The following is a 48688-nucleotide window of genomic DNA, read 5'->3' on the forward strand; positions in this document are numbered from 1 at the left end:
GAAGGTTCGAATCCTTCCTCCCCAGCCAAATAAAAGCGTGTAAGTTTTCTTACACGCTTTTTTACGCTAAGGGAAAAATAACGCTGAAAAACTTTTTTTTACCCGTCTTTACGCGTATAATCGCGAAATTAGTGTCTTGGACATAGGGCAAAGGGAAGCGTAATGTTTTCTGAGCGTAAATCAAATCTAGAATCAGGTGAAGATATGGCTGCTTATGACAGTTTAATGGTGTTTACCGGTAATGCAAATCCGGAATTGGCGCAACGTGTTGTCAAACATTTGGATATTTCACTCGGCGAAGCCACCGTTTCCAAATTCTCAGATGGCGAAGTGGCCATTGAATTGCTGGAAAATGTACGTGGTCGCGATGTGTTTATTTTGCAACCTACTTGTGCGCCTACCAATGACAACCTGATGGAAATTTTGACTATGGCCGATGCACTCAAACGTGCTTCTGCCGGTCGTATTACCGCTGCGATTCCTTACTTTGGCTATGCGCGCCAAGATCGCCGTCCACGCTCTGCCCGTGTACCGATTTCCGCTAAATTAGTAGCGAACATGTTGTACTCAGCCGGTATTGACCGTGTGTTGACTGTTGACTTGCATGCCGACCAAATTCAAGGTTTCTTTGATATTCCGGTAGATAATATTTACGCTACCCCGATTTTGTTGAACGACATTAAACAGCAACGCATTGATAATTTGACTGTCGTCAGCCCTGATATCGGTGGTGTTGTACGTGCGCGCGCTGTTGCTAAATCTTTAAATGCTGATTTGGCCATTATCGATAAACGTCGTCCTAAAGCCAACGTGGCTGAAGTGATGAACATCATTGGCGACATTCAAGGCCGTACTTGCTTGATCGTAGATGATATGATCGATACGGCAAATACTTTGTGTAAAGCAGCTGTTGCCCTGAAAGAGCGTGGTGCAGATCGTGTATTGGCATACGCTAGCCATGCAGTATTCTCCGGTGAAGCAGTGAATCGAATTGCTTCTTCTGAAATTGACCAAGTAGTTGTAACAGATACGATTCCGTTGTCTGAAGCAGCTAAAAAATGTGAACGCATCCGTCAAGTAACTATTGCCGGTTTGCTAGCTGAAACGGTACGCCGTATCAGCAATGAAGAATCCGTCTCATATCTTTTTAATGAAGAAGTGATGACAGGCAGCATGTTGCTGCCATAACCCCATGTCGTCTTAAGCTGGTCGCGGCCGATGACGACAATTTTATCTAAATTGGAGTATTAAACATGACTTACGAAATTCAAGCCTCTGTACGCGAAGCCCAAGGCACTGGTGCGAGCCGCCGCCTGCGTCGCGAAGGCCAAATCCCTGGCATTCTGTACGGTGACGGTCAAGAGCCTGTTGCAATCGCTGTAGACCACAAAACTGTATTCTACGCATTGGAAAAAGAATCTTTCCATACCGCTTTGATTAAACTGTCTCTGAACGGTGAAACCAAAGACGTTATCGTGCGTGACTTCCAAATGCACCCATTCCGTCGCGAAGTTCAACACATCGACTTCCAAGCTGTGAAAGCCGATCAACCTGTACGCATCCGCGTTCCTCTGCACATTGTTAACGCTGAAAACTCTCAAGCTGTTAAATTGCAAGGTGGCCGCGTATCTCTGTTGAACACTTCTGTTGAAGTAGTTGCTTTGCCTGCAAACATTCCTGCTTTCTTGGAGTTGGATTGTGCATCTGTAGTTGCTGGCGACATTCTGCACTTGTCAGACATCAAATTGCCAGAAGGTGTTGAAAGTGTTTCTCTGAAACGTAATGAAAACCTGGCTGTTGCTACTGTTACTGGTAAAAAACGCTAATAGGTAGTTAATATAAGAAAACCGTATCAGATAAATCTGATACGGTTTTTGTTTTACATATAAAATCATTTGCCATAATAAAACTTAGGCAAATGCAGCAGCATATGTACTTTATAAGATTGAAGCAATTTCATTGCGAAGTTTATTAAGAAAGCGGCCATGCCGTACCCATTGTGCGGCCGATTCATAATCCTGTTGTTCAAATGCTTGTTGTAAATCTTGATATAGGTTGCTTTGTACTTCTTGGATTTCTTGATCCAGCGCTCGGATGGCATCATGGTTTTGTTCCATTTGTGCATCCATCAATGTTTCCCGCCATTCCATCTGCTGCATGAGGAATTCTGGTGAAAACGAAGTGTGTTCAGGTGCATCAGCATCGATATTTTGGCTTTTCAAGAGATAAGCGGCTCGATCAATAGGGCTTTTTAATGTGCGGTAGGCGTCATTAATTGTAGAAGACATCATAACGGCTTGTTTCTGCTCAAAAGCTGAAGCAGAAGCAAATTTATCGGGATGAAAACGGGCAGCTAAAGCTCGATAGATCTGTTCGAGTGCTTCGGTATCAATATTGAAAGATGGCTCAAGCTGAAAGAGGTTGAAGTATTGAGACATGATATCAAAGGAAAAAATCTAAAGAAGAGGATTATTTTACGATATAATCCAGAAACTGTTTATACGAAAGGAAAACAATATGACCGGTAAGGTGCAACACAATAAAGGCAAAATACGAGACAATGCCTTAAAAGCCTTAGTCAAATCTGATTTGTTCCGACACAAAGTAGAACGAAAAAGAAAAGGCAAGGGTAGCTATAATAGGCAAGAAGCCAAAAAATGGCGGGATGGTTTTGATACTTTCTCGCCATTTTTGATATTTTAAACGTGGAAGCTCTCGCCACAGCCGCAGGAATCTTTAACGTTTGGGTTTTCAAATTTGAAACCTTCCTGTAATCCTTCTTTGGTGTAATCGACTTGCGTGCCGTCTAGATAAACCAAGCTTTTCGGATCGATATAAACGCGTGCGCCGTGTTCTTCAAAAATCAGGTCATCCTCGTTCACTTCATCGACAAATTCAAGGTTGTATGCCATGCCTGAGCAGCCGCTGGTTTTCACACCCAAGCGCACGCCCAAACCTTTACCGCGTTTGGTCAGGTAGCTGTTGATGTGTTTGGCTGCGTTTTCTGTGATGGTAATCATGCTTTTTTCCTCATTTCGCAATCATTTTCTGTTTTGTCTGCTTTTTTATTTCAGATGGCCTCTTGAACTATCAGGCCGTCTGAAAACGCTGTTTTGCCCACTCTATTGCGGCAGTAATGGCAGCTTTGGCCTGCGGACTATTTTTCCAACAGGTTGAGCCGGTTAATTGTGCGCCCTGTTCCAAAATATCGTCTAAATCCGCAACCTCCAGAGTGGCAATATCATCAATCCCATTTGCTGCAAACGCTGCAATATGGTTTTACCTATTCCTTTGACAGCAAGTAGGGATTGGATTTCTTCATCGGTAAAAGGCATATCGTCTTCTTTGATTTTGCAGGTACTGGCGCACTTATATGGCAAGTTGGGCCTATCAAGCCGATTTAGACATTAATGTCTGCAAACTAAGTATCTGGCAAACAAGGTTATTTGTTTTCCTGACGTTTGCGATAGTCGGCAACGGCTGCTTTTACCGCATCTTCAGCCAAGATGGAGCAGTGGATTTTTACCGGCGGCAGCTCCAATTCTTCGGCGATTTCGCTGTTTTTGATTGCCAGCGCGTCATCCAAGCTTTTGCCTTTTACCCACTCGGTAATCAGGCTGGAAGAAGCGATAGCAGAGCCGCAGCCGTAAGTTTTAAATTTTGCATCTTCGATAATACCCTCATTGTTTACTTTGATTTGCAGACGCATTACGTCACCGCAGGCCGGTGCACCGACCATGCCGGTACCGACAGATTCGTCGTTTTTGTCGAAAGTACCGACGTTGCGGGGGTTTTCGTAGTGGTCGATTACTTTATCGCTGTATGCCATGATGTGGTTTCCTTTGTGTTTTTAGTGGTGTAAATGGTTTGTTTACGAATATTCAGACGGCCTGAAGTTTAGATTTTGCACGCGCCGCCTTCGCAGCCGTCATCATTCTCTGAATCAACGCCGCCTTCTACGGTAACGCCGTCAAAATCTTCGAGCAGGTTGTCGAGATTGTCGAGGTCGAGCTCTTGTTCGTCCATGGGCTTGTATCCTTAATTTGAAGATTGTAGTTTTTAGGTCGTCTGAAAAGGTTTTTTAAGGTTTCAGACGTCCTTTTTAAGGTCTAAGTTGATTGCCTATTACAGTTGTTTTATCAGCCATTTATAAAGGCACATTCTAAAATTGTTTGGGGTTTTCCGTTAACATTAATCGGTTTTAGTTTTGCTTGCAGGGTTTCGTATTCTTCTAAAATCAAACTGTATTTTCGAACAGGACGATATTTTCCTTTTAACACCTTGCGTGCCTGTTCCAAAGGTACATCCAACAACAAACGGGTATAGCTGTAACCTGCGGTTTCTAATTGGAATGTCTGGCTGATATGAACCACAGGTAAGTCATAGTAAGTACCGCTGAGTTTCAAACGGGTTTGATCAAGAATGAACTGTTCTCCATCTTCACTAAACTCCGCGCGGTGCAAAGTCATCGGCGGGTGCACAAGATCACGGTAAGCCTTTGGCAGCTGGACTCTATTGGGATGATTCAAACGTAGGTTTTGATATTTAGAGTCTTTATCGTTCCAGTTATCGCTTACATCACTAAATGGTTCCAACAGGTTTTCCAAACGCTTATCGAATTGGCAGCCGTTTTCAAATGATTTGAATATAGGTGACCAATCAGGTTGTGTCTGTGCTGAAACCAGCGGAGCAGAGCATAGAATCAGACAAGAAAGTAAGTGGCGTATTTTATTTTTTATTATCGTCATTTTTAGTATTTTTCTTGATGAGGTCGTCTGAAAAGGTAAAGGCCTTGGGGATTTTTCAGACGACCTTTTCTCTTGATTAATGCGCCGCCCATTCAATCGAGTTCAAATCAATACCTTCTTTAAACATTTCCCACAGCGGAGACAGTTCGCGCAGTTTGCCGATTTTGGATTTGATCAGTTCTGCAGCGAATTGCACTTCTTCTTCGGTGGTCATACGGCCGAAGGTGATGCGTAGGGAAGAGTGCGCTAATTCGTCATTACGGCCGAGCGCGCGCAGGACGTAGCTTGGTTCGAGGCTGGCAGAAGTACAGGCGGAGCCGCTGGATACGGCGAGTTCTTTGACCGCCATAATCAGGCTTTCGCCTTCGACGAAGTTGAAGCTGACGTTCAGGTTGTTTGGAGCGCGGTGTTCGAGGTCGCCGTTGATGTAGACTTCTTCGATGCCTTCGATACCTTTGAGGAAGATATCGCGCAGTTTCAAGTAGTGCGCAGTGTCTTGTGCCAATTCTTCTTTGGCAATGCGGAAGGCTTCGCCCATGCCGACGATTTGGTGGGTAGGCAATGTGCCGGAACGGAAACCGCGTTCGTGGCCGCCGCCGTGCATTTGGGCTTCGAGACGTACGCGTGGTTTACGGCGTATATACAGGGCACCGATGCCTTTAGGGCCGTATACTTTGTGGCCGGACATAGACAACAAATCAACTTTGGCGGCTTCAACATCAACAGGCACTTTGCCGCATGCTTGTGCTGCGTCAACGTGGAAAATAATTTTGCGTTCGCGGCAGATTTCGCCGATGGCAGGAATATCTTGAACCACGCCGATTTCGTTGTTTACCCACATGACGGAAACGAGGATGGTGTCTTCGCGGATGGCGGCTTTCAGTACGTCTAAATCAACCAAACCGTTTTCTTGTACGTCCAGGTAAGTTACTTCATAACCTTGGCGTTCGAGTTCGCGCATGGTATCGAGCACGGCTTTGTGCTCGGTTTTTACGGTGATGAGGTGGTTGCCTTTAGATTTGTAGAAGTGCGCCGCGCCTTTAATGGCGAGGTTGTTGGACTCGGTTGCGCCGCTGGTAAAAACGATTTCTTTGGAGTCGGCGTTAATCAGGGCTGCAATGTCTGCGCGTGCTTTTTCTACAGCTTCTTCGGCTTCCCAACCGAAGCTGTGGCTGTTGGAAGCTGGGTTGCCGAAAATATCGGACAGGTAGGGAATCATTTTTTCGGCAACGCGTTTGTCAACGGGGGTTGTGGCGGCGTAGTCGAGGTATACGGGGGTTTTGACGGTCATGGTTTGCTCTTTCGTTTGGTCATCTGCCTGCGGTCTTTGCCGTAGGTCGGTTTAATGAATGTGTGTAAAGGTAACGACATGACTGCTGTCGCTGCAGTTTTTTTGTTCAATGATGCTTTGCAGCGTAACGCTGCTGAGGTAATCATTGATGGTTTTGTTTAAGTTTTCCCAAAGGTCATGGGTCAGACAGGGGGCACCGTGGTGGCAGTTTGCTTTGCTGCCGCATTGTGTGGCATCCAGTCGGTCTTCGGCTGCGGAGATGATTTGTGCAATATTGATTTGCTCGGCGGGTGCGGCAAGGATATAGCCTCCGCCTGGGCCGCGTAGGCTTTCAACCAATCCGGCACGGCGCAGCTTGCTGAATAATTGTTCGAGGTAGGACAGCGATATGCTTTGTCGTTCGCTGATGGCACTGAGTTTGACAGCGCCGGTTTGCGCGTTCATCGCCAAATCTATCATGGCGGTTACTGCAAATCGCCCTTTGGTAGTCAGTCTCATGGTGTGGTTGCCTGTGTGGGGCGTTTTTATTAGTGGGGGAATTGTCTAATATCTGAGTGTTTCAGTCAAGTATGTGGCGGTTCGGTTTGATTGTTTGTTTAAATGGTGGCATGGGCTGATTTTTAAATCGGAAAATATTTTCTTTATTTTTCTGTAATTTGGACTTAAGGCCGTCTGAAAAAAGGCTATCAACCCTACAAATATTAGGGTTAAAATGTTTTGATTTAATATTGATACTGATATAGATTATCAAAATTATTCTTAAAATTTAGTTGTTTTGATGGAGTAAAATAATGAGGTGTTTGAAATGTTCAGACGGCCTTGACCATCCATCTTTACCTTAACAGAGGCAATCGACAATGAAATGTGATTTAAGCAAAATAACCTGTATCGAAGACTTGCGCCTTATTGCCAAACGTAAAATGCCGCGTATGTTTTATGACTATATTGACTCAGGCTCTTGGACGGAAACTACTTATCGTGAAAATACTTCGGATTTTAAAGACATCCGTTTCCGCCAAAAAGTATTGGTTGATATGGAAGGACGCAGCCTTGAGACTAAAATGATCGGTCAGGATGTGAAAATGCCGGTGGCGATTGCGCCGACCGGTTTCACGGGCATGGCGCACGCCGACGGTGAAATCTTGGCGGCGCGGGCGGCGGAAAAATTTGGTATTCCGTTTACGCTGTCGACCATGTCCATTTGTTCGATTGAAGATGTAGCTGAAAACACCAGCTCGCCGTTTTGGTTTCAGCTTTATGTGATGCGCGACCGTGAGTTTATGGAGAACCTGATTAAGCGTGCAAAAGATGCTAATTGTTCGGCTTTGGTATTGACAGCCGATTTGCAGGTTTTGGGTCAGCGCCACAAAGACATCAAAAACGGCCTGTCTGCGCCACCGAAACCGACCATCGCCAATTTAATCAATCTGGCGACCAAACCGGAATGGTGTATGAAAATGCTGAACACGGAACGCCGCACCTTCCGCAATATTGTCGGTCATGCGAAAAACGTGGGTGATTTGTCTTCGCTGTCTTCATGGACTTCCGAACAATTCGACCCGCGCCTGAGCTGGGACGATGTAGCACGCATTAAAGATTTGTGGGGCGGCAAGCTGATTATCAAAGGCATTATGGAACCCGAAGACGCGGAAAAGCAGCGAAAAGCGGCGCGGACGCATTGGTCGTTTCCAATCATGGCGGCCGTCAGCTTGACGATACTGTGTCTGCTATTAAGGCTTTGCCTGATGTGGTCAGCGCGGTGGGCAGCGACATCGAGGTTTGGATGGACAGCGGTATCCGCAGCGGTCAGGATATTTTGAAGGCTTGGGCTTTGGGTGCGAAAGGTACGATGATAGGTCGGGCGTTCCTGTATGGTTTGGGTGCGTATGGTGAAGAAGGCGTAACCCGTGCGCTGGAAATCCTGTATAAAGAAATGGATATTTCCATGGCATTTACCGGTCATCGCAATATTCAAGATGTGGATTTCAGCATTTTACGTTCTACGCGTTGGGCTCAAGATGAATTTTAATTTTTAAACATAAGAAAAGGCCGTCTGAAAATCTGTTTTCAGACGGCCTTTTTATAGACGGCTATTTCTCGTTTTTGCGATACCATTCAATGAAGGCATCGGGTTTGACAAAGCCTAATAAGGGTTCGCTATGACTGCCGTCGGCGCGGACAACAAACACGCCCGGAGGGCCGAAGAGACCGTATTCTTTCAGTAAGGCTTGATGGTCGGGAGTGTTGGCGGTTACGTCAATTTGGAAGAAGCGCTGCATATCGACCGCTTCGTGTACCTGCGGTTGGTTGAGCGTGTAGGCGGCCATTTCTTTGCAGGATACGCACCAGTCGGCGTAGAAATCAATCAGCACAGGTTTGCTTGGATCGGCTTTCAAGGCGGCATCCATAGCGGCTTTGAGTTCGCCGACATCGGTAAACATCTTGCCGTGGTCGGTTTCTTGTCCGGCTTCGGATGGCGGAACCAGCGTTAAGAAGTGGTGCAGGGCGGTGGTTTGTTTATTGAAGCTTTGCCAGCCAAACCACGAGCCGCCAATCAACAGTAAAAAGCCCAATACGGCGGCAACTGTTTTCAGACGGCCTTTTTGTTTGCCGGATTTCGCCAAAAGCATAAGGGCGGGAACAATCATCAGCAAGGTGTAGAGGCTGACTACTGCTAAATAAGGTAGATGCGGTGTGGCAAGGTATACGGCAACGGCCAGCAAGATGAAGCCGAATGCGTATTTGATGCCGTTCATCCAGTCGCCTGCTTTAGGCAGGATATGGCCGCCGAATGTGCCGATGATGATGAGCGGCACGCCGGTGCCGAGTGCCAAGACATAAAGCGCAAGACCGCCCAAGACGGCATCGCCGGTCTGGCCGATATAGCCCAAAGCAAATGCCAGCGGAGGTGCAACGCAAGGGCCGACAATCAGCGCGGACAAAATACCCATGATGAAGACGGAAATGATTTTGCCGCCGGAGAGTTTGTTGCTTTGGTTTTGGAAATAGGATTGGACGGAGTTGGGCAGTTGGATGTTGAAGAGGCCGAACATGGACATTGCCAGTACCACCATCAACGCGGCGGAGGCAAGTACGACCCACGGCTGCTGCAGCCATACGGTCAACAGCGCGCCGGTCAAACCGGCAATCACGCCGACCAAGGTATAGGTCAATGCTAAACCTTGTACATACACCATAGACAAGGTGAACGCGCGGCCTTTGCCGGCTTTTTTATCGCCCACGACAATGCTGGAAACAATCGGCAGGAGCGGATACATACAGGCGGTAAAGCTTAAGCCCAAACCTGCGACAAAAAACGCCAACAGGTTGGCGTTTAAAGTATCCCAAGAGAGCTTGAAGCGGCTGCTGTCGGGATTGTTTGTACTGGGTTGCGTTGGCATTTGGCCGTCTGAAGAGGCGGACGGTTGTAAAAAGCGGTCTTTGGCAGAAACCGGCTCATCGCTTTGCGGCTGATAAACCCCGTTGCCTTTTACGTCAAACTCGGTGTCCACAGGCGGATAACATACACCGGCTTCGGCACAGCCTTGATAAGTCAGCGTCAGTTTGTATTGCGGTGCGGCTTGTTTGTAAGGCAGGTCAACCTGTGCGGTATGGTGGTAAACCGTTTGTTTGCCGAAGAATTCGTCTTCTTTTTCTTCGCCTTTGCTGAATTTGGGTTCGCCTAGGATTTTGTCAGGATTGGTCGCTGCAACGATTTTGGACTGGTACATATAGTAGCCGTCGGCGATTTTGAACTGCACGCTGATGCCTTGGTCGGTTACATTGACTTGAGGTACAAAGGCTTGCTCTGGAGGCAGTAAATCATTGGCATCTACTGCGAATGCGAAGCTGCTCAAGCCTAAAAATGCAATGAGGAAATAAAGGAATTTTTTCATAGTATCTACGGAGTTGCCGTTGAGGAACCGTCATTATAAATGATGGAAAAAACAATCGGCTTAATTTATGTTAAATATTGCGAGAGAAATCTAATGCTTTTGAATTATATCGAAATAGAGTTGCCCATATATGACCGATAGTCTCATGTTATCGTTCAATCTATGCCAAAGGCCGTCTGAAATGTTCAGACGGCCTTTGTTTTTATTCTGCTCGGCTTTTAAGGATAAGCGATATAAGCGTAAGCGGAATGGTTGTGTATCGATTCGAAGTTTTCGCTTTCGACGACGAATGATTCGATGCGTTTGTCTGCAATTAACACCGTGGCCACATCACGAACCATGTCTTCGACAAACTTCGGATTTTCGTATGCTTTTTCCGTTACATACTTCTCGTCAGGGCGTTTGAGCAAACCGTAGAGCTGGCAGCTTGCCTGTGCTTCGACGTAATCGATGATTTCTTCAATGCCTACATCCGCGTTTGCAATAAGACTGACCGTCACATGCGAACGTTGGTTGTGCGCGCCGTATTGGGAAATTTCTTTGGAACACGGACACAAGGAAGTAACCGGAACCATCACTTTCAGGCTGTGGCTGTATGTACCGTTTTTGATTTCGCCGGTCAGGGTAACATCATAGTCGAGCAGCGATTGGATGCCGGAGACGGGCGCACTTTTCTTGCGGAAAAACGGGAAGGTAACGCTGATTTTGCCGGAATGGGAATCCAACAGGGCAACCATATCGGCGGTCAGCTTGTGCAGCGTATCGAAATCCAAAGCATCGGTTTGTTTTTCCATCAGGGCGACAAAGCGCGACATATGCGTGCCTTTTTGGTCGGCAGGTAGGAAAACCGTCATGGTCAGGCGGGCGACGGTGGATTGTTCGCCTTCTTTGCTTTTGAGGGAGATTGGAAAGCGCAGGTCTTTGATGCCGACCTGATTAATCGGCAGGTTGCGTAAATCGCGGCTGGATTGCACGTCTGCAATGGCGTTCATGCGTGGTATGTCCTTCATGATAGGATTGTTGAGATGCGTGTGGAGGGAGTCGGCTCGTGTCGGCCGATTTGCAAATGCGAGATTATATCACTTGCTTTATCCGCCTGCATTGATTGTTTCTATTTTTCAGATAGTGATAAAATCTTCAATTATTCACATCTATATAGGCAGAGACCCAATGAAATTCGCCACGAAAGCCATCCATTCCAGCTACGATTGCGACGAACACAACCGTGCGCTGATGCCGCCGATTTATCAAAACAGTATGTTCGCGTTGCACGAGATTGGCGAAAATGTGCCTTACCGCTACTCGCGCCTGAGCAACCCGACCCGACAGGTCTTGGAAGATACCGTTGCCGATTTGGAGCACGGTGTGGCCGGCTTTGCGTTTTCCAGCGGTATGGCGGGGATTGATGCTGTATGGCGTACTTTCCTGCGCCCGGGCGATACCATTGTCGCAGTCGCCGATATTTACGGCGGCGCTTATGATTTATTGGTCGATGTTTATCAAAAATGGGGTGTGAACGTTGTTTTTGCCGATTTGGGCAATCCGGATAATCTGGACGAGCTGCTTAAAGCGCACAATGTCAAACTGGTTTGGCTGGAAACGCCGTCCAATCCGCTTTTGCGCTTGGTGGACATCAAAGCGCTTGCCGCGAAAGCCAAAGCAGCCGGTGCGCTGGTCGGCATCGACAACACCTTTGCCACGCCGTATCTGCAACAGCCGTTGGATATGGGCTGTGATTTTGTGTTCCATTCCGCTACCAAATATTTGTGCGGCCATTCGGACGTACTGATGGGCGTAGTCGTTGCCAAAACCAAAGAGCTGGCGCAGCCTTTGCACGACATGATGGTGCATACCGGCGCGATTGCAGGTCCGATGGATTGTTGGCTGGTGTTGCGCGGTATTAAAACACTGGCTCTACGCATGAACGCCCATTGCCAAAACGCACTCGAAATCGCGCGCCGTTTGGAAGCCCATCCTGCCATTGAAAAAGTGTTCTATCCCGGCCTGCCGTCTCACGAACATTACGAACTCGCCCAAGCACAAATGCCCAAAGGCATCGGTGGCGTGGTTACGGTTTACCTCAAAAACGACACGCGTGAAGCGGCCAATAGTGTGATTAAAAACATGAAACTGGTCAAAATGGCTTCTAGCCTTGGCGGAGTGGAAAGTTTGGTCAACCATTGCTATTCCCAATCCCACAGCGGCGTGCCGCATGATGTGAAAATGGAAATGGGCATCAAAGTCGGCCTGCTGCGTTTCTCTGTCGGTATCGAAGATGTGGACGATATTTGGAACGATATTTCCAAAGCATTGGATACGACTTTGTAAATAAGGCTTAAAGGCCGTCTGAAGGTGGATAGTTTTTCAGACGGCCTTTAAATTATGGTGATTAAGATGAATATCCCTGAAAAATTTATTCGTCCATTCCCCTCTCCGGAAGAAGTTTTTTCTGAAGAGATAGAGCGACACGCGAAACATTTTTTACCCATTTGTTCGCTTAATCTTCAATTTATACGTCCTGATAGTGAAGAGTTTTGGATACATTTCGTCCAGCCTGCGGAAATTCATTCGGGTTGCGTAGGTGAGCATACATCGGCATTTCATGACCGCTATAATTTTGAGGACAGTATTTGTTTTGATGTCGATGAGAACGGTAAATATCGATTTAATGGCGATTGGCATTTTTTTATTTTGGAAAACAAGGAAATGCCGTCTGAAATTAAAACCAGAATAATGGAACAGGCGCAAAAGATTGCGGAAAAACAGGGTATGAGTTTTGATCAGGCAGCTTGGTATAAAACGCCGCATATTTATCGGCAGGATACGCAGGAAGAATTAGAAAACGTATATAGAATCAATCATCTTTGTTTTAATGCCATCAAAAATTTGTATCTGAAATATGGAAAATTCCTTCAGGGATATGTACCCATTGAGCTGGACAGTAAATATACTTTGGAAGAATTGGTTGCATTGAAGGAAGCTGCAGATTCACAATGTCAGGATGACGGGTTGGATAGAGATTTGATTGAGGATGCCGGCGGATTATCAGAGGGTATGTTGGAAGAAGGTTTTAACCATATTGATGGAATGTTCCAAGAAGAGTACGGTAATTTAGTGGATACACCCAAACGAGATGATGGAAAAGTTTTTTCTTATGTCGGCTATTTGAGCGGATATAAATTTCAGGAATATGGTTGCGATGAGTTGTACCTATTTTTTGATGCGGATAGTAAAAAAGCCGTTGTCCGTTTGGTGTACAGTTAGACGATAAAGAAGATTTCTAAAAAAGGATGAGTCATGAAAACCCTTATTTCAGCAATGATTGGTGCATTTGTATTGGTTGCTTGTTCTACGCCTGCCGATAAGCCTTTATCAAGTCAGCCACATATTTCTTCTAGCAAATCATCTGAATCAAAGCAAATGAAAATGCCTACTTTAGCCGCTAAATGGCGTGTTGTCGCTTTCAATAAATTCACTGAAAAAGAATTGGCAGATAAAAACGCCTATTTGGATTTCAGCAAAATGCCTAAGGCTTATGGCAATATGGGTTGCAACGGTATGATGTTTCAAGCGAATGTAATCGGAGCGGACAAAATTGATTTTGGCCATATTGCGGTAAGTATGATGCTGTGTGAAGACATGAAGCTGGAAGATGCGTTTTTGCGTAAACAAAGCGTGTGGAACTATCGTTTTGATGGTAACGATTTGATTTTGGAACAAAAAGGCATCAATATCCGTTTGCGCCGTGAATAATCTTAAAGGCCGTCTGAAAATAAATATTTCAGACGGCCTTTTGAATCTTTATAATAAGCCCTATTTGAAACTGATACCGAATATCAAGGAAACCTATTATGGCAGCTTCTCCAGAAGCCAAGTTTACAGAAGAAAAAGTCTTGTGGATCAAACACTATACGCCCAAGCTGATGACTTTTGCCATCAGCCGCCCTGAGTCCTACCGTTTTTCGGCAGGGCAGTTTTCGCGCCTTGGTTTCCGTGACGGCGAGGGCTTTATTTGGCGCGCGTATTCTGTCGTGTCTGCCGAATACGCCGATACGCTTGAGTATTTCGCAGTATTAATCGAAGGCGGCCCGATGTCGGCGCGTTTTGCTGCGATGAAAGAGGGCGATACTATTTTGCTGGATAAAACGGCTACCGGTTTCCTCTTGCCCGAGCGTTTCCCCGACGGCAAAGATTTGGTTATGCTCTGCACGGGTTCAGGCATTGCGCCTTTCCTCTCTATTATTGAGCAGCCTGAAATTTGGCAGCGTTTCGACCGTTTGGTTTTGGCGCATTCCGTCTCTTACGCCGACGAGTTGATTTTCAACCAGCGCCTTGCCGATTTGAAAGAGCATCCGCTGATTGAAGAATATTTCCATAAATTCACTTTTGTTCCGGTCACCACGCGTGAGGAAACGGAAGGCGCATTGAGTGGCAAACGGATTCCCGAATTGCTGAAGAATGGCGGCTTGGAAGAAAAAGTCGGCTTCAAGTTCACCAAGGCCGATACGCGCTTTATGGTCTGTGGCAATCCGGCAATGGTCAAAGACACTTTCCAAGCCTTGATGGATTTGGGCTACGCTATGCACCGCAACCGCATCCCCGGCGAAATCATGATGGAAAATGGTTTTTAACAGATAAATGGTCAAAGGCCGTCTGAAAGTTTCAGACGGCCTTCAATATTAAATATAAACAGAAAATCAGAGAAAATATGAATATCAAACAATTTATCCAAGCCCTGCCCAAAGCCGAGTTGCACGTTCATATCGAAGGGACGTTTGAGCCGGGGCTGATGTTTGAAATCGCCAAGCGCAACCATATAGCAATTCCTTATGAAAATGTCGATGCGGTACGGCAGGCTTATGATTTTCACAATCTGCAGTCGTTTTTGGATATTTATTATGCCGGTGCCGGCGTATTGTTGCACGAGGCGGATTTTTACGATTTGACCCGCGCGTATCTTGAGCGTTGCCGTGAAGACAATGTCGTGCATACGGAAATATTTTTCGATCCGCAAACCCATATTGCGCGGGGTGTGGCGTTTGAAACCGTGATTAACGGCATTGTCCGCGCCTGTCATGAAGCCGGACAGCAATGGGGAATAAGCACGCGTTTGATTATGTGTTTCCTGCGTCATTTGTCGGAAGAAAGCGCATTTGAAACCTTAAATCAGGCTTTGCCTTATAAGGAACACATCATTGGCGTAGGCTTGGATTCGAGCGAGCAGGGGCATCCGCCGTCCAAGTTCGAGCGCGTGTTTGCGTAGGCGCGGGCGGAGGGTTTGTTGACGGTGGCACATGCCGGAGAAGAAGGCCCGCCGGAATATGTTTATGAGGCTTTGGACTTGCTGCATATCCGCCGTATCGATCATGGCGTACGGGCGGAAGAAGATGAGGCGTTGATGGCGCGTTTGATTAAAGAACAAATGCCATTGACCGTTTGCCCGTTGAGCAATTTGAAATTAAAAGTGTTCCCTGAAATGGCAAAACACAATTTGCGCCGTATGTTGCAACGCGGCGTGTTGGTAACCGTCAATTCCGATGATCCGGCGTATTTCGGCGGCTATATGAACCGCAATTTTGAAGCGCTTGCCGAGGCTTTGGATTTGAGTGCGGAAGAAATCAAAACCTTGTGCGCGAATTCGTTCCGCGCTTCGTTTTTGAGCGAGGCGGAAAAGGAAGAATGGGTACGGAAGATTGAAAGTTTTAATGTTGAATAACGATAAAAGGCCGTCTGAAAAAGTTTCAGACGGCCTTTTATGATGGCGGTTAATAGTCGACTTTGATTTTAGGCGTTTCCTGAGCGGCTTTGTATTCTTCTTCCAATTCAAAGCGCAGCGGATACAAATTCAATTTTTCCATCAGCAGGCGGTCGCCGTCTTCGTCCGGATTGCCCGTAGTCAGCAGCTTGTCGCCGTAGAAAATTGAGTTTGCGCCAGCCATGAAACACATGGCCTGCATGGATTCCGGCATATTGCTGCGGCCAGCGGACAGGCGGACGTAACTGTGCGGCATGGTAATGCGCGCGACGGCGATGGTGCGGACAAATTCCGTCCAGTCCAAATCTTCGGCATCGGCCAGCGGCGTGCCTTCCACTTTGACCAACTGGTTAATCGGCACGCTTTCGGGTTGCGGATCGAGGTTGGCAAGGCTGGCAATCAGGCCTGCGCGTTCGGCGCGGGTTTCGTTCATGCCGACGATGCCGCCGCAGCAGACTTTCAAACCGGCATTGCGAACTTTGCCCAAAGTATCCATGCGGTCTTCGTGTTTGCGGGTGTGGATGATGTCGTTGTAGCGTTCGGGGTCGGTGTCGAGGTTGTGGTTGTAGTAGTCCAAACCGGCTTTTTTGAAGTCTTCCGCCATGCCGTCTTCGAGCATGCCGAAGGTGCCGCACACTTCCATGCCCAAGCCTTTCACCGCGCTGATGATTTCGGAAACGACAGCCACGTCTTTGGGTTTGGGGCCGCGCCATGCCGCGCCCATGCAGAAACGGCTGGCGCCGCGCGATTGGGCAATTTTGGCTTTTTCGACGATTTCGTCCACATCCATCATCTGCTCTTTGCCCAGATTGGTGTTGTGGTGTGCCGATTGCGGACAATAGGCGCAGTCTTCGGGGCAGCCGCCGGTTTGATGGAGAGCAGGGTGGAAAGTTGGATTTCGCGCGGGTTGAAGTTTTGGCGGTGGATTTCGGCGGCTTGGAAAACGAGGTCGAGGAAAGGCAGTCCGAATAAAGCCTCGACATCGCATTTTTTCCAATAACGCGCAGTCGGATGCGGCTTGCGCTCGGTTTGACGGCGCAAGGCTACGGGAGATACGGTCATAGTGTGTTCTTTCGTGTTTACAGCGACGCAGTGTCGCTGACGGCTTGACTGCCGGCGCAATGACGGCAGCAGCAGGTTTGAAATCAATATAAAAGGCCGTCTGAAACGGCGCAGCAAGTGTAACGCTTTTGATAATGTAGAGCAAATGTTTCAGACGGCCTGAAATATGGTTTGCCCGGGTTTGCTATAATCGCATTTTTAATTTTTCCGTTTTCTTATGAACGCGCCCAAAGCCTTCGCCGTACTCGGCCCGACCGCCGGCGGTAAAACCGCACTGGCCTTAAATATTGCCCGATCGTTGCCGGTAGAAATCATCAGTTTGGATTCCGCGCTGGTGTATTGCGGCATGGACATCGGTACGGCCAAGCCGACTGCCGAAGAGCTTGTTGCCGTACCGCATCATTTGATTGATATTATCTCGCCGCTGGAAAGTTACAGCGCGGCGGATTTTGTCGGCGACTGCGTGCGCTTGGTGAACGAAATACATGCGCGCGGTCGCTATCCGCTGATTGTCGGCGGCACGATGATGTATTTCCATGCGCTGACGGAAGGTTTGAACGATTTGCCCGGCGCGGATGCGGCGGTGCGCGCACAGCTTCAGGCGGAAAAAAAAGAACACGGTTTGGCAGGCCTGTATCGCCGTTTGCAGGAAGTTGACCCGATAACGGCAGGCCGTCTGAAAGCCAATGACAGCCAGCGTATTGAGCGCGCTTTGGAAGTCTATCTTCTGACCGGCAGGCCTTTGAGCGAACATTTCACAGAGCAGAAGCAGGCTGCGTCTTTATTGGATTTATGCACGGTTGCCCTTATCCCCGAAGACCGCCATTTGTTACACCAGCAAATCGAAAAACGCTTTTTAAGTATGCTGGAGCACGGTTTCCTAGATGAAATACACGCCTTACGCCGCGATTATCCGCAACTGCATGCCGATATGCCGTCTATGCGCTGCGTGGGCTACCGTCAGGCTTGGGATTATCTCGAAGGCGAAACCGATTATGACACCTTTGTCGAAAAAGGCATTATCGCCACGCGCCAGCTTGCCAAACGCCAGTTGACCTGGTTGCGGAAAATTCCTTTGGCGCACACGTTAGATCCTTACGCAGACAGCGATTATGTTCAAACGGCCTTAGCCTTGGCGCGTCAGCATTTTCAGGAATAATCCATGCTGACTACGCCACCACTTGCCCCTAAAGCATTGACCGCGCTAAAAGAATTGGGTATTTGTACGCTGGAAGATTTACAGGAAATCGGCGCAGTCCACGCATTTCTATTGCTGAAAGCGTCGGGTTTGACCGTAACCAAAAGCACCTTATGGCAACTGGCTGCGTTGGTTTCAGGTGTGGATGCCCGGCGTATTTCCGAGGAGAGAAAGACGGAGCTGTGCGAGGATTTGAAAAAACATCCGCCTGTTGCCGTTTTCCCTTCGCAAAGCGATATGGAAACCTTTATGCGGTTGGCGATAGAACAGGCCAAACAATCGGCGGTATTGGGCGAAGTGCCGGTTGGCGCGGTCATCGTATATCAAGGCGAGGCAATCGCAGCGACACACAATACCTGCATTGGCGACCACAATGTCAGCCATCATGCCGAAATCAACGCGCTTGCCGCCGCAGGTAAGACCTTGCAAAACTACCGTTTGGAAGACTGCGACGTGTACATTACCTTAGAGCCTTGCTCCATGTGCGCATCTGCCTTGATACAGGCGCGGGTCGGGCGTGTGATTTATGGTGCGGCTGAAGCTAAAACCGGTGCGGCAGGCAGCGTGGTCGATTTGTTTGCCGACAAACGTCTGAACAAGCATACCGCAATTTTGGGCGGCATATTGGCAGAAGAATGCCAAAGCGTATTGCAGGATTTCTTTGCGGCCAAACGTAAGGCCGTCTGAATTTCAGACGGCCTGTCAGCAAAAACACTTTATTTTAAATTTTCGGATTTCCCCATGTCAGTCAATCATTACGAAAACTTCCCAGTCGGCTCTATTGTGCTGCCGCGCCGTTTGCGCAAGCCGGTTCACGCCGTTTACGCTTTTGCGCGGACGGCGGACGATATTGCCGACGAAGGCAATGCCGAAGCAGTCGAACGCCTGCGCCAACTGGACGAACTGAAGGCAGAGTTAGACCGCATTACACAAGGTGGGAAATCGCAAACAGCTTTGATGCAGCGTTTGTACAACGAAGCGATTGAGCCGTTTCAATTACCGTTGCAGCTGTTTTACGATTTGTTGGCGGCGTTCAGTCAGGATGTGGTCAAAAACCGTTATGAAAATTTTGGCGAATTGATTGCCTATTGCCGTTTGTCCGCCAATCCGGTGGGGCGCATTATGTTGCATTTGTACGGGCAAACCGATGAAGTGAGCATAGCGCAAAGCGACGGCATTTGCACTGCCTTGCAGCTGATTAATTTCTGGCAGGACGTGGCGGCAGATTGGCAGAAAGGGCGCGTGTACATCCCTCAGGAAGATTTGCAGAAGTTCAAAGTCAGCGAAGAACAGATTGCGGCCGGCAAAGCCGACTTTGCTTTTCAACGACTGATGGCACACGAGTGTCAACGTGCCTTTCAAATACTGAAGGCCGGTTCGCCGTTGGGCAAAACCCTCAAAGGACGAATCGGTTTTGAGTTGCGCATGATTATTGTCGGCGGCCAGTTGATTTTGCAGAAACTGGACGGTTGCAAATATGACGTGTTTAACCAGCGGCCGCTGTTGGATAAGAAAGACTGGATGATTATCATCAAACGGGCTTTGATGAAGAAATAAAAAAAGGCCGTCTGAAATTGATGTTTCAGACGGCCTTGATGTTTTCGATTAGCGGTTTTTCAAACGGTTGATGCGGTTGTCCAAAGAAGGATGGGTGCTGAACCAAGAATCTTTGGCTTCGCTGGCAATGCCCATTGCGGTCATGGTTTGCGGCAGATCGCTGGTGCTGCCTTTTAAGCGTTGCAGGGCGGCAATCATTTTCGGCGCGCCCACCAGTTTTGCAGCGCCCGCATCGGCGCGGTATTCGCGTTGGCGGCTGAACCACATCACAATGATGCTGGCGAGGAAGCCGAATACGATCTGCAATACCATGCTGACCATGAAATATGTACCTTGCGACGTACTGCCGTCATTGTTGCGCGCCACCATGCTGGAAACAATACGCGCCAAGAAGACAACAAAAGTATTCACAATACCTTGAATCAGTGTCAGCGTTACCATATCGCCGTTGCCGACGTGTGCCATTTCATGCGCCAAAACGGCTTCGACTTCATCGCGGGTCATGTGGTCGAGCAGGCCGGTGCTGACAGCGATGAGCGAGCTGTTTTTGGTCGCGCCGGTTGCAAAGGCATTAGGCTCTGGGGAGTCGTAAATGGCTACTTCGGGCGTTTTCAGATTCCATTGGCGGGCTTGCGCTTCAACAGTTGCCAACAGCCAAGCTTCTTCTTCGCTTTGGGGCTGGTCGATGACGACGGCGCCGACCGAATGTTTGGCAATGGTTTTCGACATCAGCAAAGAGACAATCGAGCCGCTGAAGCCGACGACTGCGGAATAAGCCAACAGGCTGCCGACTTGGTCGGTACTGTTGATGCCCAAGATGGCCAAAATAATACGGATGACAACCAGAACTGCGATATTGGTTGCGATAAATAAGAAAATGCGTTTCACCGATTATTCCTTTTTAGTGTGGTTTGTGAGGTGATTTTTATATGGGCGCATTGTCTCAAAAACTCTATAGAGATGAAACAGCATGATAGGCAAAGGTATGCAAATTCAAAGCAATTGAAGCAAAGGCCGTCTGAAAAGGTAGTCTCAACCAGTGAGAATCGCTTTTCAGACGGCCTCTTATAGGTAAAACTATCTGCCGGCTTCTTCCAGCCAGTTGCGCGGTATAAGGAATTGATTGAGGCGTGCTTCGGGTGAACCTTCTTCCGGCACATATTGATACTCGAAGCGTACCAAAGGCGGCATGGACATCAAAATGCTTTCCGTACGGCCGCCGCTTTGCAGGCCGAACAGCGTGCCTCTGTCCCAAACCAAGTTAAACTCGACATAGCGTCCGCGACGGTAGAGTTGGAAATCTCGTTCACGTTCTCCATAAGGCGTGTTTTTACGTTTGGCCACAATCGGCAGATACGCTGCGATATAGCCTTCCCCAACCGCCTTGATAAAATTCAGGCAGGTATCGAAATCCCAACGGTTTAAATCGTCAAAAAACAGGCCGCCCACGCCGCGTGTTTCGTTACGGTGTTTCAAGTAGAAATATTCGTCACACCATTGTTTGAATTCAGAATAAACCGATTCGCCAAATGGCGTGCATACGTCTCGCACCACTGTGTGCCAATGCACGATATCTTCTTCAAAAGGATAAAACGGCGTCAAATCAAAGCCGCCGCCAAACCACCAAACCGGCTCGGCATTTTCAGGATAGGCAATAAAAAAGCGCACATTGGCATGGCTGGTCGGGACATAAGGATTTTTCGGATGAATGACCAGCGACACGCCCATGGCTTCAAACGCCGCGCCTGCCAATTCAGGACGATGGGCAGTGGCAGAAGCCGGCATTTTGGTTCCCTTTACATGCGAAAAATTTACACCGGCCTGCTCGAATACTGCGCCGTTTTTCAATACGCGGGTTTCGCCGATACCCAGTTTCCCCGTCCACGCTTCATGCACAAATTTGGCTTCGCCATCTTCTTGCTCCAGCGCGGCGCAGATTTGGTTTTGCAGGGTTTTGAGGAGGGTTAGAACGGATTCTGTGTGCATGATATTTCCTTGATGGTGTTTTGTTATGGGTAAATTTTTGCAGGGCTTATCTTGTAATCAAGCTTGACTCATCAGCAATAGATTGAAAGGTATCGATGATGTGGCGATACCTTTCAGACGGCCTTGATTTATTCAGTAAAAAAGGTATGTGCGCCCAAATAGTTTTTGGCGTAGAACGGGGTGGAAAGTTTTTCGGTTTTGATGGTTTTGCCGCTGCTGGGGGCGTGGATGAATTCGCCGTTGCCGATGTAGAGGCCGACATGGGAATATTTGTGTGCGCCGCCGGTATTGAAAAAGACAAGATCGCCGGCTTTTAATTTGTCATCGGAAATTTTACGGCTGGCTGCGGCCATATCGCGTGCGGTGCGTGGCAGATTGACATTGAGGGCGTTTTTATAGACGAATTGGATCATGCCGCTGCAGTCAAAGCCTGTGGCTGTGGTACTGCCGCCCCATTTGTAGGGCGTGCCGATCAGGCCCATGCTGTGAAGCATCAATTCCTGCGAACCTTGTGTGCGGTCAATATGGGAAATGCGGACAGGTTGGACTTTTCTGGCGGTTATTTGCGGCTTGTGGGATTTGTGTTTGCTGGTGGTGCCGCAGGAGGCCAACAATAGGCTGGTGGTACAAACAAATAGGGTTTTGCAGATGAGTCGAGACATGGTGAATTTCTCCGGTCGCATGATTTATGTTTTCAGACGGTCTCTATAATAATCCTTCTATGGGCAGGATGGACAGGATTTTTGAAGTAACCCGTTTCCAGAATTTGGCTTCTGGTTCTTGTGCGTAAGTTCGTTTTTCACTTGGGTCATACCAGTATAGTTTATTGTAATTGCCAAGCGTTACCTGATAGGCGTAGTTTGGGGTGGTCGTAACGAGGGTGCGCTGCATTTGGCCTGCGATTTGGGGACTTTCGATGACGACACCCATTTCGGTATTGAGGCGTGCGGAACGTGGGTCGAGGTTGAATGAGCCGATGAAAATGCGTTTCTCGTCCACGATGAATGTTTTGGCGTGCAAGCTGGTGGCGGAGCTACCGGTCAAGCCGCGGTCTTTGGAGGTCGGAACGGCGTGGTTGGGCTGGAGCTCATAGAGTTTGACCCCAGCTTTAAGCAAGGGCTTGCGGTATTTGACGTAGCCGGAATGGACGGCGGCAACGTCGGTTGCTTGGAGCGAATTGGTCAAAACGGTAACGTCCACGCCGTTGTGAATCAGCTTTTCTATGGCTTTAACGCCCGATTTTGTGGGCACAAAATAGGGTGAGACAAGGTAAACGCTTTTTTCAGGTTGCTTGAGGGCGTCTTGTAGGCGTTCGGAAATAGGCGGTTTATGCCGGTCACGGTCTAAGCCTTTGGCCGGGTCATCGCTGATCAGGCGTGTGCTGACACTTTGCCACTCCATAAGGTTGCTCTGTATTTTTTGATAGAGGTTGGAGTGTTCAATGCTTTGACGGTAGCGGATGAGCGTTTGGTTTTTATCTTGGTCGGTGTAATTAAGTTCGGCTAGTCCTTTTTGCAGGTTTCCCCGTTTGATTATGCTACTTGCATTGTAGGCGGAATGGCTTGCCCAGTAGCGGTCGAAGTCTTGGGACACTTCTGTTACTACGCGTCCTGTTGCGAGGATATCGAGGTCGGCAAAGATGGTATCGTCGTTAACCTTAAAATATTCGTCGCCGATATTGCGTCCGCCCAAAATGGTGGCACGGTTGTCGGCGGTAAAGGATTTGTTGTGCATTCGGCGGTTAAGTCGCGGAAAGTCGGCAACGTAGCCGAGCGCACGCCATTTTCTGAAAATGAAGGGATTAAACAGACGGACTTCGATATTGGGATGATTGTCGAGTGCCAGCAGGAGATCATCCATGCCGTTGGTGTTGTTGTCGTCCAGAAGCAAACGCACACGGACGCCGCGTTCGGCCGCGCGATGAATCAGGTTGAACAAAAGCTTGCCGGAGATGTCGTTGTGCCAGATATAGTACTGCAAATCAAGAGTATGGTCGGCGGCTTCAATTAAGGCTGCTCGGGCAACAAAGGCTTCATGGGCATCGTTCAGCAGATAGATATGGGAAATATCGGCCTTGGAGGGGGTAGAAGGAATACCTAAGGCGCTGTCCAGTCGCGGCGTTGAAGGGATGTCAAGATAACTGCTTTGGGTGCGTTCGTCCAATGATGGCAAAAACGCGGCGCAACCGCCCAATAGCAGGGTATAAAGAAGAGGAAGATGAAATTTCATGGGAAACCGGTACAAACAATCCCTACCTAAATGATATTTAGGCAGGGATTGAATTGAAATTAGGTTGCTTGAATCAGCTTAGAAGGCAACATAATTTGCCGGATTGACTGGTTTGCCGTTTTGACGGATTTCAAAGTGCAACTGAGTGCGGGATGCATCGGTATTACCCATGTGCGCAATGGTTTGACCGCGTTTCACGGTTTGGTTTTCATTAACCAGCAGGCGTTGGTTGTGACCGTATGCGCTCAAGAATGAGGAGTTGTGTTGGATGATGACCAAGTTGCCGTAACCGCGCAAGCCTGAGCCTGCGTAAACGACTTTACCGTCTGCCGCTGCAACAACAGGCTGGCCTTGCGTACCGGCGATATCCACACCTTTGTTGCTGCCGCCGAAGTTGGCGATAACGTTACCGGTAGTCGGACGCTGCCATGTGATGCCGCTGACGTTGCGGCTGCTGCCGGTAGATACGGTCGGTGTATTGGCAGGCGTGCTTGGAGTCGGAGCAGTAGTTGTAGTTGTTGGAGTAGAAGGTTTGCTTGCAGAAGCTGCAGGTGCAACGTAGCCTTCAGGTTTCACACGGAGGGTTTGACCAATGCTGATGGTGTTGTCGGCCAAGTTATTCCATGCACGCAGATTGTCTTGGGTAATGTTGTAGCGTTTGGAGATGTTGTAAACGGTATCACCACGAACAACGGTATGTGTCGCTGCATTAATATCAACAGGCGCATAAGAAGGCGTGTAAGTGCCGGTGCTGCCGCTGTTGTACGTTGGAGCAGGTGTACTTACCGGCGGAGTGTATGGAGCATCTGCCGCTGGGCTGGTGTTGGTATTGTAAGGCGCTGCACCGTAAGGATTGTCAGCGGTAGAGCTTGTTGTTGAACCACCGCTTTGTGTGCCGACGACTACAGGAGCCGGTTGTTGGCTGGCACAGGCTGCAAGTAATAAAACCAAAGCTGCCGATCCGGCATAAGATACACTTTTTTTCAACATGTTAATGACTTTCGTATTCGGGTAATTGTTCTCGTCGGGGCATATCATAATAAAAATATGCTTGTTTCTCAAGTGTTCGGCTGTTAGGGACTGTTAAGGCGCAGGGATTTCTGACCAAAAGGAAGCGGTTTGCTCCATTTGTCCGTAGGCAGTCAAATCGACTTGCAGGGGGGTAATCGTGATGAAGCCGGATGCGCATTCGCTAAAGTCGGTACCTTCTTCGCTGTCGGAAACATCGCCGACCGGCCCAATCCAATAAATTTGTTCGCCACGTGGATTATACATGGGAACAATGCTTTGTTCATGATGACGGCGGCCGAGCCGTGTAATTTTTATGCCTTGGATATCCTCAGGTGCGACGGCAGGGATATTGATGTTCCATAAGATGGGTTCGGAAATAGGGCGTTTGAGAAAGTAGGAAAGCAGTATCCAAGCGGCTTTTTCCGCGGTTTCCCAATAACGGGCGCTGGAGTCGGCGAGGGAGAAAGCAATGGCGGGTATGCCCATCAGGTAGGCTTCCGTCGCAGCGGCAACCGTACCGGAATAAAGCGTATCGTCGCCCATGTTTGCGCCGTTGTTGATGCCGGACAAAACTAAGTCGGGTTTGAAATCGGCAAGGGCGTGTTGGCCGACATGAATGCAGTCGGTAGGGGTGCCATTCACATAGTAAAACCCGTTTTCCGCCTGTTTCAGTTGTAAAGGACGGTCTAAAGTCAGGGAATTGCTGACGCCGCTGCGATCGCGTTCGGGCGCAACCACCCTGACATTGGCAAATTCTGCACATACTCTTGCCAAAACAGCCAAACCGGGCGCAAGATAACCATCGTCGTTTGAGATTAATATGTTCATGTGACAATATTGTGTCTATCGGTAAGATGGGCCGTATTGTACTGGTTTGCTTGAGCGATTGTCCATGAATCGGCAACGTTTGGGCGGAAAGGATAATAATGAAACATTATGAATTAGACCCCAAAGCTTTATTGGGCGGCGTGATTGCTTCAGACGGCAATCAAGAGATTGTTCAGCTTTCACTGCAGAAGAATAATGAAATTCCGGCATATGAGGCGGATGCGATTATTTTGCTTTTGGTTTTAAACGGCAAAGCCGAAATCAAAACGGTGGACGAAGTTTTGCAGACCGAAGGCTTGCAAGTTATCCGTCTTGAGCCGATGGAGGCGCACAGCATTCGCGCGTTGGCCGATAACACCAATATTTTGGTTATCAAACAATTAATTCACGAAACCGGTCTCAGCAAACGTTTGAGGTTTGGAAGTTGCTGCCTGTAATGGCAATAAAGGCCGTCTGAAAAGTTTCAGACGGCCTTTTTAAAATCAGCTAGATTTATTTCAAACCTTTTTTCACCAAGTCTTCATAACCGCCATGGTTGGTTACGTTGGTGTAGCCGGCTTTTTTCAGCTCAGTCAGCGCGACTTCTGCACGGCGGCCGCTGCGGCAGTAGAGGTTGACCGGTGCGTTTTTATCCGGGCTGACGGATTTGATGCGGTCAACGATTTGGTCATGCGGAATATTGAGTGCACCTTGTAAGTGGCCTTCTTTAAATTCTTCGGCAGAGCGGACATCAATCCAAACACCTTTTGCTTTTGCAGGCTGTGCCGCGCTTTTTTCAACCTTAGGCATAGAGGCTGCGGAAGCGGCCAAAGGAGTGGCAACAGCGGCGGCAAAAAGTACGGCGGTCAGCAGTTTCTTCATGGTTCAATCTCCTATTAGACAGAAAACAATATGATAACTTTATCAGTCTAGCATTTCATCAGGCCGTCTGAAAGGGGAGTCGGCTTTCAGACGGCCTGATTTTACAAACCGATTAGCGTTGGGTTTCTACTGCTTCCAAAGCGCGCAAAGCGTAGGTATAAGCGGCACCTGCGTTCAGGGCGATAGCGGTGGCCAATGCGCCGGCGATTTCGCTTTCGGTTGCACCTGCTTTAGCTGCAGCGGCAGCATGCACGCTGATACAGCTTTCGCAACGTGTGGTAATGGCAACGGCGATGGCGATCAGTTCGCGTGTTTTGGCATCCAGTGCTTCGGCAGCGGCTGCTTGATCCAGTGCGCCGTAGGCTTGCAGCATTTTAGGATGGTTTTTACCCAGTTCACCGAATGCTTTTTTTACCAAGGCGGTATGTTCAGGCCAGTCTTTAAACATGATATGTCCTTTCTTAATGTGAGTGGATAAGATAAAAAATCCTATCCGTTTGTGTTTAGTGTGTGTATTATTGCAATAATTGGAAGAATAAAATCGTCAAAACATCTCATTTATTGGTAAAAAACACTATGGATATTTTGGATAGGCTGGTCGAATTGGCGCAGGTAAAAGGCAGCGTGGATGTTCAATGTCTTTTTCGGGGGGAGTGGTATGTGCGGCATGAGCCCAAGCGTGCGAATGGTTTGGTGCATATCGTCACTGCCGGTTCGGGTTATATCCGAATTGATGGGGAGCAAGAGGCAAGGCTGCTGAGTGCGGGGGATGTCATTTTTTTCCCGCGTAGTGTAGGGCATACTTTGAGCAGCGATAGCAGTTGTGAAAATCTTGGTGTTAATGTGCTGACGAGTGAAAAAGGCGCATTTAAAGTCAAGCAAAGTCATGCAGGAGGCGATGCGGCTTTGCATCTTTTCTGTGCACGGTTTGAATATGAAGCGCAGGCGGATATTATGGCGGGGCTGCCTGACACGGTTTTGCTGAATATCAACCATCCTTCTTTGCAGTATTTGGTGGCATTGTTGCAATATGAGAGCGGTCAAGCCTTGTCCGGTTCGGTAGCGGTTGTGAATGCATTGGCTTCGGTGTTGCTGGTATTTCTACTTCGAGCCAGCTTGGAAAAAAATGGGGAAGCGCAATTAAGCGGTTTGCTGAATGGTTGGCAGGACAAACGCCTGCGGAATTTGCTTCAGGCAGTAGTGGATAAGCCGGAAGAGGAATGGAATATCGAGAAAATGACCGCGATGGCCAACTTATCTCGCGCCCAGTTGATGCGGGTATTCAAGCAGCAGACGGGCACAAGCCCGCACGCCTTTGTAAACAGTATCCGCTTGCAACAGGGAGCATTATTATTGAAACAGACGGCGGATTCGGTTTTATCGGTTGCGCTCTCGGTTGGTTTTCAATCGGAAACGCATTTTGGCAAGGCATTTAAAAAGCAATATGGGATATCGCCGGGGCAATATCGTAAAAGTGATCGCGCTGATGAAGCAGCAGTACAAGCGGAAGAAATGCCGATTTACTTTATTTGAACAGATGATAAAAGGCCGTCTGAAAGTGTAAAAATGAAATCTAAGATTTCCAAAACACTTTTCAGACGGCCTCAATTTTAAAATGCGTCAATCAGACGGGATTAGTCCAGTTTTTTGAAATGACGGCGACGTTCCAATTCGCTCAGGTAGCGTTTACGCAGGCGGATGGATTGTGGCGTGATTTCAACCAGTTCGTCATCGTCGATGAACTCAACTGCGCCTTCCAAAGTCAATTTGATCGGCGTAGTCAGGCGCACGGCTTCATCTGTACCGCTGGCGCGGACGTTGGTCAGTTTTTTACCTTTCAGAGGGTTTACCACCAAGTCATTGTCGCGGCTGTGAATACCGATAATCATACCTTCGTAGACTTTGTCGTTTGGAGAAACGAACATACGGCCGCGGTCTTCCAAGTTCCACAGGGCATAAGCAACGGCTTCACCTTGCTCTTGAGAAACCAGTACGCCGTTGTGACGGCCGGGCATATCAGGTTTAACCGGTGCGTAGTCGTCAAAAACGTGGCTCATCAAGCCGGTACCGCGAGTCAAGGTCATAAATTCACCTTGGAAACCGATCAGGCCGCGTGCAGGAATATGGTATTCCAAACGTGTACGACCGTTACCGTCGCTTTCCATATTGGTCAATTCACCACGGCGGCGGCCGAGTTCTTCCATGACCGCGCCTTGGTTGTCATCCGGTACGTCCACGGTCAGGTTTTCGTAAGGCTCGCATTTTTGACCGTTGATTTCACGGAATACCACGCGCGGTTTGCCGACTGCCAATTCAAAGCCTTCGCGGCGCATGTTTTCCAACAAAATGGTCAGGTGCAATTCGCCGCGGCCGGAAACGCGGAATACATCAGCGTCGGCAGTATCTTCAACACGCAGGGCAACGTTGGTCAGCAATTCTTTTTGCAGGCGGTCGCGGATTTGGCGGGAAGTCACGAATTTGCCTTCAGTACCGGCAAGAGGAGAAGTGTTGACCATAAAGTCCATGGTCAGGGTCGGCTCGTCCACGCTCAACATAGGCAAGCCTTTGGGATTGTCTTTGTCGGTAATGGTTACGCCGATACCGATGTCTTCAATGCCAGAAATAATCACGATGTCACCGGCCTCAGCTTCTTCCAAAGGTACGCGTTCCAAGCCTTGGAAGCCCAACAGCTGGTTGATGCGGCCTTGGGCGACTTGTTCTTCATGATTCATGACGGCAACGACTTGGCCGGGTTTGATGCGGCCGTTCAGGATGCGGCCGATGCCGAGGCGGCCGGTGTAGTTGTCGTAGTCCAGTTGGGAAATTTGCAGTTGCAGCGTTTTGTCCGCGCTGCCGCTTGGTGCAGGCGTGTGTTTCAAAATGGTCTCGAACAGAGGGCGCATGTCGCTGCTCTCGTCGTTTTCATCCAGTTTGGCAAAGCCGGACAGGCCGGAAGCATAGACGATAGGGAAGTCCAATTGTTCGTCGGTTGCGCCCAAGTTGTCGAACAATTCGAATGTTTGGTCGATAACCCAGCTTGGACGGGCAGATGGTTTGTCGATTTTGTTGATAACAACGATAGGTTTAAGACCCAAAGCCAAGGCTTTTTTGGTCACGAAACGGGTTTGCGGCATAGGGCCTTCTTGTGCGTCAACCAACAGTACGACGCAGTCAACCATGCCCAATACACGTTCCACCTCGCCACCAAAATCAGCGTGTCCCGGGGTATCTACGATGTTAATGTGGTAGCCTTCGTATTCGATGGCGGTATTTTTAGCGAGAATGGTAATGCCGCGTTCTTTTTCAAGATCGTTGCTGTCCATGACGCGTTCTTCGACTTGCTGGTTGGAACGGAATGTACCGGACTGGCGCAGCAATTGGTCAACTAATGTGGTTTTGCCATGGTCTACGTGGGCGATGATGGCAATATTGCGGATTTGTTTCATGATGATTTATGTGTTTCAGCTAGGTGCTTAAAAAAAAGATAACTGGTAATTATAGCACGATTCCTAAGTATTGACCGAGTAGAAGATTCAAAAAAAATGAGGCAAAAGCAGTTGAGAATAATTCATAATTAAATTTGATTGATTTTGTTGGATTATTTGCTTTTATTTATGGTTAACGAATGTAAATGTTTTTGAATAATGCAATGGATTCTTAATATTAATGTCAAAAAATTGTTATTAAAAACAGGGGATTAATTTTTCAGACGGCCTTTTAGGCAGGTTAAATTTTTTGATAATTGTTTGTATTTTAAATAGAAAATTTGTCAAAAGTGCTACTTGTGCATACAATTACCTCATTCCATAACAACACACGAATCTTCATTCGTGATTATCAACTTTTAAAAGAAAGAGAAAGAATTATGCAAGGCAACCAAGCAGTTATTGATTACATGAACGAATTATTGTCTGGTGAGTTGGCTGCTCGCGACCAATATTTTATCCACTCTCGCCTGTACTCTGAATGGGGTTACACCAAACTGTTTGAACGTTTGAACCACGAGATGGAAGAAGAGACCACTCACGCCGAAGACTTCATCCGTCGTATCCTGATGTTGGGCGGTACGCCTAAAATGACCCGTGCCGAACTGAACATTGGTACTGACGTAATCTCTTGCCTGAAAGCAGACTTGAACACTGAATACGAAGTACGCGATGCGCTGAAAAAAGGCATCAAGTTGTGCGAAGAAGCTCAAGACTACGTTACCCGCGATTTGATGATTGCCCAACTGAAAGACACTGAAGAAGATCACGCTCACTGGTTGGAACAACAACTGCGTCTGATCGAATTGGTCGGCGAAGGCAACTACTACCAAAGCCAACTGTAATCTAGCGTATAACATACAAGGAGCTGAATATGAAAGGCGATCGCTTAGTTATCCGCGAATTGAACAAAAACTTAGGCTTGTTGCTGATTACCATTAACCAATACTTCCTGCATGCCCGCATTTTGAAAAACTGGGGCTTTGAAGAATTGGGCGAACACTTCTTCAAACAATCCATCCGCGAAATGAAATCCGCAGACGATTTAATCGAGCGTATTTTGTTCTTGGAAGGCCTGCCTAATCTGCAAGAATTGGGTAAACTGTTGATCGGTGAATCTACCGAAGAAATCATTGCCTGCGATCTGAAAAAAGAGTATGAAAAACATGATGCTCTGGTTGCAGCCATCGCTCTTGCAGAAGAGCAACAAGACTACGTCAGCCGTGATTTGTTGGAAAAACAAAAAGACATCAACGAAGAACACATCGACTGGCTTGAAACTCAGCAGGAATTGATTGGCAAAGTTGGTTTGCCAAACTACCTGCAAACAGCGGCGCAAGAGGACTAAAACACAAACCACTGCCAAATATAGCAGTCCCTGCTCCCATCAACGGCATATCTTTACGGATATGCCGTTTTCTTTTATAGAAATGCTTAAAGGCTGTCTAAATGTTCAGACGGCCTTGATTTTATATCGCTTTCAAACGGTATAGATAAGTAGTTTCCTTGTTTCTGGCAAACGCCAAAGGATCGGATTCATCTATTGCTTTTTTGTGTTGCGGTTTGGTTTTCAAAATATCGACTATATTGAGCGAGGCCGTCTGAAAGCATTGGTTTAGAAAGTCTTTATCGCGCAAATGCAAGTGTTCTGCCAAGTCGGAAATAATCAGCCAAGCTTCGCCGTTTGGATTTAAGTGCTGGCGTACGCCGTTGAGGAACGCAGTCAGCATGGCATGATTGGGGTCGTAAAGGGCAGTCTCAATAGCCGAGGTCGGTTTTGCCGGCAGCCAAGGCGGATTGCAGACGATAAGGTCGGCGCAAGTTTCGGGAAATAAATCAATCGATTGGATGTTGACGGCTTTATCCAAGCCTAGGCGTTCGAGGTTTGCTATGGCGCAGGCAATTGCTTTGGGGTTGGTGTCTGTGGCAATGATGTCGGGTATGCCTCGTTTGGCCAAAATTGCGGCAATAACGCCTGAGCCGGTGCCGATGTCAAAGGCCGTCTGAATATTGGGAGCGAGTGGCGCTTGGGCGATTAAATCCAAATATTCGCCACGCAGTGGAGAGAATACGCCGAAAGGAACATGGATTTTTCCGTCTAACTGCGGAATGTCTATGCCTTTTTTGTGCCACTCGTGCGCACCAATAAAGCCCAGTAATTGATTCAGCGGTAAAAGAAACGGCTTGTCGTTTGGTGTGTCGTAAACATCGCACAGAGCGGCGTAGATGTCGGGTGCGCGTGCATTGCCCAGTTGAAAATTCGGTTGAATTTCAACGGCAAGCATATTGAGCAAACGGCTTTGTTGCGCCTGTTTCATACGGTGGGCATGAAAGGCCGTCTGAATATCGGCAGGTGCGCCTTTCTTTTTTTCAGACGGCCTGCGGATACGTTTTTTCATTGCAGATAAGACTTGCTTGGCATTGTGAAAATCGCCAGTCCAAACAGTTGCAGTTTGCGCGTGGGCATTTTTTAAGATTTCTGTTGCGCCTGCTCCTTGTATGTAAACCGCCTGCTTGGGTGGCTTTTGTGTACTTTCGTTGCGCCATTCGATGTCGGAGCGGTTGGTAGGGATGGTATGGGGCATAATGTGTTTCAAATCGGGGAAATAGGGGATTAGTTTACTATATTTAGGATGTGTTCGGTTTGAGAGGAGCTTTTAATAGTCCAAATTAGACAAAATGTATAAAAATTTTTCAAGTTTTAAAATTTATACTAATATTTTGATAAAAATAGATTGTCGTTTTGTCTAAAATGAGTATAATGCAAAACCAGAACTCAATAATCTTAATCAGATTTGGACAAGGAACATCATGCAATTAGACATTGACCGTTTGGTTGCCTATTTTGGCGGTGTAAACGCGCTGGCCGAAGCCCTGAAACAGCACGACCCGGAAAATGCTGCGACCACTGCGGCTATCTACAAATGGCGTACACGCGGTTCCCTGCCTTTGGCTCAGTTGCAAAAACTGACCGCTTTGGCGGAAGCGCAAGGCAGACCGCTTGATTTGAATGCTTTTTTACAAAAAAACGAATCTCTGGAGAGAACAGAAATGACACAGACCAATCGTGTAATTATTTTTGACACTACCATGCGCGATGGCGAGCAGTCGCCCGGTGCGTCCATGACCAAAGAGGAGAAAATCCGCATTGCCCGCCAGTTGGAGAAAATGGGCGTGGATGTGATTGAGGCGGGTTTTGCCGCCGCCAGCCCGGGCGATTTTGAATCGGTTAATGCGATTGCCAAAATCATTACTAAATCTACAGTTTGCTCATTGGCGCGTGCCGTTGAAAACGATGTGCGCAAAGCAGGCGAAGCTGTTTCCCCTGCTCCGAAAAAACGTATTCACACTTTTATCGCCACCAGCCCCATCCACATGGAGCACAAACTGAAAATGAAGCCGCAGCAGGTCATCGATGCGGCGGTCAAAGCGGTGAAAATTGCCAAAGAATATACTGACGATGTGGAATTTTCTGCCGAAGACGCCGTGCGTTCGGATTTGGACTTTCTCGCCAAAATCTTTACGGCGGTTATCGAGGCAGGCGCAACCACCATCAATATTCCCGATACTGTCGGCTACTCCATCCCTTCCGTATGGTACGAGCGTATCAGTAACATCATCAAAAGCGTGCCCAACGGCGACAAAGTAGTCTGGTCGACCCACTGCCACAACGACTTGGGTATGGCGGTTGCCAACTCGCTGGCCGCTGTTCAGGCAGGCGTGCGCCAGGTGGAATGTACCATCAACGGTTTGGGTGAACGTGCGGGTAATGCCAGCCTTGAAGAAATCGTGATGGCGTTGAAAGTGCGCCACGACCTTTTCGGCTTGGAAACCGGCATTGATACCACGCAAATCGTGCCAGTATCCAAACTGGTATCTACTATTACCGGCTATCCGATTCAGCCAAATAAAGCAGTAGTCGGCGCAAACGCCTTTGCACACGAATCAGGCATCCACCAAGACGGCGTGTTGAAACACCCTGAAACCTATGAAATCATGACTGCCGAATCAGTTGGCTGGTCAACCAACCGCCTGACTTTGGGTAAACTCTCCGGCCGTAATGCTTTCAAAACCAAGCTGGCAGATTTGGGTATTGAGTTGGAAAGTGAAGAGGCGTTGAATGCGGCATTTGCACGCTTCAAAGAGCTGGCGGATAAGAAACGCGAAATCTTTGATGAAGACCTGCACGCTTTGGTGTCTGACGAAATGGGCAATATGAATACCGAAAGCTACAAATTCATTTCCCAAAAAATCAGCACTGAAACTGGTGAAGAGCCGCGCGCCGATATTGTGTTCAGTATTCGCGGTGAAGAAAAACACGCTTCCGCTAGCGGCTCAGGCCCTGTTGATGCCATCTTCAAAGCCATTGAAAGCGTAGCACAAAGTGGCGCAACCTTGCAGATTTACTCTGTCAATGCGGTAACTCAAGGTACAGAAAGCCAAGGCGAAACTTCCGTCCGCCTGCAACGTGGCGACCGTGTGGTCAACGGCCAAGGTGCGGATACCGACGTATTGGTGGCAACTGCCAAAGCCTATTTATCTGCGCTGAGTAAATTGGAATTCGGCCAAGCCAAGCCAAAAGCGCAAGGCAGAGGCATGATTTAATTTATTGAAAAGGTTAAGGCCGTCTGAAATCGTAGTGATACGTTTCAGACGGCCTTTTTTATTTGGTTAGAAAATAGTTTATTTATTGAAGTTTAAGCAGTCGGTCTTGTTCGACCGACAATACGCCATTTATTTTTTTGAAATAGGCAATGGCATCTTCAATCTTGGTCTTGGAAGACGGACGAATAGCAATGCCGTTCAGGTTTTTGTATTCATAAATCAAACTTGCACCCGAGGTTTTCACTGCTTTTAGCAATGGCGCAGAACCGGTTTGGGCATCATAGAAGATAATCAGGTTTCCATTTGTATCTTGGGCTTGTTGCTGAGATGGGATGGCAGTTGATTGAGTAGGAGTACTTGGGCTTTGGCAGGCGCAAAGCAGGGTGGAGAGTAGGATGAATGCTAGGGTTTTCATGGCATTAATTCAATTTGATAAAACACTAAGGCCGTCTAAACAATCGTAAAACGAAATCAAAGTTTCCCTTTACAACTTTCAGACGGCCTTTGTCAGTTATGCTTCAGGCAATTCCATGGCTAGAACGGTTTGCTCTTGTTTGGCACGGAAAGCCGCCAATTTTTCAGCCAATTCAGGATTTTCATTGGCCAAAAGTGAAATAGCAAACAGCGCTGCATTGGCCGCACCGGCTTCGCCAATGGCAAATGTGGCAACAGGAACGCCTTTGGGCATTTGTACAATCGAAAGCAGGGAGTCTTCGCCGCGCAGATATTTGCTGGGCACGGGAACACCCAAGACGGGCACCGTGGTTTTGGCTGCAACCATGCCTGGCAAATGCGCTGCGCCGCCTGCGCCGGCAATGATGGCTTTGATGCCGCGTTCGCGTGCGGTTTCGGCGTATTCAAACATCAAATCAGGCGTACGGTGTGCAGAGACGACACGCGCTTCGTATTCAACGCCGAATTCTTTGAGAAATTGTGCTGCCTGCTGCATCACCGGCCAATCGCTGTTGCTGCCCATAATAATGCCGACTTGGATCATGAAGAGTTCCTTTTGCTTGAATGGATTAAGGGTAAAAAAATATTCAGACGGCCTTGGGGATGACAAGGCCGTCTGAACGTTTATCTTTGTTTGAGACTGATGGAAGCGCGTTTTGCCGCTTCGCTGTTGGGGAAGCTTTGTATCAGTTTGCGCCATGTGCTGCGGGCGATGTCTTTTTGTTGCAGTTTGTATTGGCATTGGCCGATGCTGTACATGGCATCGGGAGCTTGCGGGCTGTTGCGGAATCGGTTGGCGTAGCGGTTGCCGATTTCGATAACGGATTCGCAGTTGCCCAGACGTTGTTGGCTTTGCAGGAGCAGGTACATATTGCGGCGGGCAATTTCGCTGCCATTGCCGCCGTCAGCCTCTTTCAAAATGGCCACTGCGGCGGAATAGTTGTTACGCTGATAGTATTTTTGCGCCTGATTATAAAGGCGTAATTCGTTTTGTGCGGCTGAGTCTGTTTCAGACGGCACGCCGCCGCCATTTGCCAAATAGTTCATTTTCAGCTTGCGGTCGTCCAATCGCTGGGCTTTGGGATTGGAAGCAGAAGTAGTCGGACGTTTGATAGTCCGTTGTTGTTCCAATGTGTGCAAGCGTTGATTTAATTCTTCAACCGTGCGTTCCAGTCGGGCAATTTGTATACCTAAGTGGTCAATCTGGGTTTGTGCGTCCAAACGCGGATAGGGAATACTTTTTTCAGGCAAAGGCTCACGCGGAATATCCGGCAGGACGAAGTTAGGATTATCGGCTGGTTGAAGAGGATGGGAAACGGCGCACGATGTGGCCAATAGAGTAAGCGGCAAAAGAAACAGGGAATGTGATAATGTTTTCATCGGATTGTGTCGTTTTATTTTTTTAGTAGCAGTGTCAAACCGTCGCCGACAGGCAGGGTAATGGGAATAATGCGTGTATCGCGCGGCAGATTTTGGTTGAAATGGCGCAGGATATCCAAGCTTGGCGGATCATTTTCGGCAGCTTCATTCATGACGCGCCCACCCAACAAGATATTATCGATGGCAATCACGCCGCCACTCCGTACCAGTTGCAAACAGCGTTCGAAATATTTTGGCGTAGGCGGTTTGTCGGCATCGATAAGTGCCAAGTCGTAGCTTTCCGATTCGCCTTGCGCAATCAAATCGTCCAAAGTCAGCAAAGCTGGTTGCAGATGAAGCGAGATTTTATGCGCTATACCTGCTGCCTGCCATGTTTCTCGGGCAATATCGGTAAAGGTTACATTAATGTCGCAAGCCGTGATTTTGCCGTCTTCGGGGAGGGAAAGCGCCATGGCGGTGCTGCTGTAACCGGTAAAGACACCAACTTCCAAATATTTTTTAGCATTCAATAATTTGGCCAACCACACCAACATGGCTGCCTGCTCTTGGGCGATGGCCATCTTTCCCAGACGATGTGATTGGGTACGCTCACGCAATGCGGTCAAAACGGGATGTTCGTGCTGACCGATGCTGTTGAGGTACTGCTGTAACGCCGGATCGGTATTGTGGGTGTTGGTCGTCATACCGATACGGGTTAGTCTTGATAGTAGGTGTAAGGTTTTTTGTTGACTTTGGCCGCTTCAAATTCAGCCTGTTCGGCCGGATTAAGGGTTACATCCCACAGTAAATGGCGGTTTTCGAGGCGTTGCGCTTCTAATTCGGGATGGTCGGACATGAGTTTGTCGAGGAATTGGGTAGCTTCGGATTTGTAGTGGTACATGATGTTTTGCCTGAATCGTTGTCAGACCGTCATTATAGCCGATATTTTTTGCCAATACGCTAATTAATCGAACTTCCATAAGGTATAATGGCACGTCTTTTTTAGGCTGTCTGAAGCCTTTGCTCAATGTTTTGTCTTTAATCTACGGCAGGATATTGTGCAAAGGCTTAAGCCGGACAAGTTTCAGACGGCCTTTTTTATCGTGAAAAGAGCTGCTTATGTTAAAAAAATGGCTGCATAAAGTGTTGCCTAAAAAACACGTCAAGTCGTTGCCCGAAAAGGAGATTATTCCGCTTGAGCAACATGGTATCCATGCGGATATGTTGAGCTTTGCCGCTGAGAAAATTGCCAAACGCCTGCATGAAGCCGGTTTTCAGGCTTATGTTGTAGGGGGAGCCGTTCGGGATTTGTTGCTCGGGGTTGAACCCAAAGATTTTGATATTGCAACCGATGCCACGCCGGAGCAAATCCGTAAAATATTCCGCCGCAGCCGCATTATCGGCCGCCGCTTTCAAATCGTTCATGTGATGATTGGTCCTGAAACTATTGAAGTGACGACGTTTCGCGGTGGCGATAAGGTTCAGCAAAATGCGCAAGGCCGCATTATGAAGGACAATACTTACGGCAGCATTGAAGAAGATGCCATGCGCCGCGATTTTACTTGCAATGCGCTGTATTACGACCCGATTAAAGAGGAAATTTGGGATTTCCATCAAGGCGTGGCTGATGTTGCCGATAAGAAATTGGTGATGATAGGTAATCCTGCTGAACGCTATCAGGAAGATCCCGTCCGTATTCTTCGCGCCGTCCGTTTGTCGGGTAAGTTGGGCTTTGAAGTGGAAGAGCAAACGGCTTTGCCGATTGCCGAATACGCAGGCCGTCTGAAAAATGAACCGGTGGCCCGTCTTTTTGACGAAATCATGAAAATCCTGTTTTCCGGCCATTCCCGTGCCTGTTTGAAACGGTTGAACGAGTTGGGTATTCCCGAAGGCATCCATCCGCTTTTAGATGCCTTGAAAACTGCCGAAGCAGCCGACAAACGTATGATTATGTTGGCTTTGAAAAATACCGACGAGCGTCTTCGTGCGGATAAGTCCGTCTCTGTCGGTTTTGTATTGGCGGCGGTATTGTGGCCGACACTAAACGCCATTTGGCAACGCAATCAAAGCCATGGTCAAAAACCTGTCCCTGCGCTGATGGATGCGATGAACACCATGCGCGATACGGTGGAGAAAGGTTGGGGCGTACCGCAAAGATTCTCTGCAACCATGCGTGAAATCTGGCAATTTCAGCCGCAATTCGACAATATGCGCGGTGCGCGCCCGTATCGTCTGTTGGCTCAAGCCCGTTTCCGTGCCGCTTATGACTTCCTGATTTTGCGTAGCGAAGTTGGCGAGGTTGATAAAGAGATGGCTTCTTGGTGGACAACTTTCCAGCATGCCGATGAGGAAACCCGTCAGCAAATGACTGCGGCCAATGAGCGCAAACGTCAGAAACAAAGTGGATCAACTGACGGCAAACCCAAACGTCGCCGCCGCCGTCCAAAAAAGAAAACCACTGAGGCTGAATAAAATTTAAGGCCGTCTGAAACCATTAAATCTTTTGAGATTTGGTTTTCAGACGGCCTTTTTGTATTTTAATAAAAACCGCAGGTCTTTCAACCTGCGGTTTGCTTTTACGATTTGTTTTCTTCGCTGTCGAGGAAGCTGCGGAGGCGGTCGCTGCGGGTAGGATGGCGCAGCTTGCGCAGGGCTTTGGCTTCGATTTGACGGATACGTTCGCGGGTTACGTCAAATTGTTTGCCGACTTCTTCCAAAGTGTGGTCGGTATTCATATCGATACCGAAACGCATACGCAACACTTTGGCTTCGCGCGGGGTCAGGCTTTCGAGGATTTCTTTGGTTACTTCGTGCAGGCTGGTGTACATCGCAGCTTCTGCCGGCGCAACGTTGTTGGCATCCTCGATGAAGTCGCCCAAGTGCGAATCGTCGTCGTCGCCAATCGGTGTTTCCATGGAAATCGGCTCTTTGGCGATTTTCATGATTTTGCGGATTTTGTCCTCCGGCATTTCCATCAACTCGGCCAGTTTGGCGGAATCAGGTTCTTCACCGGTTTCTTGCAGGTATTGGCGCGAGATACGGTTCATTTTGTTGATGGTTTCAATCATGTGAACCGGAATGCGGATGGTACGCGCTTGGTCGGCGATGGAACGGGTAATCGCTTGACGGATCCACCATGTGGCGTAAGTCGAGAACTTGTAGCCGCGACGGTATTCGAATTTGTCCACCGCTTTCATCAGACCGATATTGCCCTCTTGAATCAAATCAAGGAACTGCAAGCCGCGGTTGGTGTATTTTTTGGCAATGGAAATAACCAAACGCAAGTTGGCCTGAATCATTTCCTGTTTGGCTGCTGAGGTTTCTTTCTCGCTCAGTACCATGTTTTTGTTGATTTCTTTCAACTCTTCGATGGAAATGCGGGTTTCGGTTTCCATATTGGCCAGCTCGGCTTGTTTTTCTAGGATGGCGTGGCGGAAACGATCCAATGCGTTTGCCCATACACGGCCTTTGGCTACTTCTTTTTCAACCCATTCCAAATCGGTAATAGCAGGCAGGAAGTTTTCGATGAAGTAGTCGCGTTCCATACGTACGCGGTCGATACAGATATCGCGGATTTCGCGTTCGAGTTTGCGGATGTTTTCAACGCGACTGCGTAGGTTGCTGCTCAAATTTTCGATTTGACGTGTGGCAAAACGGACTTCTAACAGTTTGTTGGCAATGGCATCGCGGTGTTTCAGGTAGTTGGCGTGCTGACTGCCGTGTTTTTCCAACTGCTTGATCATTTTGCCGTATTCGCTCTCGATAAAGGCGAAGTGTTCCAAAACTTTTTGTTTCAGTTCGGCTAAATGGGCGGCGGATATGGCTTCAGAGTCGTTACCTGAATCGTCTTCATCTTCCTCGTCGCCATCTTCATCATCGCTATCGGTTTCACCTTCTTCATCATCAGGTTTGGCATTTTCCAAATGACCTAAGCCCAATTCGTTCAACAAAACTTCATTAGGGTCGATGATGGCTTCAACGACCTCATCCACACGGATTTCGTCGTTGCGGACTTGCTCGATCAACGCCAGAATTTCGGCAATCGAACCCGGGCAGGCGGAGATTGCCTGCACCATGTTTTTCAGTGCATTTTCGATTTTTTTGGCGATGATGATTTCGTCTTCACGCGTCAACAGATCGACTTGCCCCATTTCACGCATATACATACGCACAGGGTCGGTTGTGCGGCCGAATTCTGAATCTGCGCTGGAGAGTGCTGCTTCGGCTTCTTCAACAGCATCGTCGTCGGTCATGGCGGCGGCGTTGTCGCTCAAGAGGATGTCTTCAGCATCGGGGGCTTGCTCGGTTACTTGGATGCCCAAGCCGGAAATCATGCTGACGATGTTGTCGATTTGTTCGGCATCGGACATATCGTCGGGCAGAGCGTCGTTAATTTCAGAATAAGTGATGTAGCCGCGTTCTTTACCCATGATAATGAGTTGGCGCAGACGCGCGCGCTGCTCTTCGATACTCAAGGGACGGTTGTCATCTTGGTCTTGGTATTCTTCGTAGTTTTGGTTTTTAGACATGGATTGCTCTCTAGGTTGATAGGATGCCGACGGTTTACGGTGATGTGGCCGTACCTGAAGGCGGAGCAGAGCTTTTTGTTGTGAAATCAGATTTCACTTTAATACTCTGAGGCTGTCTGAAAATATTACAGATGGAGTGTTCTGCGTGTCATGTTTCGCAGCGTGTGTTTAGATTGTTCAGACGGCCTGAGGGGTTAGTTTTGCTTTGCCGTCAAAAGCGACAGCAATAGTCTTTTTTCATTTTCAGTCAAACCAGTTTGAATACTTTTTTGCTTTAAAGTTTCGATTTGACTGTATTTTAATTCATTTAACAACTTTTTCATGCCGATTTGGAAACTTTCGCAATCTTCTTCGTTATCCCCTTCCATTTCTTCAGAGTGAAGGGTCGATAAAAAGATTTGATTGACGGTTTCCTCATAGGGCGAACCGCGCATATATTCAAACACTTGTGCAGTTGCAGGAGTCGTGTCGTGATGCTTGATGGTTTCGGCCAAATTGGCAAGGCAGGCAAAATCGCCGCTTAACGCCAGATAATCGGGCAGGTCTATATATGAAGCCCAAGCCGGATTTATCAAGAGGCTTCGTATCTGTCTTTGAACCAGTGTCAGCATGGTTGGCTGTTTGACAGAAATAGGCGGCAGTTTGTAACTTTTTTGTTTGACGTGCCGCTTGGGCGCTTCTTGTCCGAGTAACTGGGCGAGGTTGTCAGGATCAATACCCACCAACTCACTAAGTTTTTGTTTCAGGAGATAGCCCAATGCCGGCGCGGTAATTTGCGCTAAAAGCGGAGAACTGGTTTTGACCAATTCTGCTTTGCCTTCTTGCGTATTGAGGTTGAGGCCGTCTGAAAGATGTTCCCAAAAGTATTCCGATAGGGGCTTGCTTTGGTTTAACAAGGCATCTTCAAATTGAGCCTTGCCATAGGCACGGATGTAGCTGTCTGGGTCGTGTTCTTCGGGTAGGAATAGAAAATGCAGCGATTTATCGTCTTTTAATTGCGGTAACGCATTTTCCAGCGCGCGCCAAGCCGCTTTACGTCCCGCGCTGTCGCCATCAAAACAAAAATAAATACTGTCGGCCTGACGCATCAGGATTTTGACGTGTTCCGCCGTGGTTGCCGTACCCAAAGCCGCTACGCCGTAGCCGACGCCGAACTGCGCCAATGCGACCACGTCCATGTAGCCTTCGACCACCAAAATCCGTCCTGCCTCTTTTACGGCAGCACGCCCTTCATATAGCCCGTAAAGGTTTTTCCCTTTATCGAACAAAGGGGTATCGGGAGAATTCAGGTATTTGGGTTTGGAGTCATCCAATACGCGGCCACCAAAGCCGATGACCTGTCCGCGAGGATTGCGGATGGGGAACATAACCCGATGGCGAAAGCGGTCATAATGTTTGCCTTCGTTATCAATGACCATACCCGTATCCACTAACGCAGTATTCGGATAGGGTTGGAATACTTGCGCCAAAGGTTGCCAACCGTCAGGCGCATAGCCCAAACCATAATGCGCGATGACTTCCGCACTCAAGCCGCGCTTATCCAAATAAGCCTTCGCCACCGGATTGAATTTCAACTGTTGCGCATAAAAATCCGCCGCCGCCGCCGTCGTTTCTTCCAAAGTTTGTTGCTTTTTTTTACGTTCGGCACGGATTTCGGGGTTGTCTTCCTGCCCGCGAACTTTAGGCACTGTCATACCGACGCGATCAGCCAAAAACTGCACCGCCTCCGGAAACGACAGCCCCTGATGTTCCATCACAAAACCAATCGCCGAACCATGAGCCCCGCAACTGAAGCAATGGTAAAACTGCTTGGTCGGGCTGACCGAAAACGATGGCGTCTTTTCCTTATGAAACGGACAGCAGGCCATATAGTTCGCCCCGCCTTTCTTCAGCGGAACCTGTTCGTCGATAATATCGACAATATCGACTTTGGACAAAAGCTCGTCAATGAAATCAGATGGAATCATGGTTCGGCAGAAGAGGATGGACGGAAAATATTTCAGACGGCCTTATAAACAGACAAAGGCCGTCTGAAAATGGAATTTTAGATGAGGGTCGAGATGAGTTTTGTATTATAGCAAATAGTTGTAATACATGTGTCTTATCCTTTTGAGGTAGGGTATTAATAATCGTATTTCATTCGTTATTAAGATAGATATGATGTCGTTAAAGCAAAGGCCGGCTATAAGATATTCAGACGACCTTTGCTGTTGTCTTATTTTGCGATTCAGTTGCGCTTTCATGGTATGAATATGATAATGAACGTATATCCTCGGTTTTAGAAAGGTCGTTTCTCATGAAAGATTTTGCACGTTTGCTCAATCATCCCGATATTTCCTTTTCTCCGATTCCAGATGCCATTAAAGTTGATAACCCTGCAACAGGTGAGGCTTTGGCGTTTGTCCGTAAGACTGATTCAGACGGCCTGAAGCTTTTGATTCAAAAGGCAGAGGCGGCACAAAAATTATGGGCGGCAAAAACTGCGTTGGAGCGGGCCGATGTGTTGTGGCGCTGGTATTTTTTGATTAAAGAAAACAAAGAAGAACTCGCGCGTATCATGACGATGGAGCAGGGCAAAAGCCTGACTGAGGCGCGTGGTGAAATTGATTATGCGGCTTCGTTTGTGCGCTGGTTTGCGGAAGAGGCGCGGCGGATTGACGGCGATGTGCTGACAAGTGTGAAAGCGTCGCAAAAACTGGTTGTACTGAAACAGCCTGTCGGCGTTACCGCTGCGATTACGCCGTGGAACTTCCCGTCTGCGATGATTGCGCGCAAGGCTGCGCCTGCTTTGGCGGTGGGCTGTGCGATGATAGTTAAACCTGCATCGCTCACGCCTTTGAGTGCGTATGCATTGGTCGTTTTGGCTTATGAAGCCGGCGTGCCGCAGGATTTGTTGCCTGTTGTCAGCGGTAGTGCTTCGGAAATCAGCCATGAATTTGCCACGAATCCGACTGTGCGCAAAATCAGCTTTACTGGCTCAACCGAAGTCGGCGCGAAGATTTTTGCCGACAGCGCGGCAGACATTAAAAAACTCAGTTTGGAACTGGGCGGCAATGCGCCGTTTATCGTGTTTGACGATGCCAATTTGGACAAAGCCGTTGAAGGCGCTCTGGCCAGCAAGTTCCGCAACAGCGGTCAGACCTGCGTCTGCACCAACCGCGTTTACGCTCAATCCGGCATTTACGACGAATTTTGCAGCAAATTAAGTGAAAAAGTGGCTGCGCTCAAATTGGGCAACGGCTTGGATGAAGGCGTCAACCAAGGGCCATTGATTGAGGAAAAAGCGGTGGAGAAAGTCGAGCAGCACATCGCCGACGCGCTCTCCAAAGGCGCGGTTTGCCTGACTGGCGGCAAACGCAGCGCGTTGGGCGGAACATTTTTTGAGCCGACTGTTTTAAGCGGCGTTACGGCGCAAATGGCGGTAGCTCGCGAGGAAACCTTCGGACCTTTGTGTCCGGTGTTCCGTTTTGAAACCGAAGCCGAAGTTATCGAGGCTGCGAACAATACGGAATACGGTTTGGCAGCTTACCTTTTTACCTCTGACACCGCCCGTCAATGGCGCGTCGGCGAAGCCTTGGAATACGGCATGGTCGGCATCAATACGGGCTTAATCAGTAATGAAGTAGCACCGTTTGGCGGCGTAAAACGCAGCGGTTTGGGACGTGAAGGCAGTAAATATGGTGTGGACGAATATTTGGAATTGAAATATTTGTGTATTGATATGGCGGAATAAGGCTGTACAGTAAAGGCCGTCTGAAATTTGGTTTTCAGACGGCCTTTGTTTTAGAGTAGATCCTGGATGGCTGAACGCTCTTCTTCCAATTCGGCCAGCGTAGCGGCGATACGTTTTTGGCTGAATTCATCCGACAAGTCCAAGCCTTGGACGATGCGGTAGCTGCCTTCGTCACAAATGACGGGGAAGCCGAAAATCAAACCTTCGGGAATGCCGTAAGAGCCGTCGGATGGAACGCCCATGGTTATCCATTTACCACTGCTGCCGAGCAGCCAGTCGCGCAGGTGGTAGATGGCGGCATTGGCGGCGGAGGCTGCGGATGATGAGCCGCGCGCGGCAATAATGGCGGCACCGCGTCCGGCGATTTTCGGCATGAAGACTTCGGTGTTCCAGTCGGGTTCAGTAATCATGTCTTGGACGGACTCGCCGTTGCTGGTAGCGTAGCGGTAGTCGGCGTACATGGTCGGGCTGTGGTTGCCCCAGACGCACATTTGCTCGATGGAAGTAATCGGGCGGTTGATTTTTTCGGCAATTTGGCTGACGGCGCGGTGGTGGTCGAGTCGCATCAGGGCGGTGAAATTTTCCGGTGGGATGTCGGGTGCAGACTTCATGGCGATGTAGGCGTTGGTGTTGGCCGGATTGCCGACAACGAGGACTTTGACGTTGCGATGGGCAACTTTGTTCAACGCCGCGCCTTGTACTTTGAAAATTTCGGCGTTGGCGTGCAGTAAGTCGGCGCGTTCCATGCCTTGCGTACGCGGACGCGCACCGATCAAGAGGGCGATGTCGGCATCTTTGAAGGCGACTTCGGGGTCGTCTGTGGCGAAGATGTCGGCAAGGAGCGGGAAAGCGCAATCCTGCATTTCCATGATCACGCCGCGCAATGCCTGCTGAGCCTGTGGCAGGTCGAGCAGTTGCAGGATAACGGGTTGGTCGCGTCCGAGCATAATGCCGCCGGCGATACGGAACAGGGTCGCATAGGCAATTTGGCCTGCCGCACCGGTAACGGCGATTCGGACGGGTGGCTTGAGGGTCATATTTTTCCTTTTGAAGTCGTTGTTTTACTTGATTTTCGGATTATAGCAGTATTATGGGGAGAATGATGTAGTAAGGCCGTCTGAAATTTAATTTTCAGACGGCCTTCAGTGTTTGAAAAGATTATTCGTCGTTTTTCTTTTCAGCTTGTTCTTCGGCGGCTTCATAGGCTTCGACGATTTTTTGCACCAAAGGATGGCGGACAACGTCTTCGCTGGTGAAGGTGTGGAAATACAGGCCTTCTACATCGCGCAGTTTTTCGCGTGCATCTTTCAAGCCGGATTTGATGTTGCGCGGCAGGTCGATTTGGCTGATGTCGCCGGTAATGACTGCTTTGGCACCGAAGCCGATACGGGTCAGGAACATTTTCATTTGTTCGGGCGTGGTGTTTTGTGCTTCGTCCAAAATGACATACGCGCCATTTAAGGTGCGGCCGCGCATATAGGCCAGCGGCGCAATTTCAATCAAACCTTTTTCCATCAGTTTGGTTACGCGGTCGAAGCCCATCAAGTCATAAAGCGCATCGTAAAGCGGTCGCAGGTAGGGATCGACTTTTTGCGCTAAATCGCCCGGCAGGAAGCCTAATTTTTCGCCTGCTTCGACTGCTGGGCGCACCAAAACAATGCGTTCGATTTGGTGTTTTTCCATGGCATCGACGGCGGCAGCAACGGCAAGATAGGTTTTGCCCGTACCGGCCGGGCCTAAGCCGAACACGACATCGTGGTTGAGCAAGGCACGGATATAGCCGTTTTGGCGCGGGGTGCGGCCGCCAATGCTGCCGCGTTTGGTGCGGAAATAGTATTGTTGGTCGAGGTGTTTTTCTTCGTGTTTTTCATCTGCTGTTTTGGCTTCGACGGCCGCGAGGCTGATGGCGTTGTCGTCCAAGTCGCCTTTTTCTGCGGCTTCGGCAAGCGACAGCAAGGCACGGCGGCCGGCGTGTGCCAGTTCGCCCATGAAGGTGAAATGTTCAAAGCGGCGGCTGATTTGGATATCAAGGGCTTTGCCTAAGGCTTCGAGATTGCTGTCGAGCGCGCCGCACAGGCGTTGCAACACGGTATTGTCAATTTCTTCAAACTGCAGATGGACGGTGTGGGTCATATCGGTTTCCGTGATAAATCTATTTTTCCGTATTATACCCTTGTTCAGACGGCATGCTTTATAATACGTCGCTTCTTTTTGATAAACCGTTTCAATTAAAATGAGTCATACTATTTCCCCGCAGTCTGAGTTTCTGCGCGGCATTAAAGAATGTTCCCCCATGCTGATCGGCTTGTTGCCTTGGGCGCTGATTTTGGGTATGCAGGGCGGGCAGAAGGGCATGAGTTGGCTGGAAATGCTGCTGATGACGGGCATGAACTTTGCCGGAGGCTCGGAATTTGCCGCAGTCAATTTGTTGGCAAATCCTTTGCCGATTCTGCTGATTGCAACGGTAACGTTTATGATCAATTCGCGCCATATTCTGATGGGGGCGGCGATTGCGCCGTATATGAGGGATATGCCGCTGAAAAAGGCGATGCCTGCGCTGTTTGTGATGTGTGATGAAAGCTGGGCAATGGCGTTTGCTGAAATTCAAAAGCGTAAGGCGGCAGGTTTGCCTGCGTTCAATATGCCGTTTTATGCCGGCGTGTGCTTTATTTTGTATGTAACTTGGATTGGTTTTGCGGCGTTTGGCGCGGCAGTCGGTCCGATGTTCGGCGATGTGGCGGCATGGGGCTTCGGCATGGCGTTTCCTGCGGTGTTTTTGGTGTTGCTGCGCGGTATGTGGAAGAGCTTTGCGGCTTCACGCCCTTGGTTTGTCAGCCTGATTGTGGCGTGCGCAACTTATTTGACCGTGGATGGCGCATGGTATGTTCCGGCTGGAGCGTTGTCGGGTTTGTTGGCGGCGTATTTTTGGGGAGAGCAAAAATGAAGGATTTGTTGTCGCTGCAATCGTTTCTGCTGTTTTTAAGCATGTTGGCCGTTACCTATTCAACCCGATTAATCGGCTTTTTTGCATTGCGCAACCGTACGTTAAGCCGTCGTGCGCAAGTGGTGATGGAGGCCGCGCCGGGCTGCGTGTTGATTTCCGTGATTGCGCCTTATTTTGTATCGGACAAACCGCATGAGCTGATTGCCATTGCCTTGACGGTATTGGCCGCCAGCCGTTTTTCGATGTTGGTGACGGTATTAATCGGCGTTGGTACTTCGGGCATACTCGGTTATTTGATGAAATAAAAAATTTTCAGACGGCCTTACTTGTTATAATGGCCGTCTGAATTTTTTGATAAAGCAAAAACATGGCAAACCAACGACTCATCTATGGCTTTCACGCCGTCAATGCCCGTTTGTGGCAAAACCCGAAATCGATTACCGAACTCTATATCCAAGAGGGCAAATCCGATGCGCGCACCCGCGATGTATTGGATAAAGCGGCCTCTGAAAACGTACGCGTGCATTTTGCCGATGCCGACCGCCTGAATGCCATCAGCAAAGGGGCGCGTCATCAGGGCGTGGTCGGGTTTATCGATGCTTCCAAAAACCATGTTCACTTGGAAGATGTGTTGGAAAACCTGAGCGAACCGCCGTTTTTGCTGGTATTGGACGGCATTACCGATCCGCACAACCTCGGCGCGTGTCTGCGTACTGCCGATGCGATGGGCGTGCATGCCGTGATTGCGCCCAAAGACAAAAGTGCCGGCCTGAATGCGACCGTCAGCAAAGTTGCCTGTGGCGCGGCGGAAACCGTGCCGTATATTACCGTAACCAATCTTGCCCGTACTTTGCGTGAATTGAAAGAATACGGCATTTGGATTGTCGGTACGGACATGGGCGGCGACTCCGACCTTTACCACTGCGACTTGCCTGACAGTGTGGCCTGGGTAATGGGCAACGAAGGCGAAGGCATGCGCCGTCTGACGCGCGAACATTGCGATATGCTGGTATCGATTCCGATGTTTGGCACAGTTGAAAGCATGAACGTTTCCGTCAGTGCAGGCATGGTATTGAGCGAAACCCGCCGTCAACGCGTGTTGAAATCGGAAAAATAAAAAGTTTAATTAAAAGGCCGTCTGAATGTTTTTCAGACGGC

General features: G+C 48.5%; 47 protein-coding genes and 5 pseudogenes. 22 read left to right on the forward strand and 30 right to left on the reverse strand.

Annotated features, from left to right (window positions below; translation table 11 throughout):
* The first annotated feature begins 204 nt into the window (after positions 1–204).
* Together HMPREF2696_RS10495 and HMPREF2696_RS10500 are read left to right on the forward strand one after the other, a co-directional pair.
* Positions 205–1188 carry a ribose-phosphate pyrophosphokinase gene (locus tag HMPREF2696_RS10495; protein WP_141746368.1) on the forward strand — a complete coding sequence of 328 codons (984 nt, stop codon included), beginning with the start codon at positions 205–207 and terminating at the stop codon, positions 1186–1188.
* A 65-nt stretch (positions 1189–1253) separates the two neighbouring features.
* Complete coding sequence (locus tag HMPREF2696_RS10500; protein ID WP_070588454.1) at positions 1254–1826, forward strand: 50S ribosomal protein L25/general stress protein Ctc; 573 nt, start codon at positions 1254–1256, stop codon at positions 1824–1826.
* Positions 1827–1937: 111 nt separating this feature from the next.
* On the opposite strand, the gene hscB is transcribed toward HMPREF2696_RS10500, so the two are convergent.
* On the reverse strand, positions 1938–2438 hold the full coding sequence (hscB, locus tag HMPREF2696_RS10505) for a Fe-S protein assembly co-chaperone HscB (protein ID WP_004519901.1): 501 nt from the start codon (positions 2436–2438) through the stop codon (positions 1938–1940).
* A gap of 79 nt (positions 2439–2517) precedes the next feature.
* Between hscB and HMPREF2696_RS10510 the strand changes: the two are divergent.
* Positions 2518–2740, forward strand: a pseudogene (locus tag HMPREF2696_RS10510) (alternative ribosome-rescue factor A).
* Here HMPREF2696_RS10510 and iscA read toward each other — a convergent pair.
* The 7 genes and pseudogenes from iscA to iscR all read right to left on the reverse strand — a co-directional run bounded on the left by iscA (position 2700) and on the right by iscR (position 6537).
* On the reverse strand, positions 2700–3020 hold the full coding sequence (iscA, locus tag HMPREF2696_RS10515; protein ID WP_003685774.1) for an iron-sulfur cluster assembly protein IscA: 321 nt from the start codon (positions 3018–3020) through the stop codon (positions 2700–2702). The pseudogene HMPREF2696_RS10510 and the gene iscA overlap by 41 nt on opposite strands.
* A gap of 70 nt (positions 3021–3090) precedes the next feature.
* A pseudogene (locus HMPREF2696_RS11890) lies at positions 3091–3335 on the reverse strand (recombinase RecA).
* A 107-nt stretch (positions 3336–3442) separates the two neighbouring features.
* Positions 3443–3829, reverse strand: coding sequence for a Fe-S cluster assembly scaffold IscU (gene iscU, locus HMPREF2696_RS10525; protein WP_049335285.1), 387 nt, complete (start codon positions 3827–3829; stop codon positions 3443–3445).
* A gap of 68 nt (positions 3830–3897) precedes the next feature.
* Positions 3898–4026 carry a hypothetical protein gene (locus HMPREF2696_RS11950; RefSeq protein WP_004519897.1) on the reverse strand — a complete coding sequence of 43 codons (129 nt, stop codon included), beginning with the start codon at positions 4024–4026 and terminating at the stop codon, positions 3898–3900.
* A gap of 113 nt (positions 4027–4139) precedes the next feature.
* Positions 4140–4748 (reverse strand): hypothetical protein, encoded by a 609-nt coding sequence (locus HMPREF2696_RS10530; protein WP_070588455.1) that lies wholly within the window; start codon positions 4746–4748, stop codon positions 4140–4142.
* Between the two features lie 76 nt (positions 4749–4824).
* Positions 4825–6039: an IscS subfamily cysteine desulfurase gene (locus HMPREF2696_RS10535; protein WP_070588459.1), complete on the reverse strand. Its 1215-nt coding sequence runs from the start codon at positions 6037–6039 to the stop codon at positions 4825–4827.
* A 51-nt stretch (positions 6040–6090) separates the two neighbouring features.
* Complete coding sequence (gene iscR, locus HMPREF2696_RS10540) at positions 6091–6537, reverse strand: Fe-S cluster assembly transcriptional regulator IscR (protein WP_004519894.1); 447 nt, start codon at positions 6535–6537, stop codon at positions 6091–6093.
* A 359-nt stretch (positions 6538–6896) separates the two neighbouring features.
* Here iscR and HMPREF2696_RS10545 point away from each other — a divergent pair.
* Positions 6897–8068, forward strand: a pseudogene (locus HMPREF2696_RS10545) (L-lactate dehydrogenase).
* A 61-nt stretch (positions 8069–8129) separates the two neighbouring features.
* On the opposite strand, the gene HMPREF2696_RS10550 reads toward HMPREF2696_RS10545, so the two are convergent.
* A complete protein-coding gene (locus tag HMPREF2696_RS10550; protein WP_070588460.1) occupies positions 8130–9935 on the reverse strand; it encodes a protein-disulfide reductase DsbD in 1806 nt (601 codons plus the stop codon).
* A 218-nt stretch (positions 9936–10153) separates the two neighbouring features.
* Positions 10154–10927 carry a GTP cyclohydrolase FolE2 gene (gene folE2, locus HMPREF2696_RS10555; RefSeq protein WP_004519889.1) on the reverse strand — a complete coding sequence of 258 codons (774 nt, stop codon included), beginning with the start codon at positions 10925–10927 and terminating at the stop codon, positions 10154–10156.
* A 178-nt stretch (positions 10928–11105) separates the two neighbouring features.
* On the opposite strand from folE2, the gene HMPREF2696_RS10560 reads away from it, so the two are divergent.
* The 5 genes and pseudogenes from HMPREF2696_RS10560 (at position 11106) to HMPREF2696_RS10580 (ending at position 15651) form a co-directional block, all read left to right on the forward strand.
* On the forward strand, positions 11106–12263 hold the full coding sequence (locus tag HMPREF2696_RS10560) for a trans-sulfuration enzyme family protein (protein WP_039862178.1): 1158 nt from the start codon (positions 11106–11108) through the stop codon (positions 12261–12263).
* A 66-nt stretch (positions 12264–12329) separates the two neighbouring features.
* Positions 12330–13199: a hypothetical protein gene (locus HMPREF2696_RS10565; protein ID WP_141744538.1), complete on the forward strand. Its 870-nt coding sequence runs from the start codon at positions 12330–12332 to the stop codon at positions 13197–13199.
* Positions 13200–13232: 33 nt separating this feature from the next.
* Positions 13233–13688 (forward strand): META domain-containing protein, encoded by a 456-nt coding sequence (locus tag HMPREF2696_RS10570; RefSeq protein ID WP_039862177.1) that lies wholly within the window; start codon positions 13233–13235, stop codon positions 13686–13688.
* 98 nt (positions 13689–13786) lie between these two features.
* Positions 13787–14566, forward strand: a complete 780-nt coding sequence (locus tag HMPREF2696_RS10575) for a ferredoxin--NADP reductase (protein WP_004519886.1) — start codon at positions 13787–13789, stop codon at positions 14564–14566.
* A gap of 77 nt (positions 14567–14643) precedes the next feature.
* Positions 14644–15651: pseudogene (locus HMPREF2696_RS10580) on the forward strand (adenosine deaminase).
* A gap of 49 nt (positions 15652–15700) precedes the next feature.
* On the opposite strand, the pseudogene bioB reads toward HMPREF2696_RS10580, so the two are convergent.
* Positions 15701–16752, reverse strand: a pseudogene (gene bioB / locus HMPREF2696_RS10585) (biotin synthase BioB).
* 217 nt (positions 16753–16969) lie between these two features.
* On the opposite strand from bioB, the gene miaA reads away from it, so the two are divergent.
* The 3 genes from miaA to hpnC are packed head-to-tail and all read left to right on the forward strand — an operon-like array spanning position 16970 to position 19507.
* Positions 16970–17911, forward strand: a complete 942-nt coding sequence (gene miaA, locus HMPREF2696_RS10590; protein ID WP_004519883.1) for a tRNA (adenosine(37)-N6)-dimethylallyltransferase MiaA — start codon at positions 16970–16972, stop codon at positions 17909–17911.
* 3 nt (positions 17912–17914) lie between these two features.
* Complete coding sequence (tadA, locus tag HMPREF2696_RS10595; protein ID WP_004519882.1) at positions 17915–18637, forward strand: tRNA adenosine(34) deaminase TadA; 723 nt, start codon at positions 17915–17917, stop codon at positions 18635–18637.
* A gap of 54 nt (positions 18638–18691) precedes the next feature.
* Positions 18692–19507, forward strand: coding sequence for a squalene synthase HpnC (gene hpnC, locus HMPREF2696_RS10600; RefSeq protein ID WP_004519881.1), 816 nt, complete (start codon positions 18692–18694; stop codon positions 19505–19507).
* Positions 19508–19555: 48 nt separating this feature from the next.
* On the opposite strand, the gene htpX is transcribed toward hpnC, so the two are convergent.
* The 6 genes from htpX to surE form a co-directional block, all read right to left on the reverse strand.
* The gene (gene htpX, locus HMPREF2696_RS10605) at positions 19556–20395 is read right to left on the reverse strand and encodes a protease HtpX (protein ID WP_004520292.1); all 840 of its coding nucleotides are present in this window, start codon (positions 20393–20395) and stop codon (positions 19556–19558) included.
* Between the two features lie 189 nt (positions 20396–20584).
* Positions 20585–21493, reverse strand: coding sequence for an oxygen-dependent coproporphyrinogen oxidase (gene hemF / locus HMPREF2696_RS10610; RefSeq protein ID WP_004520293.1), 909 nt, complete (start codon positions 21491–21493; stop codon positions 20585–20587).
* A 128-nt stretch (positions 21494–21621) separates the two neighbouring features.
* A complete protein-coding gene (locus HMPREF2696_RS10615) occupies positions 21622–22155 on the reverse strand; it encodes a C40 family peptidase (RefSeq protein WP_004520294.1) in 534 nt (177 codons plus the stop codon).
* A 43-nt stretch (positions 22156–22198) separates the two neighbouring features.
* Positions 22199–23722: a phospholipase D family protein gene (locus HMPREF2696_RS10620; RefSeq protein ID WP_004520295.1), complete on the reverse strand. Its 1524-nt coding sequence runs from the start codon at positions 23720–23722 to the stop codon at positions 22199–22201.
* Positions 23723–23800: 78 nt separating this feature from the next.
* A complete protein-coding gene (locus HMPREF2696_RS10625) occupies positions 23801–24712 on the reverse strand; it encodes a peptidoglycan DD-metalloendopeptidase family protein (protein ID WP_049335267.1) in 912 nt (303 codons plus the stop codon).
* 93 nt (positions 24713–24805) lie between these two features.
* Positions 24806–25561 (reverse strand): 5'/3'-nucleotidase SurE, encoded by a 756-nt coding sequence (surE, locus tag HMPREF2696_RS10630; RefSeq protein ID WP_004520297.1) that lies wholly within the window; start codon positions 25559–25561, stop codon positions 24806–24808.
* Positions 25562–25659: 98 nt separating this feature from the next.
* Between surE and HMPREF2696_RS10635 the strand changes: the two genes are divergently transcribed.
* Positions 25660–25998, forward strand: a complete 339-nt coding sequence (locus tag HMPREF2696_RS10635; protein ID WP_004520298.1) for a cupin domain-containing protein — start codon at positions 25660–25662, stop codon at positions 25996–25998.
* A gap of 55 nt (positions 25999–26053) precedes the next feature.
* Here the strand turns inward: HMPREF2696_RS10635 and HMPREF2696_RS10640 are convergent, their stop codons facing one another.
* The gene (locus HMPREF2696_RS10640; RefSeq protein ID WP_070504598.1) at positions 26054–26422 is read right to left on the reverse strand and encodes a rhodanese-like domain-containing protein; all 369 of its coding nucleotides are present in this window, start codon (positions 26420–26422) and stop codon (positions 26054–26056) included.
* A gap of 112 nt (positions 26423–26534) precedes the next feature.
* On the reverse strand, positions 26535–26870 hold the full coding sequence (locus tag HMPREF2696_RS10645) for a carboxymuconolactone decarboxylase family protein (protein WP_003686488.1): 336 nt from the start codon (positions 26868–26870) through the stop codon (positions 26535–26537).
* A 128-nt stretch (positions 26871–26998) separates the two neighbouring features.
* Between HMPREF2696_RS10645 and HMPREF2696_RS10650 the strand changes: the two genes are divergently transcribed.
* A complete protein-coding gene (locus tag HMPREF2696_RS10650) occupies positions 26999–27955 on the forward strand; it encodes a cupin domain-containing protein (protein ID WP_070588461.1) in 957 nt (318 codons plus the stop codon).
* A 101-nt stretch (positions 27956–28056) separates the two neighbouring features.
* Here HMPREF2696_RS10650 and typA read toward each other — a convergent pair whose 3' ends face one another.
* Positions 28057–29868 (reverse strand): translational GTPase TypA, encoded by a 1812-nt coding sequence (gene typA / locus HMPREF2696_RS10655; protein ID WP_004520303.1) that lies wholly within the window; start codon positions 29866–29868, stop codon positions 28057–28059.
* Between the two features lie 419 nt (positions 29869–30287).
* On the opposite strand from typA, the gene bfr (HMPREF2696_RS10660) reads away from it, so the two are divergent.
* Together bfr (HMPREF2696_RS10660) and bfr (HMPREF2696_RS10665) are read left to right on the forward strand one after the other, a co-directional pair.
* Complete coding sequence (bfr, locus tag HMPREF2696_RS10660) at positions 30288–30752, forward strand: bacterioferritin (protein WP_004520304.1); 465 nt, start codon at positions 30288–30290, stop codon at positions 30750–30752.
* A 29-nt stretch (positions 30753–30781) separates the two neighbouring features.
* On the forward strand, positions 30782–31255 hold the full coding sequence (gene bfr / locus HMPREF2696_RS10665) for a bacterioferritin (RefSeq protein WP_003680736.1): 474 nt from the start codon (positions 30782–30784) through the stop codon (positions 31253–31255).
* Between the two features lie 121 nt (positions 31256–31376).
* Here bfr (HMPREF2696_RS10665) and HMPREF2696_RS10670 read toward each other — a convergent pair whose 3' ends face one another.
* A complete protein-coding gene (locus tag HMPREF2696_RS10670) occupies positions 31377–32492 on the reverse strand; it encodes a methyltransferase (protein WP_004520305.1) in 1116 nt (371 codons plus the stop codon).
* 226 nt (positions 32493–32718) lie between these two features.
* Here HMPREF2696_RS10670 and HMPREF2696_RS10675 point away from each other — a divergent pair, with 226 nt between their 5' ends.
* Positions 32719–34512: a 2-isopropylmalate synthase gene (locus tag HMPREF2696_RS10675; RefSeq protein ID WP_049330811.1), complete on the forward strand. Its 1794-nt coding sequence runs from the start codon at positions 32719–32721 to the stop codon at positions 34510–34512.
* Positions 34513–34594: 82 nt separating this feature from the next.
* Here the strand turns inward: HMPREF2696_RS10675 and HMPREF2696_RS10680 are convergent, their stop codons facing one another.
* From HMPREF2696_RS10680 to HMPREF2696_RS10700, 5 genes are all read right to left on the reverse strand, one after another.
* Complete coding sequence (locus HMPREF2696_RS10680) at positions 34595–34927, reverse strand: hypothetical protein (protein WP_004520308.1); 333 nt, start codon at positions 34925–34927, stop codon at positions 34595–34597.
* Between the two features lie 96 nt (positions 34928–35023).
* On the reverse strand, positions 35024–35509 hold the full coding sequence (purE, locus tag HMPREF2696_RS10685) for a 5-(carboxyamino)imidazole ribonucleotide mutase (RefSeq protein ID WP_003686478.1): 486 nt from the start codon (positions 35507–35509) through the stop codon (positions 35024–35026).
* A gap of 80 nt (positions 35510–35589) precedes the next feature.
* Positions 35590–36345: a tetratricopeptide repeat protein gene (locus HMPREF2696_RS10690; RefSeq protein ID WP_004520309.1), complete on the reverse strand. Its 756-nt coding sequence runs from the start codon at positions 36343–36345 to the stop codon at positions 35590–35592.
* Between the two features lie 14 nt (positions 36346–36359).
* On the reverse strand, positions 36360–37028 hold the full coding sequence (locus HMPREF2696_RS10695; protein ID WP_004520310.1) for a class I SAM-dependent methyltransferase: 669 nt from the start codon (positions 37026–37028) through the stop codon (positions 36360–36362).
* Positions 37029–37039: 11 nt separating this feature from the next.
* Entirely contained in the window at positions 37040–37225 is a 186-nt protein-coding gene (locus HMPREF2696_RS10700) for a DUF3460 family protein (protein ID WP_004520311.1), read from the reverse strand.
* 218 nt (positions 37226–37443) lie between these two features.
* Between HMPREF2696_RS10700 and HMPREF2696_RS10705 the strand changes: the two genes are divergently transcribed.
* Entirely contained in the window at positions 37444–38796 is a 1353-nt protein-coding gene (locus HMPREF2696_RS10705) for a polynucleotide adenylyltransferase PcnB (RefSeq protein WP_004520312.1), read from the forward strand.
* A 104-nt stretch (positions 38797–38900) separates the two neighbouring features.
* Here the strand turns inward: HMPREF2696_RS10705 and rpoD are convergent, their stop codons facing one another.
* Together rpoD and dnaG are read right to left on the reverse strand one after the other, a co-directional pair.
* Complete coding sequence (rpoD, locus tag HMPREF2696_RS10710) at positions 38901–40853, reverse strand: RNA polymerase sigma factor RpoD (RefSeq protein WP_004520313.1); 1953 nt, start codon at positions 40851–40853, stop codon at positions 38901–38903.
* Between the two features lie 194 nt (positions 40854–41047).
* The gene (gene dnaG / locus HMPREF2696_RS10715; RefSeq protein ID WP_049335257.1) at positions 41048–42820 is read right to left on the reverse strand and encodes a DNA primase; all 1773 of its coding nucleotides are present in this window, start codon (positions 42818–42820) and stop codon (positions 41048–41050) included.
* 329 nt (positions 42821–43149) lie between these two features.
* Here dnaG and HMPREF2696_RS10720 point away from each other — a divergent pair, with 329 nt between their 5' ends.
* Positions 43150–44586, forward strand: coding sequence for an NAD-dependent succinate-semialdehyde dehydrogenase (locus tag HMPREF2696_RS10720; RefSeq protein WP_004520316.1), 1437 nt, complete (start codon positions 43150–43152; stop codon positions 44584–44586).
* A 50-nt stretch (positions 44587–44636) separates the two neighbouring features.
* Here the strand turns inward: HMPREF2696_RS10720 and HMPREF2696_RS10725 are convergent, their stop codons facing one another.
* Together HMPREF2696_RS10725 and HMPREF2696_RS10730 are read right to left on the reverse strand one after the other, a co-directional pair.
* Complete coding sequence (locus HMPREF2696_RS10725; RefSeq protein ID WP_070588462.1) at positions 44637–45623, reverse strand: malate dehydrogenase; 987 nt, start codon at positions 45621–45623, stop codon at positions 44637–44639.
* 121 nt (positions 45624–45744) lie between these two features.
* Positions 45745–46719, reverse strand: coding sequence for a PhoH family protein (locus tag HMPREF2696_RS10730; protein ID WP_070588463.1), 975 nt, complete (start codon positions 46717–46719; stop codon positions 45745–45747).
* Positions 46720–46819: 100 nt separating this feature from the next.
* On the opposite strand from HMPREF2696_RS10730, the gene HMPREF2696_RS10735 reads away from it, so the two are divergent.
* The 3 genes from HMPREF2696_RS10735 (at position 46820) to rlmB (ending at position 48647) form a co-directional block, all read left to right on the forward strand.
* A complete protein-coding gene (locus HMPREF2696_RS10735) occupies positions 46820–47530 on the forward strand; it encodes an AzlC family ABC transporter permease (RefSeq protein WP_070588465.1) in 711 nt (236 codons plus the stop codon).
* The gene (locus tag HMPREF2696_RS10740; protein ID WP_003680717.1) at positions 47527–47835 is read left to right on the forward strand and encodes an AzlD family protein; all 309 of its coding nucleotides are present in this window, start codon (positions 47527–47529) and stop codon (positions 47833–47835) included. The genes HMPREF2696_RS10735 and HMPREF2696_RS10740 overlap by 4 nt, the downstream gene beginning before the upstream one ends.
* Positions 47836–47897: 62 nt before the next feature.
* The gene (rlmB, locus tag HMPREF2696_RS10745) at positions 47898–48647 is read left to right on the forward strand and encodes a 23S rRNA (guanosine(2251)-2'-O)-methyltransferase RlmB (protein WP_004520319.1); all 750 of its coding nucleotides are present in this window, start codon (positions 47898–47900) and stop codon (positions 48645–48647) included.
* The last annotated feature ends 41 nt before the right edge of the window (positions 48648–48688 follow it).

This window comes from Neisseria sp. HMSC058F07 (genome assembly GCF_001810035.1).
Taxonomy (GTDB): domain Bacteria; phylum Pseudomonadota; class Gammaproteobacteria; order Burkholderiales; family Neisseriaceae; genus Neisseria; species Neisseria perflava.

Bases quoted from the DNA above. Each gene is read 5' to 3' on its own strand.
- dnaG (WP_049335257.1), bottom strand. From the start codon at position 42,820: ATGATTCCATCTGATTTCATTGACGAGCTTTTGTCCAAAGTCGATATT.
- HMPREF2696_RS10625 (WP_049335267.1), bottom strand. From the start codon at position 24,712: ATGTTGAAAAAAAGTGTATCTTATGCCGGATCGGCAGCTTTGGTTTTA.
- HMPREF2696_RS10740 (WP_003680717.1), top strand. From the start codon at position 47,527: ATGAAGGATTTGTTGTCGCTGCAATCGTTTCTGCTGTTTTTAAGCATG.
- iscA (WP_003685774.1), bottom strand. From the start codon at position 3,020: ATGATTACCATCACAGAAAACGCAGCCAAACACATCAACAGCTACCTG.
- HMPREF2696_RS10675 (WP_049330811.1), top strand. From the start codon at position 32,719: ATGCAATTAGACATTGACCGTTTGGTTGCCTATTTTGGCGGTGTAAAC.
- HMPREF2696_RS10645 (WP_003686488.1), bottom strand. From the start codon at position 26,870: ATGTTTAAAGACTGGCCTGAACATACCGCCTTGGTAAAAAAAGCATTC.
- HMPREF2696_RS10670 (WP_004520305.1), bottom strand. From the start codon at position 32,492: ATGCCCCATACCATCCCTACCAACCGCTCCGACATCGAATGGCGCAAC.
- HMPREF2696_RS10570 (WP_039862177.1), top strand. From the start codon at position 13,233: ATGAAAACCCTTATTTCAGCAATGATTGGTGCATTTGTATTGGTTGCT.
- tadA (WP_004519882.1), top strand. From the start codon at position 17,915: ATGCTGACTACGCCACCACTTGCCCCTAAAGCATTGACCGCGCTAAAA.
- miaA (WP_004519883.1), top strand. From the start codon at position 16,970: ATGAACGCGCCCAAAGCCTTCGCCGTACTCGGCCCGACCGCCGGCGGT.
- folE2 (WP_004519889.1), bottom strand. From the start codon at position 10,927: ATGAACGCCATTGCAGACGTGCAATCCAGCCGCGATTTACGCAACCTG.
- HMPREF2696_RS10705 (WP_004520312.1), top strand. From the start codon at position 37,444: ATGTTAAAAAAATGGCTGCATAAAGTGTTGCCTAAAAAACACGTCAAG.
- HMPREF2696_RS10695 (WP_004520310.1), bottom strand. From the start codon at position 37,028: ATGACGACCAACACCCACAATACCGATCCGGCGTTACAGCAGTACCTC.
- surE (WP_004520297.1), bottom strand. From the start codon at position 25,561: ATGAACATATTAATCTCAAACGACGATGGTTATCTTGCGCCCGGTTTG.
- HMPREF2696_RS10650 (WP_070588461.1), top strand. From the start codon at position 26,999: ATGGATATTTTGGATAGGCTGGTCGAATTGGCGCAGGTAAAAGGCAGC.
- HMPREF2696_RS10535 (WP_070588459.1), bottom strand. From the start codon at position 6,039: ATGACCGTCAAAACCCCCGTATACCTCGACTACGCCGCCACAACCCCC.
- typA (WP_004520303.1), bottom strand. From the start codon at position 29,868: ATGAAACAAATCCGCAATATTGCCATCATCGCCCACGTAGACCATGGC.
- hemF (WP_004520293.1), bottom strand. From the start codon at position 21,493: ATGCACACAGAATCCGTTCTAACCCTCCTCAAAACCCTGCAAAACCAA.
- HMPREF2696_RS10495 (WP_141746368.1), top strand. From the start codon at position 205: ATGGCTGCTTATGACAGTTTAATGGTGTTTACCGGTAATGCAAATCCG.
- HMPREF2696_RS10575 (WP_004519886.1), top strand. From the start codon at position 13,787: ATGGCAGCTTCTCCAGAAGCCAAGTTTACAGAAGAAAAAGTCTTGTGG.
- rlmB (WP_004520319.1), top strand. From the start codon at position 47,898: ATGGCAAACCAACGACTCATCTATGGCTTTCACGCCGTCAATGCCCGT.
- HMPREF2696_RS11950 (WP_004519897.1), bottom strand. From the start codon at position 4,026: ATGGACGAACAAGAGCTCGACCTCGACAATCTCGACAACCTGCTCGAA.
- HMPREF2696_RS10565 (WP_141744538.1), top strand. From the start codon at position 12,330: ATGAATATCCCTGAAAAATTTATTCGTCCATTCCCCTCTCCGGAAGAA.
- HMPREF2696_RS10735 (WP_070588465.1), top strand. From the start codon at position 46,820: ATGAGTCATACTATTTCCCCGCAGTCTGAGTTTCTGCGCGGCATTAAA.
- HMPREF2696_RS10530 (WP_070588455.1), bottom strand. From the start codon at position 4,748: ATGACGATAATAAAAAATAAAATACGCCACTTACTTTCTTGTCTGATT.
- iscU (WP_049335285.1), bottom strand. From the start codon at position 3,829: ATGGCATACAGCGATAAAGTAATCGACCACTACGAAAACCCCCGCAAC.
- HMPREF2696_RS10615 (WP_004520294.1), bottom strand. From the start codon at position 22,155: ATGTCTCGACTCATCTGCAAAACCCTATTTGTTTGTACCACCAGCCTA.
- HMPREF2696_RS10550 (WP_070588460.1), bottom strand. From the start codon at position 9,935: ATGAAAAAATTCCTTTATTTCCTCATTGCATTTTTAGGCTTGAGCAGC.
- HMPREF2696_RS10730 (WP_070588463.1), bottom strand. From the start codon at position 46,719: ATGACCCACACCGTCCATCTGCAGTTTGAAGAAATTGACAATACCGTG.
- HMPREF2696_RS10640 (WP_070504598.1), bottom strand. From the start codon at position 26,422: ATGAAGAAACTGCTGACCGCCGTACTTTTTGCCGCCGCTGTTGCCACT.
- bfr (WP_003680736.1), top strand. From the start codon at position 30,782: ATGAAAGGCGATCGCTTAGTTATCCGCGAATTGAACAAAAACTTAGGC.
- HMPREF2696_RS10700 (WP_004520311.1), bottom strand. From the start codon at position 37,225: ATGTACCACTACAAATCCGAAGCTACCCAATTCCTCGACAAACTCATG.
- bfr (WP_004520304.1), top strand. From the start codon at position 30,288: ATGCAAGGCAACCAAGCAGTTATTGATTACATGAACGAATTATTGTCT.
- rpoD (WP_004520313.1), bottom strand. From the start codon at position 40,853: ATGTCTAAAAACCAAAACTACGAAGAATACCAAGACCAAGATGACAAC.
- HMPREF2696_RS10720 (WP_004520316.1), top strand. From the start codon at position 43,150: ATGAAAGATTTTGCACGTTTGCTCAATCATCCCGATATTTCCTTTTCT.
- HMPREF2696_RS10680 (WP_004520308.1), bottom strand. From the start codon at position 34,927: ATGAAAACCCTAGCATTCATCCTACTCTCCACCCTGCTTTGCGCCTGC.
- HMPREF2696_RS10500 (WP_070588454.1), top strand. From the start codon at position 1,254: ATGACTTACGAAATTCAAGCCTCTGTACGCGAAGCCCAAGGCACTGGT.
- HMPREF2696_RS10690 (WP_004520309.1), bottom strand. From the start codon at position 36,345: ATGAAAACATTATCACATTCCCTGTTTCTTTTGCCGCTTACTCTATTG.
- purE (WP_003686478.1), bottom strand. From the start codon at position 35,509: ATGATCCAAGTCGGCATTATTATGGGCAGCAACAGCGATTGGCCGGTG.
- iscR (WP_004519894.1), bottom strand. From the start codon at position 6,537: ATGAGACTGACTACCAAAGGGCGATTTGCAGTAACCGCCATGATAGAT.
- HMPREF2696_RS10560 (WP_039862178.1), top strand. From the start codon at position 11,106: ATGAAATTCGCCACGAAAGCCATCCATTCCAGCTACGATTGCGACGAA.
- HMPREF2696_RS10620 (WP_004520295.1), bottom strand. From the start codon at position 23,722: ATGAAATTTCATCTTCCTCTTCTTTATACCCTGCTATTGGGCGGTTGC.
- hscB (WP_004519901.1), bottom strand. From the start codon at position 2,438: ATGTCTCAATACTTCAACCTCTTTCAGCTTGAGCCATCTTTCAATATT.
- HMPREF2696_RS10635 (WP_004520298.1), top strand. From the start codon at position 25,660: ATGAAACATTATGAATTAGACCCCAAAGCTTTATTGGGCGGCGTGATT.
- HMPREF2696_RS10725 (WP_070588462.1), bottom strand. From the start codon at position 45,623: ATGACCCTCAAGCCACCCGTCCGAATCGCCGTTACCGGTGCGGCAGGC.
- hpnC (WP_004519881.1), top strand. From the start codon at position 18,692: ATGTCAGTCAATCATTACGAAAACTTCCCAGTCGGCTCTATTGTGCTG.